Source organism: Kitasatospora sp. NPDC003701, assembly GCF_053587085.1.
In genome coordinates this window covers 488,953-546,623 of record NZ_JBSFNM010000001.1, presented here as the reverse complement: position 1 = coordinate 546,623, position 57,671 = coordinate 488,953, and the positions used below count along the sequence as shown (strand labels likewise).

The window sequence follows — 57,671 nt, the reverse complement described above, 5'->3', positions numbered from 1 at the left end:
GCCACCGGGCCTGACCGCCGGAGGGCCGGACGGGCTGCCGACCCTCCGGCAGCCCGTCCGGATCGACTGCCCGCCAGGGGGCGCCGACCGGTTCGCTACTGACCGAGCACGCGGACCGCGGCGTCGGCGCCGGCCCCGGTGGCCAGCCGTACCTCCCGGTGCAGCGGCCGCCGGTAGTCCGTCGGGCCGAACCCGACGGCGATCTCGTAGGCACCGACGGCCTCGCCCCGGGCGACGAAGACCATCAGCTCGGACGACGACCGGCTGACGTCCTGTTCCTCCCAGCGCACCGGGTCGCCGACCACCTTCGAGATCTCATCGTCCCGGGTACCACGGCCGAACACGTACACCGTGTCCCACTCGAATCCCCCCGGCGACGCCAGGGTCACCTCGCCGGCACCCGTCGGCCCCAACGCGTCCAGCTCCCGGTCCAGTTCGGCGCTGATCACGGCCCGCACCGGGTCCTCGCCCCCGGCGCACCCGGCGACCGGCACCCCGGCGAGGACGGCGGCGAACAGCCCGGTGAGCACCGGGGCCGGGGCGCGGCGGACCGCCATCAGGACTTCAGCTCCGACGGCACTCCGCCCGGGTCATTGCCCTTGCCCTCGAACGGTTTGCCGTTGCTCTTTCCGGTTCTGCCGTCCTCGACCTGGTCGCTGTAGGCGAGGGCGCCGCCCTCCGGCTTGATCACCACCATGTCGCCGCGCCTGACGGCCTCCTCCACGAGGCGCGCCAGTTCCTCGTCCGAGGCGTGCGGATTCGCCGCGGCGATCCGGCGGCCGACCTCGTTGTTGTAGAGATCCATGGACTCCCGGTCACCGGGATTGCCCGGCAGCTGCTCGTGCGCGTTCGCGTAGCGCCGCGCCCAGCCCTCGCCGAAGCGTTTCGTCATCAGCGCGTTCCAGTAGGCGTGCCGGAACGCGTCCCGGTGGCTGTCGTTCGCGCCGTTGACGCCGGAGAACTTCGTTTCCGAGACGTCGAACGCCTGACCCCTGATGTCCGCGAAGTCGCTCCGGGCGAACAGGGTGAGACCGTCCAGCATGACCGCCTCGGTGGCGGTGATCTTCTGCCGGTCGATGCCGAGGAGCCAGGCGGTCAGCCTGTCGGGGTACTTCACCGTGCCGTGCGGATCGTCCTGGACCTGGTAGGTCGACTGGATGACGGTCGGGTCGGTCCGGCGGCCGTCGTGGGCGGTGGCGTTGAAGGCGTCCTCGTGGATGCCCAGGTCGTCGGTGATGTCCCGGAACGCCTCCTGGTCCGCCGCGGTGGCCCGCTGCAGGGCGTCGTAGATCCGCCCGTGCACCTCGCCGGCCCTCTGTTGGAGCTCGCCGGACCGGGTGTCGGGGTCGTTGCGCACGGACTCCGGCCAGTTCACCCCGCCGTCGGAGGTCACGTTCACGCCGAGGCGGGCGGCGTCGTCCAGAGCCTGGACCAGTGCCCGCTGCGCGGCGTCGAACTCGGCCACGGCGGCGTTCAGTGCGCTGCCGAGCGCCGCCGCCTCCCGCTGGGCCGCGTCCAGTTGCCGCTGGTCGTCGGCCATCGCGGCCCGCGCGGCATCGGCCGCCGGACCCGCCCAGCCGCTCCGGGCCGTCGCGTCGGTGACCTCGGTGCGGAACCGGCCGGCCAGCGCGGCGAGGAAGCGGGACTCGGTGACCCAGCCCTGTGCGGCCGACCGCAGCGGGCCGAGGTCGGCGTCGCGGAGCTGATCGACGGTCAGCACCGCGCTCACCGCCCCTCGAAGGCGGCCTGGTTGGCGGCCTCGGTCGAGCGGTACTGCTGGGCGGTGCTCTCCAGGTTTCCGCCGGTGCGGCCGAGTCGGTCCGCGAGGGCGTCCGACTGCTTCTCCCACGTCTGGGCCAACCGGGTCAGCGCGGAGGCGGTCTGCCAGCCCGGCAGGCCGGTGGCGGCCTTGTTGGCCGCGGTCTCCAGCGTTCCCGCGGTCGCCAGCACGATCTGCCGGAAGTCCAGCGCGGTCTTGCCCGCCCCCGCCAGTGCCTGAGGGTCGGCGCGAACGGTGCTGCCGTTCAGGTCGGTCACGTCCACCATTACTCCTCGTGTCGAGTCGCTGTGCGGAGTGTGCGCCAAGGGGGACGAACGGCGGAACATCGCGGTTCCCCGACGCGGGAACCTGCCACAGTGTCTGACGGATCGTCAGCGCCGCCGCGACGACGGGCCGGGGCGGGCCCCGGCCCGGGCCGCGCGGGTACCTCCGCAGCGACCGCCGGCCGGTGACGCGGCGACCCGGGGCGGGGCGCGGCGGGCGGAGCGGGGGCGGCGGCATACGATCGGCGGATGTCGGAGCGTACTGATTCCTCGTCATCGGCCCTGTCGGCCTCCTCCCTGCCGTGCTCGTCGTCGGCCCGGCCCACCTGGGCCCGGTGGTCCCAGGACTCCGTCCTCTCGGTCGGTTCGGTGGCCTCGGTGCTGTCGGTCGGCTCGGTCGGCTCGGTGCTCTCGGTGGGGTCGGTCGGCAGTGTGCTGTCGATCGGCTCGGCCGGTTCGGCGCTGTCCGCGCTGTCCGCCGGGTCGTGGCTGAGCCTCGGGTCCCTGCTGTCCGCGCACTCGCGGTGGTCGGTGCTGTCCTGGCGCTCCCGGCACGGGCTGCTGGCCGCCGGTGTCGTGGCCGTCGCCGCGGGCGCGGCACTCGTCGGCGGCCCGCGGCCGCGCCGCCGGGCCCGGTAGTGGCCGGCATGCGTCCGACCCGCCCTTCGCTGCGGCGCCTCGTGCGCAACCCGGCGTTCTGGTTCGTGGCCGTCCTCACCGCGATGTGGCCGGTCCTGTGGCTGCTGCCGGCCGAGCAGGTGCTGGCGCTGCGGGAGTGGGCGTCGACCAACCTCGACAACCTGCGCCCCTGGCCGGCGGGCCACCCGGTGGAGTCGCTGGCGGTGTCCGTGTTCGTGCCGCAGAGCACCGTCTGGGTGTGGCCGTTCTTCGCGCTGTCCGTGTTCGCGGTGGTGTCGGCGCTCGGCGCCCGCCGTGCGGTGGCGGCGCTGGCCCTGGCCCACGTGGGCGCGACCGGGGTCACGGAGGCGCTGGTGTGGTGGCGGATCGAGCACGGCTCGCTGCCGGCCACCGAGGCGCACGTGCTGGACACCGGCCCGTCCTACGTCGTGGTGGCCGCGCTGGCGGTGGCGATCGGGCGGGCACGTCCGGTGTGGTCGCGGGTGGTGTGGCTGGTGATGCTGCTGGTCGCCGCCCCCGACCTGCTGTCCGGGATCGGGGACGGCGAGGTGTCCGCCGTCGGGCACGTGCTCGCCTTCACCGCCGGCCTGGCCGTCGCGGGCGCCCACCGGCTCGGCCTGCCACCGGTGGCCCGCCGGGCCGTTCTCGCCGCGCCGCCGGCGCCGTCCGGAGGCCCTCGGCGGTGAGGGCGGGCGCCCGGCGGGCGCCCGGCCCGTGGATCACCGGCCCGTGGATCACCGGCGCGGGGGGATTCGGCCGCTTCCGGGGGGAGGCGGCGGTCCCGCCCCCGGGTCGAGCAGGGCCGCGTTGGTGGTGAGGCGGAGGGTGTCGGCCTCCAGGTAGCGGTGGGAGTTGAGGCCCCAGTCGAGGTTGCCGCGCATCCAGGCCTTCATGCCGTCGGTGAAGGCGGTGATGGCGGCCCGGTCGGCCTCCCGCAGGCCGTGCCAGGTGCCGCAGAGGGCGGTCAGGGACTCCTCCGCGCGCAGGAAGGCGCGGATGTCGCGGGCGACCCTGCGGTACACGTGGTCGATGGCCTCCTGGATCCCGCAGCAGAGCTCCCGGCTGACCGCGAGCACGCCGTTGGTGACCTCGCCGACGACGAGCTCCTTCTTCAGGGAGAGGACGTCGTTGACCCAGACCACCACGTCGGCGGCCTTGTTGACCATGGTGCGGAGCTGCTCGGACTCGTGGAACAGCGCGGGGACCTCCAGGCCGGCCGCGTACTCCAGCAGGTCCAGCGACGGGGTGATGCCGCCGGAGGCGCGGCGCAGCTGGGTGTAGCCGCCGAGGGAGGGCACGTGCCGGTGCTCACGGTTGACCGCCTCGTAGCGGAATGCGTCCAGGAACTGTCCCATGTGGGTGATGAACCGCACCTGCCACTGGAGGCTCTGCTGAACGGCGAGGTACCGCCACACCTCGGCGAGCTCGACCACGAGGGGCGGGACGTCCTTCGGTGGAGGCCGGTCCGGACGCCGGGCCGGTGAGCCGCCCGGCCGGAGCGAGCAGGCCGCGAGCATCCCGAGGGTGGCCCGGGCGTGGCCGGCGGCCTCGGCCGAGGCGCAGCCGTCGTAGAGGTCGTCGATGACGAACGCCCAGGTGAACCAGCCCGCGAGCGGCGCGAGGCGCTCCGCCCGCAGGTGCGGGTAGCAGCGGGCGATGAGCTCGCCCAGGTGGGTGTCGGCGAGTCTCCGGCGGGCGAGCGGGCCGTCCACCAGGCCGAAGCGGTCGGCCCACTCCAGGATGAGCAGCTCCAGGTCCGCCCGGTAGGGGGACATGCGCGGCGGCAGCCGGTACAGGATGTGGTCGGGGCCGGGCAGCAGCCGGAGGCCGTCGGGTACGGGTACGGGCACGGGTTGCGGCGGCGTCATACAGGCGCCGGCCTCCTTCGGGTCGGTTCGCTCGGGGCGGTCAGCTCGGGGCGGTCGCCTCGGAGCGGTCGGCTCGGGGCGGCGATCAGCGGCGGTGGAGCCGCAGGTGCAGCGGGGCCGGATGGATCACCGTCCACGGCCGGGGTTCGAGCAGGTGGCGGGGCACCGGGCCGGGCAGCGGTTCCAGCCGCCAGCAGGAGGCGATCACGGCCACCGCCAGGGTGATCTCGGTCAGGGCGTAGACGTCCCCGATGCACTTGCGGGCGCCCGCCCCGAAGGGGACGTAGGCGCCGTGCGACAGCTCGGCCCGGCGGGCGGGCGACCAGCGGTCGACGTCGAAGCGCTCGGGCTCCGGGTAGAGGTCGGGGCGGTGGTGGATCAGGTACGGGGAGAGCAGGATCGCGGTGCCGGGCCGGAGCGCGCGGCCGGCCAGTTCGACGGGCGAGGTGACGGTACGGCTGTAGAACCAGGCGGACGGGTAGTAGCGCAGCGTCTCCGTCACCACGCGGCGGGCGAGGTCCAGCCGGGTGAGGACGTCCCGGTCGGGGACGTCCCGGTCGGGATCGGCGCCCGCGGGAAGGACGGCCCGGGCCTCCCGCGCGACGGCGTCGGCCAGCGAAGGGTCCCGGGAGAGGAAGAACAGCGCCCACCCGAGCGCCGAGGCGGACGTGCCGATGCCGCCGGTGAGCATGGTGACGACCTGGTCGCGCATCTCCCGGTCGCTCAGCCCCTCCCTGATCATGAGCGCCAGCAGGTCGTGGCCGGTGCCGGTGCCCTCGCGCCGGCGGTCCTCGATCGCTGCGTCGACCTCCCGGCTCACGGTGGAACACGCCTGCCGGAAACGGCGGTTCGCCGGGGTGGGCAGCCGGTCGAGCCACCGGGACGGTGAGCGCATGTGCCGGCCGATGCCCTGGTGGAACTCCGGGTAGGCCGCGGCGATCTCGGCCACCGCGGCGGACGAGCCGTCCACCGAGAACATCGTCCTGGTGATGATCCGGGCGATCAGCTGGTACGCGTGCTGCTCGACCTCGATCACCGCGCCGTCCTGCCAGCCGGACGCGGCGGAGCGGGCCTCCTCCGACATCACCTCCAGATAGCGGGAGAGCGCGTCCGGACGGAATGCGGGCTGGAGCTGCCGCCGCTGTCGACGGTGCACCTCGTGCGGGGTGGATCCCAGGCCGTCCCCCAGGAACCATCTCAGCTTGTCGAAGAGTGGTCCGCCCTTGTCGAAATGCCGTGTGTCGGTGAGGACTTGGTGGAACAGGCCCGGGGAGCAGACCATCATCGCGCGCTGCGGTCCGAGTCGGATCTCCACCAGGTCGCCGTGCCCGGCGAGCGAGCGCAGGAACGGCAGCGGGTCACGGAAGAGCGCCGGGACGTGCCCGATCAGCGGGTGGGCACCGGGCGCGCGGGCGGCCGTAAAGCCGGTTGACGTGGTCGTGGTCATCAATCCCCTTTGCCGCAGCGGAATTCGGCCTGCGCGGCGGACATGCCGCGCTTCCAGGGCAGCCAATTTGGCACCATGCCAGGGGCGTTGAGAAGGTCGCGGTCGCCCCGAAAACATTTACGAGCGCTTTCCGGCCGCGCCGGCGAATCCCCCGGGAATGGTCTCCTTGGCCTGAATCGCATTCGTGTACGCCCCCCGAATGCGGCCTCCGCCGCGTCCTGGCGACCGGCGCGACCGGGCGCGTCGACGGGGAGCCCGCTCACGGCCGGCGGGGCCCACGACGGGAGGGAACCGGGCCGGGCCCGGGGGTCGTCTTCCCAGGTGCCGGTGGATCCGGGTACCGGAGTTCCCCGGGCCGGGAGTGGCGGAGGTGAGCTCGGATGAAGACCTTCGAGCGTGTGCTGGGCCGGTGGCGGCCCCTGCCCCTCGCACGGCGGATGACCGCCCTCGCCGTCGGCGGGACCGCCGTGCTCCTCTCGACGCTGCTGGCGCTGGCGCTCTCCCTCGCCGGCGGCGGCCCTTCCGGCCGCACGGCCACCGGTCCCCCGCCGGGCCCCACCGGCCCGGCCGCCCCCGGGAGCCCCGGTGCGGTGTCACCGCTCACCGGGCTCCCGGGCGAAGCGGGCCGGATCATCGCCGTCAAGATCGACAACGCCCCCGCCGCCAGACCCCAGACGGGCGTGAACGCGGCCGACGTGGTGTACGCGATCCAGGTCGAGGGCGGCCTCTCCCGGTTCCTGGCCGTCTACGACTCGAACCACCTGCCCGCCGGCGACCGGATCGGGCCGGTGCGCAGCGCCCGGGAGAGCGATCTGCCGCTCCTGCAGCAGTACGGGCGGGTGGATTTCGCGTACTCGGGGGCGCAGAGCGCGTTCCTGCCGGCGCTCGACCGGGCCGATGTGTTCAACTCCTCGCCACGGCAGGACGATTCGTTCTTCCGTGGGCAGTGGAACGTCCCGCCGTACAACCAGTACGTGGTGCCGTCCGGGATTCTGCGCCACTTCCCGGACGCGGCGGCGGCCCGCGACATCGGGTTCCGCTTCGGCGACGCACCGGCGGGCGGAGTCCCGACCGGCTCGTTCACGGCGCGGATGCCCGCGGCATCGTTCACCTTCACCTGGTCCGCCACGGAGGGCAGGTACCTGGTGGCGCTGGACGGCCGGCCGGCCACCACGACGGACGCCGGGCAGCTGGGCGCGCCGACGGTCGTGGTGCAGAAGGTCGCCGAGACCACTTCGCCGCGCGGGCTGGTCGACTCCTTCGGAGCGCCCGTGCCCTTCGCGCCGACCGTCGGCCGCGGCGAGGCGGTCTTCCTCCGGGACGGCGCCGCGTACCGGGGCACCTGGTCGCGGCCCGACGCCGCCGGGGGCACGGAGTTCAGCTACGCGGGGCGGCCGATGACCTTCCACCCCGGACAGGTCTGGATCGTGCTCGAACCCGCGTAGGGTTCACCGGCCGGCCGGGCGGGCACGGTCTCAGGCCGTTCGCCGACGCCCCGTCGCTGAGGTGATCCCGGCGTGCACCCCGCGACGCCGGGAGCGCATTGGTCCCGTCCCCGCCCGGTCCCGGCACGGCCTGACCTGGACCTCCAGCGCTCCCGGGGCCGGCTGCCGCCCCGCACGGCCGGGCCCGGGCGCCGACGTCCGAGCCCTCTCGACACGGCGAACGAGGCGCGTACACCGAGCTGTTGCCAATCGATGTCCGAATTGTTTCCAAGTCTGCACAAATCCTTGCCCGGCACCCGTTCCGACCTGCGATTTCGGTGTCGCACGGGGAGCGCGCCAGGCCCTCGCCGGGGTGCCTCAGCAGCCTCCTGAGTCACACCCTCACCACATTGACCCCGTGGCGAGAAATCTGGCCTGAACTCGCATCCGACAGGTCTACGATCTCCCAACGTCGGACCGGATCATGGCAGTTCACGATCACCAGGGGGTGGCATGGGTCTGCTCGGCGGCGACCTGCCCTTCGCCCGTACCCTCACCGCCCACGACCACGAAGCACTCGTCTCGCTCGGAGCCCCGAAGACCTTCGCACCGGAGCAGCACCTGCTGTCCGAGGGGGACCGCTCCACCCACGTCCTGCTGGTCCTGACCGGCTGGGCCATGGTCTTCGTGGCCACCGACCGCGGGGCCACCCGGCTGGTCCTCGGCCTGCGCGGACCGGGCGAACTCATCGGCGAACTGGCCGCGTTGGACCAGCGACCGCGCAGCGCGACCGTGCAGGCCCTCGGGCCCGTCGAGGCGCTCGTGATACCCGGCGACGGCTTCCGGCACTTCCTGGCCAGGAGTCCCCGGGTCGGCAGCCAGGTGATGGCCCAGCTCGCCTCCCGGCTGCGGGACTCCGACCGGGAGCGCTCGGCACTCGCCTCGCTCACCGTCGTGCAGCGCCTCGCCAGCCGGCTCGTCGAACTCTCCACCACCGACGCCACCGCCGGGCCCGCCAACGCCCGCTCCACCGGCGGTGGTTCTGCGGCCGTCGTGCACCTGGCACAGGACGACCTCGCCGCCACCGTCGGCGCCACCCGCGAGGCGGTGGCCAAGGCACTCAAGCTGCTCCGCGACCAGGGGCTGGTGCGGACCGGCACGCGGATGGTCGAGATCCTCGCCCCCGCCCCGCTCCTCCTGCTCGCGAAGGGGCCGCACGACCAACGGCCGGAGGCCAGACCACGCCGCTGAGTGCGGGGACCGGGGCATCGCCGGCGCATGTAAAGCATCACAGACAGCCCGGCGCCCGACGCCGGATTCTGGCGGTGTGCCGAAAACAACCGTGGGGGTGAACGTGCAGGACCAAGCAGTCGATGCGGTGTACGAGTTGGTGGTCAGCGTGGACGTCCGGAAGTCCGGGGCCTACAACGACGCGGGGAAGACCCGGATGCGCCGACAGCTGTACGCCGTCCTCGACCGGGCGTTCGCCGAGGCCGGGGTACCGGCCCGCGCCGTCCACCGCGAGGACCGCGGCGACGGAATCCTGGCGGCCGTGGACCCCACCGTCCCGCCCGCCCGCATCCTCGGGGTCTGGGTCACCGAGGTGCACGAGCAGCTGCGCCGGGAGAACCCCGACCTGCGGATGCCGCTCGGGCTCCGCGTCGGCCTCCACGTCGGCCCGGTCACCCACGACGCCCAGGGCATCAGCGGCCACGCCGTCGACCTCGCCTGCCGGCTCACCGACTCGGCCGCCGCCCGCCTGCTGCTCGAACGCGACCGGGCCGACCTGGTCGTCGTCGTCTCCGACTCGCTCTACCGCGAGGTGGTCCACCACGGCGGCCGCTTCGTCGACCCCGGGGACTACGCGCCGGCCCGCCTGCGGACCAAGGACGGGGCCACGCCCGCGTGGTTCCGCCTCCCCGGCCGGCCCCGGCCGGCGCAGGTGCCGGACGGCGCGGAGCAGGACGGCACGGAGCAGGACGGCACCGCGCAGGACGGCACGGCCCCGCCCGCGTCGGACCACCGGCGGGAACCGGCGGAGTACACCCTGGCGGCCCCGGCGGGGCCCGCCCCGGCGGACCTGCCGCAGGTGCCGGACGTTCAGGACGGGCCGGACGCACAGGATCGGACGGTGGTGCACGGCGACATGTCGGTGCACCGCGACAACACCTACCAGGGGCCGGTGCACATCGGCCGCACCACCGGAGAGGCGCACCGTGGCTGAGCCGAGGCACGCCCCCGCAGCCCCGGCCGGGCACCGGGCGGACGAGCCGCGGGACCGGGCCGACCGGCGCCCCGACGAGGACCGGCCCCGGCGCGAACCGTCCGAACGTGACCGGCCCGAACGGGACCGGCCCGAGCGCGCGCGCCCGGCCGAGCCCGGCGGGCCGGGCGACCGCGAGCGGCCGCGGGCCGATCCGGACCGGGCCGACGACGAGCGCCCGGCGCCGGGCGGCGCCGAGCCGGGTGCTGCGGACCGGGAGACCCCCGACGACCGGCCGGCCCAGGACCCGGAGGACCAGGAGCGCACCGAACACGAGCGCGCCGCGGGCCGGTTCCGCGAGCGCAGCCGCGACCGGCTGCTCGACGAGCAGGAGGAGGAGGGCGGCGCGGCCGCCGGCATGGGCGCGACGTCCCGCGCGCACCGCCAGGCCCGCGGCTCGTACCAGGTCGGCCGCGACCACACCCTGTTCGACCGCACGGTGTTCCACCAGGCCCACATCGGTGACGTCCACCTGCGGCTGGACAGCCGGCAGGCGGTCGGCGCGGTCAGCGGCCCGGTGCCCGAGTCGGAGCTGCGGCGGGTCCGCCGGATCTACCTGGAGCCGCCAGGCTACGTCGACCTCCAGCAGGCACTGCGCAGGCAGCGGGTCCTGGTCCTCGCCGCGGCCCCCGGCGCCGGGCGGACCTGCACCGCGCTGGCCCTGCTCGACGAGCTGACGCAGGGCCGGCCGACCGCTGCCGACGGGCCGCAGGACGGCGTGCGCTCCGGCGACCCGGAGGAGCCACCGGCCCGGGTCTCCCGGGTCTCCCCGGAGACGGCCGTGCCGCAGCTGACCACCACCGTCCACGACACCGGCGGGCAGCGCCACGGCTACCTGCTCGAACTCCCCTCCGGCCACGTCAGCACCGGTCTGCCCCCGAGCGAGCTCGAGCTGGACGCGCTCGCCGCCGCGCTCGCCGGCGTCGACTCCTACGCGGTGCTGGTGGTGGCCGCCGGCCCCACGGCCACGCCCCTGCTGTCCGGGCGGTACGGCCGGATCTGCCCACCGGCTCCGACCGAGGAGCTGCTGCGCGCCAGGCTGACCGCGAACCTGGCCGCCCGGGACGCCCGGACGGCGGAGACCGGGGACACTGCCGAGACCGAGGGCACCGACGAGCCCGGCAACGGGCGCGGCGACGGGCCCGCCCGTGGGACCGACGACGAGGCGGCCGCCCGGGCCGCGTGGGCCGCCGAGCTGGCCGACGACCCGGAGCTACGGGCCGGCGTGGGCCTGGAGGACCTCCGCCCCGCCGAGGCCGAACTGCTCGCCGACCTGATCGCCGCCCATGTGCTCGGCCGGCTGACCCGCGAGGAACTCCTCGGCGGCTGCCGGAGCCTGGCCCCGCAGCAGGCCCAGGAGTGGTTCGCCGGCGCGGACCGCGAGATCGCCGGCGCGGCCGAGGAGACCGGCCGCTCGGCCGCCACCGTGCTGCACCCGACCGCCTCCCGGATCGCGCTGGCCGTTCTCAACGGCGCCGTGCACAGCACCGTGGCGGAGGCCGCTCACCTGCTCACCTGGGAGCTGGCGGTGGCCCGCGACCCCGGAAACACCCCGGCCCGCCCGCTGTTCTGCGACGACCCGGTCTCCGATCTCGCCTACCTCCGGGCCGAGTTGGCCGAGGGCGAGGTGGAGACCGCCGGCATCAGCGCGCCCGCCCGGATCGTCCGCTACCGGGGCTCGGCGCTGCCCGCCGCCGTGCTCGCGGAGGTCTGGGACCGGCACCACCCGGCCCGCGAGCCGATGGTCCGGTGGATGCGGCTGCTGGCCGACGACCCGCGGCCCGAGATCTGGGTGCGCGCCGCGCTCGCCTCCGGAGAGCTCTGCGCCCGGGACTTCGCCAACGGCTACGAGAAGCTGGTCCGTCCGATGGCCACCGCCCGCACCACCCAGCGCCGGGCCTTCGCGGCCACCGTGCTCGACCAGACGGCCCGGCACGAGAGCCACCGGCCGGCCGTCCGGGCCCTCGTCCGCGACTGGACCAGGTCGGACTCCCCCCGCCTGCGCTGGACCGCCGCCCTGGCACTCGGCTTCGGCCACGCCGCCCCGGTGGAGGCCGCACTCGACGGACTGGCCCGGATCGGCACCGACGAGGAGGACGACCAGGCTCCGATCGCCTCGCACAGCGTCGTCCGCCTGCTCTCCGGCCCGGACGACCGGGCGGTGCTGCGCCGGCTCGCCGACTGGACCGGCGACCAGCGGGTGCCCCACCAGGACCTGGGCCTGCTGACCGTCGTCCGGCTCGCGTTGACCACGGTCGGCGAGGTGTGGGACGGCGAGGCGTCGCCCGATCTCGGCGACTACCTGGACTGGCCGCTGCCGCTCGCCCTCGCCGTCACCCGCCCCGACCGGACCGGCCCGCTGGCCGACCTGATGTGGACGGCCCTGCGCACACCGCGCTCCCACGAGGCGGCCACCGACTGCCTGGAGTTCTGGCTGCGCGGTGCCGTCGTCGACGACGACGGCGACGACGGCGACGGCCCGGACACCCGGGCCGGTCTGGCCGCGCTGCTGCCGGCCCTGCTGAGCACCGACAGTGAACGACGGCTGCTGGACTGGCTGTTGCGCCGCATGATGAACGACCCGGACGATCCCCTGCCGAACGCGCGGGGCCGCGAGCTCTGGCACCTCGCCACCGGCGGCCGGCCCGACGGCGACCACGGCGGAGGGCGGGAGGGGCGGGGCGGGCGCCGCAGCCGCGCCGGTCACGACGGACGGTCCCCCGACCGCGTCGGGGAAGACGGCGTCCGCGACGACCGTGTCCGCGAAGGCCGTGTCCGCGAAGGCCGTGTCGGCGAAGGCCGTGTCGGCGAAGCCCGTGTCCGTGAAGCCCGTGTCGGGGAATCGGAGGAGGAACGATGACGGAGAACCCGCAGGCCGCCGGCAAGCCCGGCCGGGGCAGGTCGGGCACGCCCGAGCACCCGGCCGGACCGCTGCTGAGGGAGTACCCGCGCCCGGACGCCGGTGCCCGCCACCCGAGCGCCGAGGTCGCCCTGGTGCTCTTCTACCGCAACGGCGGCCACAGCGTGGTCACCGCGATGGGCACCGAGCACTACGGACGGCCCCTGATGGCCCGCCCGGTGACGGTCTGCGAGGTGGCCAGGGGCACGCACGTCACCCGGCTGACCCTGCAGGTCCCGGCGGCCGGCAGCGCCACCTTCTTCGAGGTGGAGGCGGACGTGCAGTGGTCGGTCACCGACTACCGCAAGGTGGTGGACGAGCAGGTGAAGAACGTGGCCGTGCGCCTGCGGGCGCCGCTGGTGGAGCGCCTGCGCGGGATCTGTTCGAACTACCCCGTGTCGGCCGCCGCCGAGGCCGACCGCGCGGTCAAGTCCGCCTGCCGCAACGGGCAGTGGGACGACCTGGGCTACGACCTCGGGCTGCGGGCGGAACTCTTCGTGCGCTTCGCCGTGGACAAGAAGACCATCCAGCACGTCGACGCGGAACGGAACCTCGACCACGACGACCGCACCGCGGCACGCGGCCACGACCGCGCGCTGGCCGAGGAGCACCGTCGCACCGAGCTCCTGCAGATGCGCATGCTGAAGTTCCGGACGATGCTCGAGGGCGGCGAGTGGAACCAGATCTGCTTCATGCTGGCGGACAACCAGGACGAGGCGCGGGCGTTCATGGAGGTGCTGCGCCAGGAGTCCCGTGCCGACAAGCGTGAACTGCTCGACCACACCCTGCGGCTGGTCGAGAAGGGGGTGATCCAGTCGGCGGAACTGGAGTCGCAGGTCAGGGAGTTGCTCGGGACCAGCGCCTACCGCGTCGAGGGCAGCTTCGGCCGGCCGCCGGTCCGGGAGCCGGCTCCGCGGGCCGAACTGCCGCCGGGCGGGCGCCCGCGCCGCGGTCCGGACGACGAGGACGGCACCTGGCGGGACGGCCGCCGCCGGGAGGACCGTCGCGAGGACCGCGACGACCGCCGGCACCGCGACGACCGCGACGACCGCCGTCGGACCGACCGGACCTCCGACCGTGCCTCCGGCCGGTCGGAGGACGCGGGGAGCGGGCGTCCCCCCTTCACCCCGCCGTGGGTGGATGCCGAGCCCGCCGCACCGGACCGGTCCCCCGCCGGGAGCCGGACCGCGCGCCGCCCCAGCGAGGCCTTCGACGACTGGGAGTACCCCGGGGCCGACGCCGCCGGCGGAGCCGGCCGCACCGACGAGGCCGGCGACCGCCGTGCCGACGCCCGGGGGCGGTCCCGGTCGGAAGCAGAGCACCGCTCCGGCGGACGCCGCTCCGGCGAACGCCACGACGACGGACGCCACGACGACGGACGCCACGACGACGACCGGGAGCGCGACGACCGCCCGTGGTCCCCCGGCGAGTGGAGCTGACGGCCCGTGACCGACACCGACTCCGACTCCGACGCCACCGCCGGTACCGACACCGGCGCGGCCCCGCACCGCGCCCCCGCGCACGGCCCGGACGAGGCCCGCTTCGTCGCCGACCGCCTCCTGGCGGCGGTCCGCGAGGACATCGGCCGGGCCGACACCAAGTCCTCGATCCTGCTCACCGCCGCCCTCGGCCTGCCCGCCCTCCTGCTGGGCCGCAGCTGGCCCGCCGACCGGCCCGGTCCGCTCGCCGCCGTGCTGCTCGCGCTCGGCGGCCTGCTCTGGGCCGCCGGAACGGCGGCGCTGGTGCGGGCGATCCTGCCCCGGACCGGCACCCTGCGCGACCGCGACGGGGTCACCTTCTTCGGTGACCTGATCGCCGCCGGGGGCCGGGCCGCACTCGCCGGCCGGGTGGTCGCGGCCGGCCGCGACCCGCTCGACTGGCTGCTGGTCCAGGCCGTCGACGTCAGCACCATCCTCGCCGCCAAGTACCGCTGGATCCGCTGGGGAGTCGCCTGCCTGGCGCCCGGCTCGGTCCTCGCCACCGCCGGACTCCTGCTCGCCTGAGCGCCCGGCCCCGCCCCTTCGGACGGCCCGCCACCGGGCGGCCGGACGAACGCACCCTGATCCAGAGGAGATGACGGTGCAACACCTGCCCTTCGCGCCCTTCCGCAGGCGCGGCACGACCGGTGCACGGGCCCGCGGGCCCCGCCGCGCCGCCGGCGGCCTCGGGCGGGCCGCAGCGCTCACCGCGGCGGTCCTGCTCACCGCCGGTCTGCCGCCCGGCCCGGCCGCGGCCGACGAGCCCGGCACCGGCGCGGCCGCCCCGGCGGCCATCGGCCCGGTCAACTACGCGGTGGCCGTGGACGAGTCGGGCAGCCTCAAGCCCGCCGACCTCGACCGCGAGCGGACCGCCGCCGTCCGCATCGCCCTCGGGGAGGTCCACCCCGCCTCCACCATCGGCGTGTTCGGCTTCGCCAGCGCGGACAACGACTCCCAGCACCCGGTGGACGAGGTCTGCCCGCCCACCGTCCTGGACGCCGTGGGCCGCGACCGGATCGGCGCGTGCATCGGCAAGCTGCACAGCCGCGCGCCGGGCGAGGGCCAGGGCACCGACTTCCCGAACGCCGTGCTGCAGGGGGTCAGCCGGCTCAGCACCGGGACCGACCCGGCCACGCCCCGGGTCCTGTTCGTGCTCACCGACGGCAAGCTCGACGTCAGCGACAGCCCGGCCTACGGGGATCCGGCCCACCGCGCCGCCGCCGGCGAGGAGGCGCTGAGCCGTGCGCTCGCCGCCGCCAGGGCCGCCGGGATCCAGGTCTGGCCGCTCGGCTTCGGCGCGGACATCGACCGGGCCGCCCTGGACCGGATGGCGGCCGGCGGCTTCCAGGACGGCTGCGTCAACCTCCCCGACGCCAGGCCCCGGGCCTCGGTGGTGCCGGACTCCGCCACCGTCGGCAGCGCACTGGAGACCGCCTTCGCCGCCGCGCACTGCCTGCGCACCACCCCCGGGAGCAGCGGCCGCCCGCCGATCGACCTCCAGGTGCGGATCTCCCCGCTCACCACCGTGGGCAGCATCGTCGTCGACAAGGGCGACCCGCAGGTGACCGCCACCTACTTCGACCCCTCCGGCCGCGAGATCACCGGCACCACCACCGACCCGGTCTCGCAGTTCGAACTCTCCGGCCACAACCAGTCGGTCGAGTCGCTGCGCATCACGGACCCCCTGCCGGGACAGTGGCGGATCCACCTGGACGCCCCCGCGGACCACCGGGCGCAACTGGCCTCCGTCAGCGTCCTGTGGCGCGGTGCGCTGCGCAGCTCCATCACCATGGCCCCGCCCTCGCCGCGGGCCGGCGAGCAGGCCGTGGTGACGCTCAAGCTGCAGACCCGCCAGGGCTTCCGGATCACCGACCCGCAGGACCTGAAGGACCTGGGCGTCAGTGCCGGCCTGACCGGCGAGGGCTTCGCCCCCGTACCGATCAAGCTGGCCGACGACGGCGTCGCCCCGGACCCGAAGGGCGGCGACACCACCTTCACCGGGACGGTCACCGTGCCCGCCACCGCGACCGGCCGGATCAAGGCCTCCGGCACCCTCACCGCGGCCGGGCTGATCGCCGACGAGGACCGCTCCGCCGGCACCCTGGTCGCCCCGGCGGTGCCGCTGGTGACGGCGTCCCTCACGCTCGACGGCGGTACCGACCGGCGCATCCACCCGGGGGACGCGGTCGCCGGCAGCGTCGCCCTGCACAACGGGGACGGCGTCGCGCACACCCTGCGGCTGGCCGTCACGGACAGCTCCGCGGGCCTGCTGGCGCTGGAGCCCGGGCAGATCGTCCTGGCGCCCGGGGAGTCCCGGCGGGTCGACGTCACGCTGACCGCCGGCGGGTCGAAGGCGTTCCGGGGGCTGCTGGACCGCAGTGACCTGCGGCTCGGCGGGAAGGCCACCCTGGTCGACACCTCCGACCGGGACCGGGTCCTGGTCGACAGCCCGCTGTCGCTGACCGTCACCCCGCCGCCGACCTTCTGGGAGCGGTGGTGGTGGGCCTGCCTGATCACCGGCATCGTGCTGGTGGTGGCCGTGGTGGTCCTGCTGACCCTGCGCCGGCTGCGGGGGGCGCGCACCAGCCCGGCGGGCCTCTCGCTGCTGCTGCTGGACGCGGACGGCCGCAAGGTCGGCCAGCTCACCGCGACCGCCGGCACGGGCGGTTGGTACGAGTTCGACGTGGTCGGCGTGGGCGGCCCGAACCCGCGGATCGTGCGACGGCCCGGCGGCCCGTACCGGGTGCAGCGCAACCAGGACGGCGGCGCGGTGCTGGAGGTCCGCCGGCAGGCGCGCTCCCGCCTCGACGCGGGCCACCCGGTGCCGCTCGCGGAGGGGCTGAGCCTGGACATCGCGGCCGGGCGGCGCGGGCCGGCCGGCCCGCACCGGCCGGCCGGCGGCGGCGGGCGACCACCGGCCGCCGACCAGCCGCCGGTCTCCTCCGACTACCTGTGACCCCGCCCGCCCCCGGTGACCGGGTGCCCGTCCGGCGCCCGGCCCACCCCTCGACCGTCCCGTCCCTTCGACCGTCCCAGCCACACCCGAGCCGGCCGCCCCGCGCGGCCGGATGAAGGCGGACCACATGAAGATCTTCCAGCCGATGCTGTTCGTCGGCCTGGGCGGCACCGGCGGCCTCGTCGGTGCCGAACTGGAGCGGCGGCTGCGCGCCGAACTGTGCGGCCCCGACGGCACCGCCCTGGGCCACCTCGGCGATCTGGCGCCCTACCAGCTGCCGGACTGCCTGCAGTTCGTCTACGCCGACTTCAGCGAGGCGGACCTGGCCAGGCTGCCGCACGCCACCGTCGACCCGGCCCTGCGGGCCGCCTACAGCCGCACCTCGCGCGCCACCCACGACCTGCTGCCGAACTTCGACAGCTCGCCCGACGTCACCAAGATGCTCCGCGCCAGCCTCCCGGACGAGACCGCCGCCTGGCTGCCGCCGCGCAACAGCGAACCGCGCGTCACCCCGCTGAAGAACGGCGCCGGGCAGCTGCCCACGGTCGGGCGGGCCGGGCTGTTCGGCACCCTGCGCAACGGCCCGGACCCGGTGCTGGAGCCGCTGATGCAGGCCATCGACGCGCTCGCGCGCGCGGGCGGCGTGCTGAGCCAGCTCGGCGGCGGCCAGGTGTCCGGCTGCGACGTCTTCGTGGCCTTCTCGGTCGCGGGCGGCACCGGCGCCGGGATCTTCCTGGACTACCTCTACCTGATCAACCACGCCTTCCGGGAGAAGCGCTTCGACGGCGTCAAGATCTACCCGCTGGTGGTGATGCCGTCCGCGTTCCCGCCGGCGACCGGCGGCGGCCGCGAGGCGGAGCTGAACTCCGCCCGCGCCCTGGTGGACCTGTTCCGGCTGGTGGACGAGCAGAACGCGCCCGTCGAGGGCGCCGAACTCGGCGACCTCGACGAGGACCTGACGCTGCGGATCCGCTACCCGCACACCGCCCCGATCCGGCTGCGCACCGGCATCCTGCCGACCGCCTTCCTGTTCAACCGCACCGCCGGCATCCGCCAGGACGACCTGCGGCGCTCCATGGTGTCGCTGGTGATGTCGCTGATCGGCACCGAGCTCGGCGACGGCCGGCAGAGTTCCCGCGCCCGGGCCGACGACGACTACCAGACCTTCGCCGCGAGCTTCATCAACCGAGGGGTGCAGCGGGCGGCGATGGCGCCGTCCGGCATCGGCCGGCGGGGTGTGTCCACCAGCCTGGTCGCCTCCATGACCGCGCCCGTGGACGAGCTGGCCGCGCTGGTCTCGGGCCGGATCCTGCGCGCCTCCGTCGAGCAGCTGAGCGACAGTTCGCACCGCTCCGACCGGTCCGCGGAGGAGCTGGTCAAGCAGATGTTCGCGGACTCCGGCCTGGAGGACCTGCTGGAGCGGCCGGCGCTCGAACTGCAGCCGCTCGCCCCGGAGCCGCGCGGCAGCTCGGCGATCGAGACCGCGCTGGCCGCCCGGCTGAGCGACATGCAGGCCGAACTCGCCAACCTGGCCCGCCAGGTGGCGCTGCGCTCCGCCGACATGGCGAGGGACTTCGCGCCCCGCAGGGCGGTGGACAAGCTGCTGGCGACGGTGGACCCGTTCACGGTCGAGCGGATCGTCAAGGGCGTGCCGCACGAGGCGAACGACCTGGCCCGCCTCGGCTTCCTCGGGATGCTCGACAACCGCACCCGGGTGCCCGCGCTGCCGCCGGGCACCCGCGACCAGCCGCCGTCCGTCCCGAGGATCAAGCGCCGGATCGGCGGGCTGGCCCAGCCGCGCTGGGGGGACGAGGACGTCCAGGCCGTGCTGCGCGCCCAGAACGCCTGGTACCGCTGGCGCAGCCGGCAGCTCTGGCACGACGGCTGGAAGAACCAGCAGCAGCGCTGGGAGCCCACCGCCCGGGCCCTGGACGCCGATGTGAGCCGCCTGGTCTCGGCCTTCCGCAAGCACTCCGACCAGGAGCCGAGGGCGTTCGCCGAGCAGTCCCGGGTGCTGTACGAGGACCGCACCGGCGTCTCCTACCTGCTGCCGCCGCAGCGCGACCTGAAGCACTTCTACGACGACCTGGTGACCAGGCTCGCCGCCCGCGAGGGCCTGACCAACACCGATGACCAGGCCGCCCTGCTGCTGAGGCTGGTCGGCGGCGACGAGTGGCGCGCCGCGAACACCGCGAGCCGGCGCAGCCCGGACGGCGCGGTCGGCGGTGTCAAGGCGGTCGTGGAGGCGGGCGTCAAGCGGCTCTTCGCGGAGAGCGGCGCGCAGTTGGAGGAGCGTCCGCTGCTGCCGTCCATGGGGGTGCTGCTGGCCGCGGCGGCGGGAAGCGCGGAGGACGCCGAACTGGTCAGCAAGGAGGCGCTGGAGCAGTTCGGCCGCAAGCTGGCCGGCCTGCTGCCGGCCGGCTTCGTCCCGGAGGGCACCGGGCCGCTCAAGGCGCTGGTGACGTACCCGCGGGTCAAGAACGTCGACGAGGTGGAGGCGTTCCTGCGCAAGGAGCTGCGGCTGCCCAAGGACGCGCGGCCGGAGTTCCGCGGCGTCGACACCGAGTCCATCACGGTCGTGCTGTTCCGCAGCGAGATGAGCCTGACCGAGGTGCCCGAGGCCCGCAAGGTGCTGCGCCACTGGGCCAAGGTGAAGGACAACGAGCAGAGCGAGGACGTGCTGCGCTGGCGCCAGCGCCTCGGCCACCGGGACGACTGGCTGGTGTCCACCGAGGCGGACCGGCGCAATGTGCTGCACCGGCTGCTCTCCCTGCTGTGGAACGGCCAGGTGGACGTGCTGGAGGGGCCCGAGGACTCCCCGCAGCTGATCCGGCTGCGGCTGTTCCGCGAGCGCGGCACCGACGTGCCGGGGGTGCGGCTGCGGCTGGGCGAGCAGCAGAACGGCGTCTCCAGCTGGGCCGAGCTGCTGCGTGCCTACGAGCGCTGGACGGTGCTGGACGACGAGCGGACGGTCGGGGACTACTGCAGCCGGCTGATGGGCGCCCGCCCGGTCGGGCTGTCGCGTTCGGCCAGCCGGCCCGATCCGCTGTTCGTCCGGCTGGTCGAGCAGGTCGCACCGCAGCAGCTGCGCATGCTCAGATCCCGCCGGGAGGTCGGCGGGGAGCGGGTCGAGGGCTGGTTCCGCCCGCTGTGGCAGTTCTGGGCGGAGACCCTGCCGGGTGCGCTGAAGCTCGACTTCGGCGACCAGCGCGCCGTCCAGCCGAACCTCGGCAGGCTGCTGGAGGTGATCCAGCGCGGCGAGCTGTCGCCGCGCCCGGTCGAGGACGCCGAGGACGACGGGCCCGCCCACCAGCCGCGGGCCGTGCGCGAGGAGGACGACTGGGGCACCGTCCGGCCGGCCGAAGGGGGCGGCCTGCCCGGCGCCGGGCGGGGCCGTGACGGCGACCGCGACGGCGACCGAGACGGCGAGCGGTACGACGACGGCAGGCGGTTCGGCAAAAACGGCGACCGCGACGACGACAGCGGGCGGTACGACGACGAGCGGTACGACGACAGCGGGCGGTACGACGACGACGGGCGGTACGACGACGGCGACGACGGCCAGCACGACCGGCGGGCCGGCCGGGCCCACGACGGCCCGGAGCCCGACGGCGACCGCGGTCACGCGCCGGCCCCGGAGTGGGCCGACCCGCCCGGTAAGCCGTCCGAGCCGCCGTACCGCCCGTCCTGGTGGGACGCGGACCCGGACGGACCGGCCGCGGGCCGCCGGGGCGGTGAGTCCGCGTGAGCACACCCCTGCCCCAGTCCGCACCGGTCGTCCACCTCGACCTGCGCACGGACGAACTCGCCGGGACCGACCCGGCCGACCTGCGGGCCGCCGTGTCGGTCCGGCTCGCCCGCCAGGGCCGGCCGCAACCGCACGACCAGCGGTTCCTGGTGGTCGACACCCCCGCCGGGCTGGCCGAGCACCGCACCCGGTACGAGCAGATCATGGGCTACCGCACCCCCGGCCGGGTGCACGTGCTCTGCCTGCTGGTGGGCGGCCTGCCGGCGAGGGCCGCCGACGGGTACCCGGCCGAACGCCGGCTGGTCCGGCCCGCCACCCTGCGCGGCCCCGAGGCCGGTCTGCTCTGGGCCGGCGACCTGCAGGCGGGCGACGGCCTCCAGGAGCCGGCCGCACCCGACGACCCGCAGTCGCTGGCCGTCCTGGTCGACCTGCTCAGCGTCCCCGAGGTGTACGACGAGACCCTGGACGTGCTGGGCGGCCTCCCCGACGGGGTCGCCGCTCCGGGGCTGCGCGTCCTGGAGCACGGCCTGTCCCCGGACGTCCGCAGCCAGGCGTGGAGCGAGGCGCTGCTGCGGTTCGCCGGTTCCCACACGGCCTCCCCGGCCGGCCCGACCGCCCGCGCGGGCGGTGACCTGCCGCCCGCCCTCTCCTCGCTGGTCACCGGCGCCACGACCGGCAGTCCCGGCCGGCGCGAGGAGGGCGGGGCGGCCGCCCGTGCCCACCACGCGGCCGTCGACGGCCTGGCCGACGCCGAGACCGAACTCGTCACGTTCGGCAGCCCCGTCGGCCTGCTCACCGGCGCCGGCCGCGCCGAGCTGGAGTCGGCGCTCGGCCGCGCCCGGCAGGCGCTGGACCGCTACCGCGAGGTGGTCGGGCAGGTGCTGCGCAGCGACGGCGGGACGGCCGGCGTGCAGTCCGCCGCCGAGTCCTCGACCAGGCTCGCCCGGCTCGGGATGGCGGTGGCACCCGCCGGCACGAGCGGCGAGCGGATCGGTGACAGCCTGCGCAGCCTCGCCCTGGGGCTGCTCCGCGAAGGGCTGCCGCTGCGCTCGGTGGCCCAGCGCTTCGCCCTGCTCGCCGAGCAGGTGCAGCCGCTGTCCAACGCGCCGCTGCTCGCCGACCTCGACCGGTTGCGCGCGCCCGAGCCGCGGGACCGCGAGCTGGACGCCGACCCGCCGGGCAACGGCGTGCTCGCCGTGGCGGGGCTCGTCGGCGCCGTCGGCGGCCTCTGGGCCGTGCCCGGCACGGCGGCCGCCCTCGTCGTCCCCGTGCTGACCGTGCTCGGCATGCTGCTGGTCGGCTTCCGCCTGCCCGGCGGCCCGGCCCGGCCCGCGGACGCCCTGCGGCTCGGGGCGGCCGCGCTCGCCGGCGCCGCCGTGGCCGCCGTGACCGCGCAGCTGGCCGGCGTTCCGCTCTGGGCGGCCGTGGCGGGGCTGCTGCTCGCCCTCGGGTGCTGGGCCTTCCTGTTGCTGCGGGCCTGGCACCTGCACGCCCAGCGCTGGGGCCGCGAACGCGGCGTCACCCCGTTGCAGGACGAACTGAACGGCCTGGACGACCTGTTGGCCCGCGCCCTGCGCGAATGCTGGGCCGTCGAGGAGCGGCGCTACTGCGCGGACGCCGCGCTGTCCGTGGTCGGGGTGCTGCGGGCGACCGCCGAGGCCGCGGAGGCGGAGGCGACGCGCGACCTCGCCACCGAGACGCCCGCCGCCGAGGAGGGCGCCGACGACTGGCTGAACGGGTCCGCGGAGGAGTCCGCCGACGACGCGTCCTGGCAGGACGAGTACGACTGGACCAGCGTCCCGCCCCGGCCCGACCCGCGGCTCGACGTCGACCTGGACGAGCCCACCGGCGTCGGGGAAGCCGGTCCGGGCCCCGCCGGAGACACCTCCACCGCCGCCGCTCCCGGTCCGGTCCCGGGCGCACCGCGCTGGCTGGAACGCGGCGAGGCCAAGGGCGGTCCCGACCTCGTGCCGACCCTGGCCGCCGACCTCACCGACGCCACCCTGACCGCCCTGGAGCCGTACTGGGGCGCGGTCGAGCGCGGCTACGCCGGCGACGCCGCGCAGGAGCGGATCGCCGAACGGGTCCGCGAACTCCTCGGCGTGGCCCGCGACCACCTGCGGCGCAACGACGTGCTGCCCGCCCCGCCGTTCACCGCGCCGCACCGCGTCCGCAGCGGGCCCGCCGGTCTGCTGGGCATCGACGCCCGGCGGGTCACCGACTCCGCCGCCGTCGACCCGGACGGGCAGGGCGTCGTCCAGCTGAGCTCGGCCGAGCAGTTGGACCTGCTCAGCCGCAATCCCGCGGCCGTCGCCCTGATCCGGTTCGCCCCGGAGGCCGCCCGCGACGGCTCCGCCGCCGATGCGGCCGCCGACCCGGTGGCCGCCCCGCCCGCGGGCCGCCAGGAGAGCCGGGAGGTCCGCACCGCGGCCGGCCGGTACGCCGGGACGCTGCGGCTGACCGCGCTGCGGGCCGGCGTCGTCGAGACGGTGCGGCCGCGGCACGGCGCGCCGTCCGACACCGAGGAGGAGCAGTGGTGAGCGCACCCGGGCCGGGCCCGCAGAGCGGCGGCCCCGCCCGGGCCGAGCCCGTCGAGCTGTCCTTCCTCGATCCCGACGGGAGGCGGTGCCACGCCTGGGCCAGGTTCGGCTCCGACGCCGGCCCGTCGCCCCGGGGGCTGCACCGGACGCGCAACGCGCTGCTGAACGAACGCGTCCGGTGCGTCCAGGTCCGGATCGCCGACCCCGACGCGCCCGGCGCCGGCGAGGCGGCCCGCGCCGCCCTCGACACCGAGGCGGCGACCGCGCTGCGGCTGTACCACGCGTTCGGGAGCCCCGGCACCGCCCGGCCGTTCCCCGTCGTGATCGGCTACGAGCTCGACGTGGCCGAGCCGTTCGTGCTCTACCGGCCCCCGCGCGGCCGGACCGCCGAGAAGCTGCACGGCCTCCCCAGCACCCACCTGCGCATCATCGAACGGGACCTGGTCGACGCCGTCGGCCTGCTGGCGGAGCTCGACCTCGTCCACCACGGCATCACCCCGGCCACCGTCCGGTGGGACGGCTCGGAGATCCAGGTCTGGGGCCTGGACGCGGTGACGCACACCGGCCGGCCCCGCGCGCCCCGCGGCCCCGCGCCCTACGCGCCGCCGGAGGTGCGCGGCGGGATCGGCCGCAGCGATCCGCGCGACGCCCTGTGGAGCACCGCGCAGGTGATGTACCGCCTGGTCACCGGCCGGGCCGGCGACCCGGACCGGGCCCCGGCCGACCTGGCCGACCACCGGTCGCTCGCGCACACCATGGGGCCCTCGTTCGCCCCCCGGGCCGCCGACCGCCCCGCCCCGGCGGTCCTGCTCGGCCTGCTCGCCCCCGACCGGGCCCCCGCGGCCACCCGGCTGGCCGGAGACGGGCTCACCGCCCACCGGGCCGCGTTCGACCGGGCCCTCGCGCTCAAGCGCTCGGCCGGCGCGGCGCCGCCCGGCGGAGCGGTCGGCCACGACGCCGGCGGGCCGGGCACGGAGCCGACCACGGACACCGCGGCCGGCGAGGTGCTCTGCCCGTACTGCCTGGAGCTGATCCGCTTCGACCCGACCGCCCTCTACACCCCCGACGCCGTCCAGGAACTCCAGCCGTACGACCTGGGGGCGCAGCGCAGCCCCCGGCTGCTCGCGGACGAACTGCGCGGCGCCTTCCAGCTCTGCCAGGGCAACGCCGGCGTGCCGCCGCACCACATCCCCGTCCCCTACCTGACCAACGGGCGCCCGCTCACGGTCGCCATGATCGGGCAGTCCAACACCGGAAAGAGCCACCTGCTGACCCAGATGATCGCCGAGATCGCCGACGACCGGCTGAAGCCGTACGGCGTCAGCTGGCAGTCCGTCAACCCGGAACAGCACGCCAGCTTCCTCAACAACCGGGTGGTGCCGCTGCGCGACGGGCGGGTGCTCGCGCACACCGCCGGGCTCGGGCACAGCGACTCCGCCCGCTTCGTCGAGTCCCTGCTGATCACCGACGCGCGGGGGCGGATCCGCCCGCTGGCCTTCTTCGACCTCGCCGGCGAGGACCTGCTGCGCACCGACGCCCTGCTGCGCTTCCTGCTCGGCATCGACGCCCTGGTCTTCGTCGTCGACCCGACGCTCGCCATGCCGCTCGCCCAGCTCGACGACATCCGCACCGCGCTCGGCCAACACGTCAACCGTGACGGCGACCCGGCGTTCGCCACCGCCCTGGACCGCATCCCCAGGACCGGCGCCTACCTCACGGTCCCGTCCGCCGTCGTGGTCGCCAAGGCCGACCTGCTGCGGTCCGAACCCCCCGTCGACCGCTGGCTCGGCGAACCGGGCCACACCCCGCTGAGCCGCCGACGGATCCACGAGGAGAGCCGCGACGTGTACGCACTGCTGGAGCGCCATGCCGGCAAGGCCTGGCTGCGCCCCTTCGACACCGCCCTGCACTGCACCCTGCACGTGGCCTCGGCGACCGGCGGCCGGCAGGAGGACAGCCGTTACCCCCGGGGCGTACGGGCCCAGCGGGTGCTGGAACCCCTGATCTCACTGCTCGCGATGCACGGGATCGTCGAGCTGGCCGACGGCGGCGCCGGCGAGGAGGGGGACCGATGAGCGCGCCCGGCACCGGCCCCCTCGACAGCGTCGACCAGATCGCGTTCCGCTGGCAGGGCAACCAGGGCCGGCGGGGATCCGGCACCGCCGCCGCGGCCTGGTCCTGCGCCCGGGAACGCGCCGAGGACCTCGCCCACGAGCTCGCCCCGATGCTCCGGGTCGACGACGCGCTGCGCCCCAGCGTGGTCCGCACCGTCCTCCAGGACGGCGAGGCCGCCCTCGTCCAGCGCTGGCCCACCGCCGACGCCGGCGGCCGGCCCAACACCGCCGCGCACGTCCTGCTCGGGCCGGCCAAGATCCTCGGGCCCAGGACCTGCCTGGGCCTGCGCGACTGGTCGTGGAGCCGGCCGGAGTTCGCCGAGGAGGAGACCGGCCGGTGCGATCCGGTGCCGATCTCCGTCCTGTGGGATGCCGCGGAGCCGGCCTGGGCCGACACGCTGGCCCAGCTGCCCGACGTCCGCGAGGCGCTCACCGCCGCCACCGCCGCCCTGCTGCGCCGCCCCGCACACCGCCTCTCGGTGCGCAGCGACGCCCTGCCGGGCTGGCCGCGGGAGAACCGGTCCGGCGTCGTCATCGCCGGCCTCTACCAGATCTTCGGCATCCGGTGGCCGCGGCGCTCGTGGACCTTCGCCACCTACGACATGACGGACCGTCATGACGTGATGATCACCTGGGTGGCGGACTGGTCGACCGACTCCGAGCAGCAGCGGTCGCGCTACCGCATCGACCCGAGACGCCCCGAGGCGGACCTCGCGCACGAGCTCGCGGCCCGTCTGGTGGAGCGCTGCCTCGTCGCCGTCGAGGACGGCCCCCGGACCGCCGGCCTGCCGGAGCTGGCGGGCGGGCTGGCGAACGGTGCGGCCATGCCCGCCGAGGCGCGGTTGCGGGAGCTCGCGGCCGTGCTCGGCGTCCGGCCGGGGCGGCCCGGCGGCGGTTCCGCGCCCGCCGTCCGGCCGGTCGAGCGCCCGGTGCAGTCCGGCCCCGACCGGTCGGGGAACCGGCGCACCGGCGGGGCCGACGGCTGGACCGACGGCCGGCGGTACGAGGGGCCGGACGAGCGATCCGTCGACCGGCTGCACGAGGGGCCGGACGACCGGCCGCACGACCGGCCGCACGAGAGGGCCGTCGACCGGGCCGAGAACCGCGGCGACGACCGCGGCGGCGACCGGACCGGCGGCGCGCACAGCGGGGGAGGCCGCTACCAGGAGCCCGACGACCCCGACCAGGCTCCGGTGTACGAGACACCGGCACCGGTCACCACTCCCCCGCCCTCGCCGGACCTGCTGCGCGCGGACCTCCTGCGGATCGTCCCCCACCTCTCCGACGCCGTGCGCGAGGACCTGCAGCAGCGGATCGCCGCGCTGAGCGAACCGGCCGTGCTCGACCTCCTCCGCGAGGAGGCCCTCCCCTTCCGGGCGGTCAACCAACTGCTCGAAGGCCTTTGGCGCCGCGAGGGGCGCAGTGCGGAGCAGGAGTCCGAGCTCTGCGCCGAAGTCCTGCGCCAGCGCCTCTACCTCTACCGCGCCGGACCGGACCAGGTCGGCCACGCCGGTGCGGACGACAGCAGACTCGCGGAGCGGGCCGCCTGGCTGTTCGGCTGGGCGGTGGCCCCGCACACCCGGGACCCGCGCCACACCAAGGCGCTCGGGGCGTGGCTGGGCGAGCTCGTCCGCCACGACACCGGCCTGGAGGCCCAGCTGCTGCGCCGACTGGTGCCGCCTCCCGGGGAACAGGCAGACCCCGGGATGCCGCCGGACCTGCCGCCCGAGCTCTGGCGTCAGCTGCTGCACGAGTTCTCGCCGGGCGCTCCGGGCACCGCGGGCCCGCCGGGGGCGGCGGCCGTGCAGTCCAGGACGGCCGCACCGCGCGCGCTCCCCGCGTTCCCCGCGGAGCGGCCCACCGAGCCGTCCCCACCGTCGGCGGGTACAGCGCCGGCGGGCGCGCCGGGGCAACCGGGGCAGCCGGTGGAGCGGCGGCCGCCGCCGGTGGCGCAGACCCTCATGGCGGCGCAGCCACGTGCCGCCGAGTCGGCGGTCCCTCCCGGTCCGGCCGCCCCCGCGCACCCGCCGTTGGCGACCGCGGAGCCACCCGAACGACCTCGCGGACCGCTCTACAGCCAGCCGCACCACCGGCAGGGCGAGCCGCGCGACGACCTCCGGCAGATCGCGATGGTCGCCGCCGGCCTGCTGACCCTCCTGGCGATCACCCTGGCCATCCTGTTCTCCCGCCACTGACCTCCGACGACCGGAGACCGGGGCCCGGCGTGCGGCACTCGCGCACGCCGGGCCCCGGGTCGTGCGCGGCCGCGGCCCGGGTCGCACGCCCCGCTTGGCATGCCAGGGTCATATTCAGGAGCCCCTCGGCCCGGCCGGTCGGAGCGGGGGCCGCCGCGCAGGCGCGTTCGCCGCCACCCGGATGCATGTATCGCTCTCTTGACTGGCGTCAGCAGAGCGCCATACTGGCCTCACTCCCCGCTCGCCGAAGAGGTGCCGCCGTATGGAGCTCACACCCTCAGCGCATCTGGACACGTTCTGCCGCGACAGCCTCCCGCCGCTCGACCAGTGGCCGGAACTTCTCTTCGAACTACCCGAGTTGGCCTATCCGGACCGGCTCAACTGCGCGCACGCGCTGCTCGACGAGACGATCGAGCGCCTCGGCCCCGACCGGCGCTGCGTGCTCACCCCGACGGAGCAGTGGAGCTACGGCGAGCTGCGCGAGCGCGCGGACGCGGTGGCCCGGGTGCTGACCGAGGACCTGGGCCTGGTCACCGGCAACCGCGTCCTGCTGCGCGGCCCCAACACCCCCTGGCTGGTGGCCTGTTGGCTCGGCGTGCTGAAGGCCGGCCTGGTGGCGGTCAGCACCATGCCGCTGCTGCGGGCACCCGAGCTGACCGCGATGCACGAGATCAGCCTGCCGGTCGCGGCGCTGTGCGACCACCGCAGCCTGGCCGAACTGGAACGGGCCGCGATACCCGACCTCACCGTCCTGGCCTACGGCGGCCCCGGCCCGGACGACCTCACCGCCCGCTGCGCCGCCCGGCGCGGCCGCTTCACCGCCGTACCCACCGCCGCCGACGACGTGGCACTGATCGCCTTCACCTCCGGCACCACCGGCCGGCCCAAGGCCACCCTGCACTTCCACCGCGACGTCCTCGCCAACGCCGACACCTTCTCCAGGCACCTGCTGCGGCCCACCGCCGACGACCTCTTCGCCGGCACCCCGCCGCTGGCCTTCACCTTCGGCCTCGGCGGGCTGGTGGTCTTCCCGCTCCGGGCCGGCGCCGCGGCCCTGCTGCTGGAGCAGACCGGCCCGGAGGAGCTCGCCGAGCAGGTCGCCCGGCACCGGGTCAGCGTGCTGTTCACCGCGCCGACCGCCTACCGGGCGATCCTGGCCGCCGGGCTGGCCGACCGGCTGGCCGGGGTGCGGCGCTGCGTCTCGGCCGGCGAGCCCCTGCCGGCCTCCGTCTGGCACGCCTTCCACGCGGCGACCGGGCAGCGGCTGATCGACGGGATCGGCGCCACCGAGCTGCTGCACGTCTTCATCTCCGCCGCCGACGGCGACATCCGCCCCGGCGCGACCGGCCGACCGGTCCCGGGCTACCGGGCCGCCGTGCTCGACCAGGACGGCTCGCCCGTCCCCGACGGCCACCCGGGCCTGCTCGCCGTCAAGGGCCCGACCGGCTGCCGCTACCTGCGCGACGAGCGCCAGCTCGGCTACGTGCGCAACGGCTGGAACCTCACCGGCGACACCTGTGTCCGCGACGGCGACGGCTACTTCTGGTACCAGGCGCGCACCGACGACATGATCGTCTCGGCCGGCTACAACATCGCCGGGCCCGAGGTCGAGCAGGCGCTGGCCGGCCACCCCGACGTGCGGGACAGCGCGGTGGTCGGCGCGCCCGACGACCGGCGCGGCACCGTCGTCAAGGCGTACGTGGTGCTGCGCGAGGGCGTGCCGGCCGGGCCGGAGACGGTGCGGGCCCTCCAGGAGCACGTCAAGGGGACGATCGCACCGTACAAGTACCCGCGCGAGGTCGAGTTCGTCGCCGAGCTGCCGCGCACCGCGACCGGCAAGCTGCACCGGGCCGAGCTGCGCCGGCGCACGGCCGCGCGCCCGGCGAGCGTGGCGGTGGAGCGGCGGGTGGAGTGGTCGGACACCGACGCGGCCGGGCACTACCACTTCTCGGCGGTGCAGCGCTGGGTCGAGGCGGCCGAGGCGGTGCTGCTGCGCCGGCTCGGGCTGGCCGACCTCTTCGGCCGGATCCCCCGGGTGCACTTCGAGGCCGACTACCGCGAACGCCTCTGGTTCGGCGACCTGGTGCGCACCGAGCTGCGGGTGCTCCGGGTCGGCGGCTCCTCGCTGCACTACGCCTTCGAGGTGCACGGTCCGAACGGCCCGGCCGCCGCCGGGCGGATGTCGGTGGTGCACGCCGCCGTGCAGGCCAAGGGTGCCGAGCCCTGGCCCGCCGAGGTCCGCCGGGCGCTGGCGGAGGCCGGGCCGCAGCAGCCGGAGGCCTACCGGTGAGCGCCGGGGCGCAGCGGGTCGCGGTGATCGGGGCCGGTCCCGGCGGGCTCTACTTCGCCGCGCTGGCCAAGGGGTCGGCACCGCACCGGGAGATCACCGTGTGGGAGCGCGACGCCCGTGACGACGCGTTCGGCTTCGGCGTGGTCTTCTCGGACGAAACGCTGGACGGCATCGCCCAGGCCGACCCGCAGGTGTTCGCCGCCCTGTCGGCCGAGTTCGCCCGCTGGAGCGACATCGACGTCCGGTACGCCGGCCGGGTGCGCACCTGCGGCGGACACGGCTTCGCCGCGCTGGACCGCAACCGGCTGCGCGCGATCCTGCAACAGCGCTGCGCCGACCTGGGGGTGGACGTGCGCTACCGCACGCCCGCGCCGCCGGTGGAGCGGCTGGCGGCCGAGTACGACCTGGTGGTGGCCGCCGACGGCGTGCGCTCGGCCACCCGGGCGGCCTTCGCGGACGCCTTCCGGCCCGAGCTGGACGAGCGGCACTGCCGCTACATCTGGCTCGCCACCGACAAGGTCTTCGAGGCCTTCACCTTCATCGTCGAGCGGTTCGACTTCGGCGCGCTGCAGGTGCACGCCTATCCGTACAGCGGGCGGCGCTCGACCTTCATCGTGGAGGTCGCCGAGGAGGCGTGGCGCAAGGCGGGCTTCGAGACGGCGGCCGGGCGGGAGTTCGGGCGCGGCGAGAGCGACCTGGCGAGCGTGCGGCGGTGCGAGCAGCTGCTCGCCGGACACCTGGACGGCCACCGGCTGATCCCCAACGCCTCGCGCTGGATCCGCTTCACCACCGTGCGCAACGCGGCCTGGCACCACCGCAACGTGGTGCTGCTCGGGGACGCCGCGCACACCGCGCACTTCTCGATCGGCTCGGGCACCAAGCTGGCCCTGGAGGACGCCCTCGCGCTGGCCGCCGCGCTGCACGAACAGCCGGATCGGGCGCGGGCGTTGGCGGCGTACGAGGCCGAGCGGCGGCCGGTGGTGGAGTCCGCGCAGCGGGCCGCGCAGGCGAGCCTGGAGTGGTTCGAGACCGTCGAGCGACACACCGGCCAGGGCCCCGAGCAGTTCGCCTTCAACCTGCTGACCCGCAGCCGGCGGGTCACCTACGGGAACCTGCGCGCCCGCGACGCCGCCTTCGTGGACGCCGTCGACGCCGCCTTCGACAACGCCGCCTTCGACAACGCGGCCGCGGGCAGCGACGCTTCGGGTGGCACGGCCTCCGACGGCACGGCGCCCGGCGGAAACGGGGGCGTCCCGCCGATGTTCCGGCCGCTGCGGCTGGGCGGGCTCCGGCTGCGCAACCGGATCGTGGTGCCGCCGCTGGCTACCTTCACCGCCGTGGACGGGCTGCCCAGCGGCTTCGACCGGGCCCAGCTCGCCGCGCAGGCCCTCGGCGGCGCCGGTCTGGTCTTCACCGGCATGACCGCGGTCAGCGCGCGGGGCCGGGCCACCGAGCGCTGCCCCGGCCTGTGGTCGGACGCCCAGGAGGACGCCTGGCGCTCGGTGGTGCGCTCGGTCCGCGAACTCGGCGACACCCCGTTGGGAGTCCAGCTGACCCATGCCGGCCGGCGCGCGGCGAGCACCGTGCCCGGCCCGGACGGGATCGGGCACCCGCTCGCGGACGGCTGGCCGACGCTGGCCGCCTCGCCGCTGCCCTGGGAGCCGGCCGGTCCGCCGCCGCGCGAGGCCTCGGCGGCGGACCTGGCCGGCGTGGTCGCCGACTTCGCGGCCGCCGCGGCCCGCGCCGACCGGGCCGGATTCGACGTGCTGGGGCTGCAGTTCGGCCACGGCCACCTGGTCTCCGGGTTCCTCTCGCCGCTGACCAACCGGCGCACCGACGCCTACGGCGGGCCGCTGGAGCACCGGCTGCGGCTGGCCCTGGAGGTGCTGGCCGCGGTGCGGGCCGCCTGGCCGGCCGGCAAGCCGATCGTGGTGCGGATCTCGGCCGCCGACTGGGCGCCGGGCGGCACCACCGAGGCGGAGGCGGTCGCGATCGGCCGGGCGCTCGCCGACGCGGGAGCGGACGCGCTGGACGTCTCCACCGGCGAGGTGGTCGCCCACCAGGAGGTGCCGTACGGGCGCGGCTACCAGGTGCCGTTCGCCGACCTGATCCGCCACGCGACCGGCGCCCCGACCGTCGCGGTCGGCGCGATCTCCGGCCACGACGACGCCAACTCGGTGCTGCTGGCCGGCCGGGCCGACCTGGTCGCGGTCGGCCGGGCGCAGCTGTACGACCCGCTGTGGACGCTGCACGCCGCCGCCGAGCAGGGCTACACCGGCCCGGGCGCCCGCTGGCCGCAGCCCTGGCAGCCGGGCAGCCGCCGGCCGCCGGGGCCCGGCGCGGACCGGGTCGCGCCGCGGCTGCGGCTACGGCCGGAGCCGGCCGCGCCGGTGCACCGCCGCTGGCTGCCCGGCCGCCCCGACGATCCGCCGCCGGAGCGGGCACCGGACCGGCCGGAGCGCCCGGCGACCGACCGCAGGCCCACCGAACCCGCGCCGAACTGAGGGAGGATCGGATGCCCCACCTGCCCCGCTTCACCGCCGCCGCCGTCCAGGCCGCCCCCGTCTACCTGGATCCGGACGCCACCGTCGACAAGGCCGTCGCGCTGATCGCCGAGGCGGCCGCGCACGGCGCCGCCCTGGTGGTCTTCCCCGAGGTGTTCGTGCCCGGCTACCCGTACTGGAACTGGACGATGAACCCCCTCCAGGGGTCGCCCTGGTTCGAACGGCTCTACCACGCCTCCGTCGACGTCCCCGGCCCACAGGTGGAAACCCTCTGCGCGGCCGCCCGCCGGGCTGGCGTGGTCCTGGTGATCGGCGTCAACGAGCGCGGCCGGCACGGCGTCGGCACGCTGTACAACACGATGCTGACCATCGACGCGGACGGCCGGCTGCTCGGCGTGCACCGCAAGCTCGTGCCGACCTGGGCCGAGAAGCTGACCTGGGCCCAGGGCGACGGCAGCTCGCTGGTCGTGCACGACACCCCGGTCGGCCCGCTCGGCGTGCTCGCCTGCGGCGAGAACACCAACCCGCTGGCCCGCTTCACCCTGCTCGCCCAGGGTGAACTGGTCCACGCCGCCAGCTACATCGCGCTGCCGGTCGCCCCCGAGGACTATGACATGGCGGAGGCCATCGCGCTGCGCGCGGCCGCGCACTGCTTCGAGGGCAAGGTGTTCACCGTGGTGTCCTGCTCGACGATCTCGCCCGAGATCGTCGACCTGGTGGCCGGTGACGACCAGCAGGTGCGCAAGCAGCTCGCCCGCCCGCGCGCCGCGCTCTCCGGCGTCTTCGGCCCGGACGGGCGCCCGGTCACCGAGCCGCTGGTCGACGAGGAGGGCATCGTCTACGCCGAGATCGACCTCGCCGCCTGCGTCCGGCCCAAGCAGATGCACGACATCGTCGGCCACTACAACCGGTTCGACGTCTTCCGGCTGCACGTGAACAACCGCCCGCACCGGCCCGTGCTGTTCACCGACGTACAGCAGGAGCCCGACCCCCACCAGGAGGAAGCGTGACCGACCACGACGACACCCGGCTGGGCCGGGCCAGGGTCGGGGACAGCCCCGAACTCACCGCCTACTACGAGGAGCTGGCCAAACAGGAGGCGGGCGCGCTCTGGACGGTGGCGAACGAGATCGAACCCTGGTACCCGCAGCCCAAGTCCGTCCCGGTGCTCTGGCGCTACGCCGACCTGGCGCCGCTGGTCCGCAAGGCGCTGCCGCTGGTCCGGGCGGACGACGCCGGCCGCCGGGTGGTGATGCTGGTCAACCCCGGCCGGCGCGAACTGAGCGCGGCCGTCGGGCTGTTGTACACCGGCCTGCAGATCATGGGCCCCGGCGAGGCGATGACCGCGCACCGCCACCAGGCCGCCGCGCTGCGCTTCGTGCACGAGGGCACCGGCGCCTGGACGATCGTGGACGGCCAGAAACTCGCGGTCGGACCGCGCGACTTCGCGATCACGCCGAACAACACCTGGCACGAGCACGGCAACGAAGGCTCCGACGAACCGGTGATCTGGCAGGACGGGCTGGACATCCCACTGGTCAACGCGCTCGACGCCGGCTTCTACGAAGTCCACCCCGAGCTCTACCAGCAGCCCGGCACAGTGGTGAACTCCTCGCTGCTCAGCTACGCCGGCACGCTGCTGCCCTACGGCGTCGAGACGTGGAGCCGCCCCTACTCCCCCCTGCTCGGGTGGCCCTGGGAGCCCAGTTACGAGGCGCTGTGCCGGCTGGCCCGGGCGGCCGAAGGGTCCCCGTACGACGGCGTGATCATGGAGTACACCAACCCGGTCACCGGCGGTCCGGTGATGCCGACCATGAGCGCCCACCTGCAACTGCTGCGCCCGGGGCAGGCCACCCTGGCGCACCGGCACACCGGCTCGGTGGTCTACACGGCGGCCAAGGGCCGGGGCGTCTCGGTGATCGCCGGGCGGCGCTTCGAGTGGCGGCAGGGCGACATCTTCGTCGTCCCGTCCTGGGCCTGGCACGAGCACGCGAACCTCGACCCGGGCGAGGACGCCTGCCTCTTCTCGTTCAACGACTTCCCGGTGATGCGCTCGCTCGGCATGTACCGCGAGGAGTCGCACCCGAACCACGACGGCCACCAACCCGCCCTTCCCTGAGGAGCTTTCGATGCATCTGCTCAGCTACCGTGCCGGCGGCAGCGACACGCCCCGTCTCGGCGCCCGCACCGGTGACCGGGTGGCCGACCTGACGGCGCTCGCCACCACCGCCGGGGCCGACCTGCCCGGCGACCTGGCGGCGCTGATCCGGGCCGGCGAGCCCGCCCTGGCCACCGCCCGTGCGCTGCTGGCCGCCGCACCGGCCGACGCCTGGCGGCCACTCGCCGAGGTCGTGCTGTGCGCGCCGCTGCGCCCCGGCAAGGTCGTCGGCATCGGCCTCAACTACGTCGAGCACGTCGAGGAGTCGCACCGCTCGCTCGACACCGAGCGCGAACTGCCCGACCGCCCGGTGCTGTTCGACAAACCGGCCACCGCCGTCACCGGCCCCGGCGGGCCGATCCTGCACAACACCGACCTGACCAAGCAGCTCGACTGGGAGTGCGAACTGGCCGTGGTGATCGGCCGCACCGCCCGGCGGGTCCCCGAGGCCGATGCGCTGCGGCACGTGTTCGGCTACAGCATCGTCAACGACGTCAGCGCGCGCGACCAGCGCCGCTCCGGGCAGTGGTTCTTCTCCAAGGGCCAGGACTCCTACTGCCCGTTCGGGCCGGTCGTGGTCACCGCCGACGAGATCCCCGACCCGCAGAACCTCGACCTCTCGCTCAAGGTCAACGGCGTGACCATGCAGGACTCCAACACCCGTCACATGCTCTTCGGCATCGCCCGGCTGATCGCCGACATCTCCTCCGGGATGACCCTGGAGCCCGGAGACGTGATCGCCACCGGCTCGCCGTCCGGCGTCGGCGCCGCACAGGTGCCGCCGCAGTTCCTGCAGCCCGGCGACCTGGTGGAGGCCACCGTCGAACGGATCGGCACCCTCGCCAACCCGGTCGTCGACGCCCGCGGTTACGACCCCGCCGGCCGCGGCGAGGGGCCGCGGGCATGAGGACCTACCGGATCGGCCAGATCGTCCCGAGCTCCAACGTCACCATGGAGACCGAGGTCCCGGCCCTGCTGCGGGCCCGGGAGGCGGTGGCCCCCGAACGCTTCACCTTCCACTCCAGCCGGATGCGGATGACCCGCGTCACCCCCGAGCAACTGCGCGCGATGGACGCCGACTCGGACCGCTGCGCGCTCGAACTCTCCGACGCCCGGGTCGACGTGCTCGGCTACGCCTGCCTGGTGGCCGTCATGAGCACCGGGCCCGGCTACCACCGGGAGTCCGAGCAGCGGCTGCACCGGCGCACCGTCGAGAACGGCGCGCCGGCGCCGGTGGTGACCAGCGCCGGCGCCCTGGTGGCCGGTCTGCACGCGCTCGGGGCGAAGAAGGTCGCCCTGGTCGCGCCCTACCTGCGGCCGCTCGCCCGCACGGTGGTGGACTACCTGGCGCACGAGGGCATCGCGGTGACCGACCACGCGGCCCTGGAGATCCCCGACAACCTGGCGGTCGCCGCCCACGACCCGGCCCGGCTGCCCGGCATCGCCGCGCGCCTCGCGCACGCCGAGGCGGACGCCGTGGTGCTCTCCGCCTGTGTGCAGATGCCCTCGCTGGCGGCCGTCGAGGAGGCCGAACAGCTGCTCGGCAAGCCGGTGGTCTCGGCGGCGATCTGCACCGTCCACCAACTGCTGCGCGCGCTCGGGCTGCCCGCCTTCGCCCCGGGCGCCGGGGCCCTGCTCTCCGGCGCCTACGCCGAGAGCGCGGCGCCGTCCCACGCGGTGCCGTCCCACGCCGTGCCGTCCGCCGGTCCGGAGGTCGGACCGGCGGTCGGACCACCGGTGACCGCCCCGCAGGCGCCCGCCGTCCCGCCGTCCGGCCCCCTGGGCTGCGCTCCGACAGTATGATCGCGCCGGACGGTCGGCAGGAGAGGCCGGCACGGGAGGAGGGCCGCCATGCCGGAGAGCACGCCACACCCCGGGGACTCCCCTGCGGAACGGCGCGGGCCCGGGCCGATCGGCAGGGAACTCCCCAGCTCCCTGATCCACACCATCTACGGCGAGTTCGTCCGCCGGCTCGGCGGTTGGATCTCGATAGCCGACCTGATCGTCCTGATGGCGGAGCTGGACGTCGACGCCCAGGCCGTCCGCTCGGCGATCTCCCGGCTGAAGAAGGCCGGCACCCTGCTGCAGGAGCGGCGCGAGGGCACCGGCTACCGGCTGAGCCCCGCGATGGGCCCGGTCTTCGACGAGGGCGACCGCCGGATCTTCCACAGCCTGGAGCCCGCCGAACTCGCCGACGGCTGGGTGGTCGCGGTCTTCTCGGTACCGGAGTCGGAGCGGGCCAACCGCCACCAGCTGCGCTCCCGGCTGAGCTGGCTCGGCTTCGGCAACGCCGCCCCCGGCGTCTGGCTGGCACCCGCCCGGGTGCTGCCGGACGCCCGGCGGCTGCTGGAGCGGCTCGGGCTGAGCGCCTACGTCCACCTCTTCGTCTCCGAGTACGCCGGGTTCGCCGAGCTGCGCTCGGCGGTCGGCGCCTGGTGGGACTTCCCGGCGATCGAGGCGCAGTACGCCGAGTTCACCGAGGCCTGGGGCCGGGTGGCCGCCGATCTGCGCCCGTTCCCGCGGATCGAGGCGGTCGAGGCGTTCCGCGCCTACGTCCCGATGCTCACCCAGTGGCGCCGGCTGCCCTACCTCGACCCGGGGCTCCCGGCGCCGCTGCTCCCGGCGGACTGGAACGCCGTCGCGGCCCGCGCGGTCTTCACCGAACTGCACGGGCTGCTCGCCGAACCCAGCCTGCGGCACGTCGAGAAGCTCACCGGGCTCCCCCCGCTCGAACCGCCCCCGCACCCCGATCGACTGCCGTAGCACCCGAGGAGTCGCCGTGACCGACCGGACCCCCGCCGACCTGCTGATCCGGTCCGGCGCCGTGCACACGCTCGTCCCCGGCGAGGCGCCGCGCCGCGCGCTGGCCGTCACCGGCGAGCGGATCACCGCGCTGTCCGCCGCGGTCGACGGCCTGGACCGGCTGATCGGCCCGGGGACGGAGGTGCTGGACCTGCCCGGCACGACCGTGCTGCCCGCCTTCGACGACACCCACACCCATCTGATCCTCGCCGCGCACAGCGTCCACGACGTCCCGGTCCACCGGGCCCGCGACCTCGACGGGTTCCTCGGCCTGATCCGTGAACGGGCGGCGGGCACGCCCCCCGGGCAGTGGATCCGCACCACGGTCAACTGGCAGGAGGTCAACCTCGCCGAACAGCGCCTGCCGCGCACCGGGGAACTCGACGCGGCCACCGCCGAGCACCCGGTGCTGGTGCGTCGCGGCGCCTACAACATGGTGCTCAACACGCCCGCGCTGCGCCTGGCCGGCATCACCGACGAGACCGACGCCCCGCCCGGCGGCGTGATCGAGCGGGACGAGCAGGGCCGGCTGACCGGCCGGCTGGTCGACAAGGCGGTCGCGCTGGCCGAGCGGGTGCTGCCGCGCCCCGCACTCGCCGACCGGATCGAGGGCCTGCGGGCCGCGTCCGCCGACTACGCCGCGACCGGGATCGGCACGGTCCGCGACTGCCTCGTCCCGGTGGAGGACCTCGACGTGCTGCGCGCCGCCCGGCGGGCCGGCGCCCTGAGCGTGCGGGTGCGGGCGCTGGTCTCCGGCTTCGGCGCCCGCACACCCGGGCAGGTGGACGAGCTGCTCGACCGGATGGAACCCTGGCGGACCGGGGGCGACGCCTGGCTGAGCGTCTGGGGCGTCAAGTTCGGCATCGACGGCGGCATCGAGGCGGGTGCGCTGGACGAGCCGTACGAGGGCCGCCCGTGCTACCACGGCACCCTGCTCTGGGACCCGCAGGAGCTGGCCGCGGCCGTCGACCGGGTGGTCGCACGCGGCTGGCGGGTCGGGGTGCACGCCTGGGGGGACCGCGGGCTGCGCACCCTGCTGGACGTGTTCGAGCAGGTCCTGAAGGACCGCCCCGGGCTGGCTCCGGGCACCCTGGTCGTCGAGCACGGCGGGCTGGCCCGGCCCGACCAGCGGTCGCGCGCCATCGCGCTCGGCATCCCGGTCACCGTGCAGCACCCGCTGCTGCACGACGCGGCGACGGCCCAGATCCGGGCCTGGGGCGGCGAGCGGGTGCGGGGCATCTTCCCGCTGCGCGAGTGGCTGGACGAGGGCGCGCTGCTCGCGGCCGGGTCCGACTTCCCGGTCGGACCCTACGGGGCGATGGTCTCGGTCTGGGGCATGACGACCCGGCAGACCGTGGCCGGCGCGCAGGGCGTCGAGCACGCGATCACCCGGGCCGAGGCGATCGCGCTGCACACGGTCGACGCGGCCCGGCTGCTCGGCGAGAGCGGAACGCGCGGCAGTCTGCGGCCCGGGGCGCTGGCGGACCTGACCCTCTGGCCGGCCGACCCGCTGGACTGCCCGCCGGACGAACTGGCGCGGCTGCGCCCGGTCCGCACCGTCCTCGGGGGCCGAACGGTGCACCGGATCTGACGACTGCCCGGGCGCCGGGCCGCCGCCCGGGGCCCGGTCAGCTCCGGACGCGGCTGACCCGGCCCTCGTCCCAGACCGGCTCGTCCGCCTCCACCACCCGGCCGTCCGCCCGGAAGACCAGGAAGCGGCCGAAGACCCGGGCGAACCAGCGGTCATGGGTGACCGCCACCACCGTCCCGGTGAAGGCGGCCAGGGCCTCCTCCAGGGCCTCGGCCGAGATGAGGTCGAGGTTGTCGGTCGGTTCGTCCAGCAACAGCAGTGTCGCCCCGGCCAGTTCCAGCAGCAGGATCTGGAAACGTGCCTGCTGACCGCCCGAGAGGGTCTCGAAGTTCTGCCGGCCGGCGCCGGCCAGCCCGTAGCGGCTCAGGGCGGACATCGCGCGCTCCAGGTCCAGCCCGGGGCGGTCGCCCTCGCCGGCGCCGAGAATCTCGGCCGGGGTCCGGCCGGCCCACTCCGGGTGCCGGTGGGTCTGGGCGAACAGCCCGGGCCGGACGCGGGCGCCCAGCCGGCACTCACCGCTGTGCGCCACCGTCGGGGCCGCGTCCCCGCCGGCCTCGTCCAGCAGCCGCAGGAAGTGGCTCTTGCCGGAGCCGTTCGAACCGAGCACGCAGACCCGGTCCCCGAAGAACACCTCCAGGTCGAACGGCCGCATCAGACCGCTGAGTTCGAGGCTCTTGCAGGTGATCGCACGGATGCCCGTCCGCCCGCCGCGCAGGTCCGGCGCGACCCGCTGGCGGCGCGGCGGCGCGGGCGGCGGCCCGACCTCCTCGAACTTCGCCAGCCGGGTCTGGGCGGCGTGGTAGCGGGAGGCCATCTCGTCGCTGATGGACGACTGCTGGCGCAGCGTCCGGACCAGCTCCTTGAGCTGCTCGTGCTTCTCGCTCCAGCGCTGCCGCAGCTCCGCGGCGCGCTGCCAGCGGGCCTCGCGGGCCTCGGCCCAGGTGGCGAATCCGCCGCCGTGCGTCCAGGCCGTGCCGCCCTCCAGCGTCACGACCTGGCCGGCGGTGCGGCTCAGCACCTCCCGGTCGTGGGTGATCAGCAGCACGCCCTGCCGGGTCTGGGCGAGCTGCTCCTCCAGCCAGCGCTTGCCGGGGACGTCGAGGTAGTTGTCCGGCTCGTCCAGCAGCAGCAGCTCGGCCGGGCCCCGGAGCAGCGCCTCCAGGACGAGCCGCTTCTGCTCGCCGCCGGACAGCGTCGCCACCTCCCGGTACTGGGCGACCTGGAACGGGGTGCCGAGCGCGGCGACCGTCACGGTGTCCCAGAGCACCTCGTAGTCGTAGCCGCCGGCCTCGCCCCAGTCCACCAGGGCCTGCGCGTAGCGCAGTTGGGTGGGCTCGTCGTCGACCTCCATCATGGCGAGCTCGGCCGCGTCGAGGGCGGCGGCCGAGGCCCGCAGCGGCGGCGGCGCGACGGTGAGCAGGAGGTCCCGGACCGTACGGTCGTCGCGCAGGCTGCCGATGAACTGCGGCATGACCGCGACGGCGCCCTGACTGCGGAACGACCCCCGCTGCGCCGGGAGTTCGCCCGCGAGTATGCGCAGCAGCGTGGTCTTGCCCGCGCCGTTGTCGCCGATGAGCGCGACCGTTTCGCCGGCCGGCACACGGAACGAGACGTCGTGGAAGAGCTCGCGACCGTCGGCGAGAACATGACCGAGACTGGTGGCTTCGAGGTAGCCCATGGGAGCGGATTCTAGCGGCCGGACACTCGGTGGGCGATCCGATTTCCGTGACCGCACCGGGGACAATTCCGGCCGGCCGGTAGATCATCAACTTCCTTTCATCGGATGATAGTTAGTCGCTCCATCGCGCTATTCACTCACAAGTCGGAATACCGGTAAAAGGCCTTGTGCGGATCCGGCGCCCTGAGGAACGGTTGTACCCGAAGGAAGCCGCGCCGCAGGACAGCGTGATCTCTCCCGAGACGCCCTGTTTTCGTGAGCGCGGCCGTGCTCCTCCTGATCCCGACCCTGCCTGATCCCGACCCTGCCGGCCCTGCCAGGAAGGCGAGAGATATCCGATGTCGTCCGATCTCACTGCGCACTCCGACAACCACCTCTCGCAGTCCGGTCCCGCCACCGTCGCACTCGTCGGAGCGGAATTCGGCTGGGGCAGCTCGGGAAAGCTGAGCGCCGTACTCTCCGCCCTGCGGGAGCGACCGGCCCCTCCGCTGCGGTTCGTCGGGCTGGCCTCGGGGCTGGGCCGCCCGCTGCTCGCCGAGCACGCGGTGGACGCCTGGCACGACCTGCCGGACGATCCCGGCCGACTGGCCCCCGCGGTCCGGGAGTTCGTGCGGTCGCAGGGCGTGCGGGCCGCCGTGGTCGTCCTGGACGGCGCGGCCGCCGCGGCGCTGCTGGCCGCCGGTGTGCCCACGGTGTTCGTCGACAGCCTGCCCTTCCTCTGGTCCGAGGGCGACCGGGCAGCGCTGCCGCTGGACGCGACGGTGTACTGCGCCCAGAAGAGCGTCGAGCTGCCGCCCGAGTGCCTGGACGTCCTGGCGGACGCCCGGGCGCTGCGCTGGGTCGAGGCCGTCATCGCCGGGCCCCGCGCGCCGGAGCCGGCCCCCGCCGGAGCCCGGCGGAGCACCGGCCGCCCGTACCGCCGGGCGCTGGTCAGCCTGGGCGGTCTGCGCGCGCCGAAGCTCGGCGATCCGGGGCACTATCCGAGCCTGGTCGTCCCGGCCGCCCTGGAGGCCCTCGCCGCCCACGGGGTCGAGGAGGTGCACATCGCCGGCAACCTGCCCGCCGACCTGGCGGGCCGGCTCGTGGACGCGTCGATCGCCCCGCCCCGCACGACCACCGGCGCACTCGGTCACGGCGCGTTCCTGGAGCGGCTGGCCGACAGCGACGTCCTGCTCACCTCACCCGGCCTGACCACCCTGCTGGAGGCGGGCGGCCTGCGCGTCCCCACGGTCTGCCTGCCGCCGCAGAACCTCAGCCAGATCTTCAACGGCCGGTACCACAGCCAGGCGCTCGGAGCCCCGCTGCGGGTGCTCTGGCCCAAGGACGTGCTGGTCGAGGACGGCGCGCTGGCGCTCCGCTCCGAGGGCGAGGACAACGCCCTGGAGCTGATCTACGACTCGATCGGGCGGGCGGCGGTCGGCGACGACCACCGGGCCGTCCGCACCGCCCTGCGCGACGGTGTCCTGGCGGCGCTGCACCGGTCCACCGGCGTCGACGACTGGGGCGCGCTCACCACCACGATCGGCACCGGCGGGGCGGCCCAGGTGGCCGACGCACTGCTCGGTGTCCTGAGCACACCGGAGCCCTCCTGACCCGCCCGGGGCGTACCCCGCCCCGCCCCACCCGTCCCGTGAATCGTCTGGAAGGTCTCCCCTCCGTGCGTGCACGTGATCGCTACCTCTTCATCCGGATCCTGGAAGCCTGCAACGCCGACTGCTTCATGTGCGAGTTCGCCCTCTCCCGCGACACCTTCCGCTTCTCCCGGGAGGACTTCGACGACCTGCTGCCCAAGGCCCGCGAGGCCGGCGTGGGCTACGTCCGGTTCACCGGCGGCGAGCCGCTGATGCACCCGGACGTGGTGGAGCTGGTGCGCTCGGGCACCGCCGCCGGGATGAGGATGTCCCTCATCACCAACGGTTCGATGCTGCCCCGGATGGCCGCGCCGCTGGCCGAGGCCGGCCTGGCCCAGGTGATCGTCAGCCTGGACGGCGCCTCGGGCGCCACCCACGACGTCTACCGGCGCTCCCCCGGCATGTTCGACAGCGGGCTGGCCGGCCTGCGCGACGCCGTGAAGCTCGGCGTCCTGCCCCGGGTGAACACCGTGGTCGGGCCGCACAACTACACCGAGATGCCGAGGCTCCAGGAGGTCCTCACCGAGGCCGGGGTGCGGCAGTGGGAGCTGTCCGCCCTCAAGCTCGACCGCAGCATCACCTACCCGGACGCCGATCACGTCCGCAGCGTCTGCGATCCGATCTACGACGCCGACCCGGCCGAGCGGCTGGTCCCGATGGGCAAGCGGTTCTACGGTGACACCCCGCAGGAGCAGGAGCGGTACTTCACCAGGTCCGTCACCCCCCGCGCCGCCGAACCGCTCTGCCACGTCGCGGACGACGTCATCTACATCGACGGCAAGTACGGGCGGATGTACGCGTGCAGCTGCATCCCGCACCGGGAGGGCGACGACGGCCCCGGTGGTGCCCCGCTGCGGGAGCAGGGGGTGATCCGGCTGGACACCCCGGTCTTCCGCACCCACGCCGACTGGTTCCGCGAACGCGGCCCCGAGGTGTGCAACGGGTGTTCCACCACCGCCGCCGGATACAGCGACGACGTGGCCCGGCTCGGGGCGGTGGGACCATGGCACTACTGAGTTCCGGTCAGCAGGCCTCGGCGCACCCCGGCCCGAGCGCCACGAGCGCCCCAGGCACCCGGGGCGTGCCGACCGGCACCGCCGGCGCGACCGGTACGGTCGGAGCCGGGCACGGCCCGCGCGTCCTGCTGACGGCCCGGGCGGACCAGCTGGACTCGACGCTCGCCCTGCGCCGGGTCGCGGCCCACCTGGGCGACCTCCGCCGGGTCGGCCCCGCCGACCTCGACCCGCCACCGGTCGCCGCCCTGGTCTGCGACGACGTGGCGGCCACCGAGCGGCTGCTGGGCCTGGGCGTGCCGGTGGTGCACCTGACCTCCGGTCACCCGGCGGGCGCACCGGCAGCCGACGCACCGCCGGATCGCGCCCTCGCCCGGACCCACCGGCCCGGGTGGCTGCCACCGCCCGGGCCCGGTGCCCGAGGGGCCCGGCCCACCGGGGTCCTCGCACCGCAGCGCACCGGCAGGAGCCGGCACCGTTCCGGCACCCTCCTGCTGCTCTCCCTGTGGCGCGTACCGGACGCCGACGCGGAGGCCTTCGCCACCGGAGCACTGCCGGCGTTGGCCGACGCCGCAGTGCGGCGCACCGGGAGCTGCACCGTGGTCGCCGACACCGGGCTCGACCTCCTGCGGGCCGCCCTGGGCGGCCCGGCCGGGCGTCCGGGCCTGTGGGTGCACCGGGCCGCCGAGGTCGACCCGGACGCGCTCCATGCCGACGCCGCCGTGTTCCTGGCCTCGCCGGTGCTCGGGGCGCTCGCCCTGGCCCAGGCACGGCGGGCGCCGCTGGCCCTGCTGCCACCGCTCGGGTCCGCCCAGCGGGACGTGGCCGCCCGGGTCGCCGAGGTCCTGCCCCTGCCCTCGGCCGAGGATCCCGATGATCCGGGCCTCTGGGCGCCGTCCGCGCCCGGGAGGGCCTCGGCGGGCGGTAGGGCAGCGGCGGGTCCGTGGCAGCTGCTCGACCCGGCCCTGGACGACCTGCGCGGCGCGCAGCGGGTCGCCCGCACCCTGCGCCAACTCGCGCTCGCACCACTGTGAGCCCGCCGCCCCCGTCCGTTCCCCTCACCTCGTCAGCCCGCCGGTCCGGCCCCGCCCGGTCCGGCCACCTCTCCCCCGTCGATCACGTCGTGCTGGAGCCGCCATGTCCGACACCCTTCGCGAACCCACGGCTGTCACCCGCCCCGAACTGATCCGTCCCAGGGTCCCGGAGAGCGACTGGGACGACTGGCGCTGGCACATGCGCCGGCGCATCACCAGCGTCGACAAGGCCCGGCAGTGGATCAACCTCAGCACCGACGAGGAGAAGGCCATCGCCGGGGTGGCGGGCAAGTACCGCTGGAGCGTCACCCCGTACTACGCCTCGCTGATGGACCCGGACGACCCCGGCTGTCCCGTCCGGTTGCAGGCGGTGCCGGCCCTCGGCGAGCTGATGGAGTTCCCCGGGGCCGAGGTGGACCCGGTCGGGGACACCTTCTACCGCAAGACCAACCGGGTGGTGCACAAGTACCCGGACCGGGTGATCATGCTGGTCACCGAGGCCTGCCCGGTCTACTGCCGCCACTGCACGCGCAAGTTCCACACCACCGACGTCGACGGCACCTACTTCCGCGACGACGAGGGCGGTTCCTACGACGAGGACCTGCGCTACATCGCCGACCACCCCGAGATCCGGGACGTCCTGCTGACCGGCGGCGACCCGCTGTCCTACCAGGACGGCAAGCTGGAGGAGATCATCGCCGGGCTCCGGGCGATCCCCTCGGTGGAGATCATCCGGATCGGCAGCCGGTTCCCCGTTCTGCTGCCGCAGCGGATCACCGAGGGCCTCTGCTCGATGCTCGAGCGGTACCACCCGGTCTGGCTGAACACCCACTTCAACCACCCGAAGGAGATCACCCCGGAGGCCGCGGCGGCCGTCGACCGCCTGCTGCGGCACGGGATCCCGGTCGGGAACCAGACGGTGCTGCTGCGCGGGATCAACGACGACGTCGACACCATGCGCACGCTGATGACCGAGCTGCTGCGGATCCGGGTCCGGCCGTACTACCTCTACCACTGCGACAACGTCACCGGGGTCTCGCACTTCATGACGTCGGTGGAGAAGGGCTGGGAGATCATGGCCGGCCTCCAGGGCCACATCACCGGGTTCGGCGTCCCCCAGTACGTCCTGACCACGAAGATCGGCAAGATCCCCATCGCGCAGCCCTCCTTCACCCAGATCCCCGAAGGCCTCCTGCTCCGCAACCACCGAGGCCAGGAGATGGTCGTCGACGGTTCGGCGCAGCCGATCACGGAGTCGGACGCATGAGCTCACTCGACAAGCGGCTCGGGCAGCGCTTCCTGCCCTACGGAGCGAACTACCTCGACTGGTCCGACATGTCGGAGCTGCGGAAGGTGATCGAGCACCAGGTCCTGTTCCGCTACCAGACCGAGACCGAGAGCATGGCCTCCCGGCTGGAGCGGACGGTCGCCGAGCGGCTGGGCGCGGGCCACGCCCTGGCCGTCCACAACTGCACCGAGGCGCTGCGGCTCGCGCTGATCTCGACCCGCCCCGCCATCGGTGACCTGGTCCACATCCCGGCGGTCACGTTCGTCGCGGTGGCCGGCGCGGTGCTGTCGTGCGGCCTGATCCCGGTGCTGGTCGACGCCGACGACTCGCTCTCGATGGACCCGACGCTGGTGCCGTCGGACGCGCAGCGGGTGATCGTGGCCCACATGGAGGGCACCGTGGCGCCGCTGCCGGCCGGGGTGCCCTACCTCGTCGAGGACTGCGCGCAGTCCCTCGGCGCCCGCTTCCCCGACGGCCGGCAGGTCGGGACGGCCGGCTACGCCGGCACGTTCAGCTTCCACCACAACAAGGTCCTCACCTCGGGCGAGGGCGGGCTGCTCGTCACGAACGACGAGAGCGCCTGGTCGACCATGCGCTGCTACCACGACCACGGCTCGGCGCGGGTCCCCGGCCACTACCCGACGTGGAACCAGGACGCCCACTTCGGCGAGAACTTCGTGACCAGCGAGCAGGTCGCGGCCGTCCAGTGCCAGCAGTTCCGGCACCTCGACACGCTGCTCGCCGGCCTGGAGCGGATGTACGCCATCGCGATGTCCGAGCTGCCCGACCGGGCCGACCTGGAGGTCCGGCCCCGGGCCGCCGGCGACGTGAAGGTCAGCCTGCGGTTCCGCTGCGAGAGCAAGGAGCTGCGGGACTCCGCGGTGGCCGCGCTCACCGCGGCCGGCATCGCCAACTGGACGCTGGGGAAGTACCTGCTGCCCGAGCACCCGGTGCTCACCGGCCGCCGGTCGCTCTACCGGGACGGCTTCCCGTGGAACCACGCCCCGGACGCGCCGCTGGCGCTCAGCCGCGACGGCTTCGCCCGGACCAGGGACCTCCTGGACCGCACCCTGTGCGTGCCGCTCTCCCCGGAGCTCCCCGAGGAGGAGCAGGTCCTCGCGGCCAAGGCCGTCCGTCAGGTGCTGGAGGCGGTGTGAGCGACACCGAGGTGCTGTTGATGGTGGACGACCGTCCGTCGTCCTTCACCCGCTACGCGGCCCGGGCGCTGGCCGACCGGCTGGTCCTGCTGCGGTTCGCCGAGACGCGCCTGGACCTGCCGGAGGACTACCTCCTCGAAACCGCGCACCTGCCGGCCTTCTGGGTGCGCGAGGGTGCGACCCCGGCGGAGGAGGCGCGGCGCTACCGGGAGTGGGCCGCGGGGCTGCCGGTGCCGCCGACCAGGTTCTGCAACCCGTCCGAGCCCCGGCAGGCCGTGGCGCAGCGGTTCGCGGCGCTCGCCGGCCTGCCGCACCTGACCGAGCAGCAGGTCTCCCTGGTGCGGGACAAGGCCGCGATGAAGGCCCGCTTCCGGGAGCTGGGCCTGCGGACGGCGGAGTTCGCGCGGGTGCGGTCGGGCGCCGAGGTCGAGCGGTTCGCCGAGCTGCACGGCTGGCCGGTGGTGCTCAAGCCGGTGGACTCGTTCGCCTGCGTGGACACCTACCGGCTCACCGGGCCCGGGGACCTCGCCGGGATCGACCTCGCCGCGCGGCGGTGGATGGTGGAGGAGCACCTCGGCGGTACCGAGTGGGAGGTGTGCGCGGTCATCCTCGGCGGCGAGGTCCTGGACGCGTGGCCGAGCGCGATGCCCTGCCGCCCGCTGGACATCGTCGACGGCGCGATGAACGCCAACATCAGCGTCGGCACCGGCGAAGGGCCGCCGGTCGACGTGCGGGCGCTGGTCCAGCGCATCGTCACCGGGATGGACATCGACCACGGGTACGCCCACATGGAGTTCTTCCTGATCGACGGCGAGGTGTACGCGGGCGAGATCGGCGTACGGCTGGCGGGCTGCGAGATCCCTGCCAACCACGGCCACGCGTACGGCTTCGACGTGTTCGGCGCCACGCTGGCGGTGTACCTCGGCCGCCGGCCGGAGCTGGACTACCGCGAGCGCCGCTGTGCGGGCGATCTGCTGCTGCCGCTGCCCGGCTCCGGGACGATCCGGCGGATCACCTCCCGGGACGAACTCCTCGGGATGCCCGGGGTCGTCGACGCCGTCCTCAAGGTCCGTGCCGGTGACCGGGTGACGGCCCGCCGGGCCTCGCACAACGCCTCGGGGTACGCCCATGTCGTGGGAGGGTCGCTCGAGGAGGTGGAAAGCCGCATGCGCGAGGTGCTCGACCGGTTCACGATCGAGGTGGTGCCGGCCCGCGAGGCCGACGTCGTCCCCACCTGATCCCGCCGTGCCGCCCGCCCGCGCAGCGGCCCGGCACCCGACTCGCCGCCCCGTGCGGCCACGGAACGGAGACCGTCCACGTGACCAGCGGCCTGCCCCGTCGCTTCCTCGATCTGCTCACACGCCCCCGGGTGGCCGGGGCGGCCTGGTGGAGCGTCGTCTCCAGGCTGCCGGTCTATCTGATGTCCCTGGCACTCGTCCTGACGGTCCGTGAGCAGGGTGGCAGTTACGCCCAGGCCGGCCTGGTCGCCGCGCTGTACACGCTGGGGATGGCGCTCGGCAGCCCGCTGATCGCCCGCCACCTCGACCGTCGCGGCCGCGCGGCGGTGCTGACGGCGACCGCCGTCGCCTACCCGGCGGCGCTGGCCGTCCTCGTGTGGTTCACCCACCCCGGCGGGTGGGCGCAGCCTGCGGCGGCGGCGGTCGCCGGGGCGGTGCTGCCGCCCGCGAACGCCTGCATGCGCTCGCTCTGGGCACGGCTGCCGCTCCGGGAGGAGGAACGCGAGACGGCCTACCTCTGGGAGGCGCTGCTCACCGAGGTCCTGGTGATCGGTGCGCCGCTGATGCTGGCGGCGCTGATGCTGGTCGGCTCGGCGGGCCTGGCGCTCACCACGATCGCGGTGGTGGGCGGCCTCGGCACGCTGGGGCTCGCGCACACCCGGCTGCCGGCCGGCACCAGCGGCACCGACGCCGCCGAGGCCGGCCCCGCAGATGCCGGCCCCGCCGACGCCGCGGGCGGGGCCCCGCCGGAGCCCCGCCATCCGCTGGGCCCCCTGCGGGAGCCGGCGCTGCTGGCGCTGACCGGCATCATGGCGCTCTCCGCGGTGCCCATCGGCCTGCTGACGCTGGCCATCCCGGCCTTCGTCGACCGGCACGGGCCTCCGGGCGGCGCGGGCCTGGTCTATGCCTGCTGGGGGGTCGGCAGCGCCCTGGGCGCCCTCTGGCTGGGCCGGTCCCAGTCCCAGGTGGCCCCCCAGGTGCGCTTCCCCCGGCTGCTGCTGGCGTACGCCCTCGGGACGGGTCTGACACTGCTCGCCGGCTCCCAGGTGGGCCTCGCGGTGGCCCTCGCGGTGGGCAGCGCGCCGATCGCCCTGGTCTCCGCCAGCGAGATGACCCTGGTGAGCGGCATCGCCGACGGCCGGTCGCTGGCCGAGGCGTTCACCTGGGCCTCGCTGGCCACCGTCCTCGGCGACGCGCTGGGCCAGCAGGCCGGCGGACTGCTGATGGACCCGCTCGGACCACGCGCGGTGTTCGCCGTGGCGACGGGTACCGCCCTGGCGGCCGCCGGACTCGCCTTCGCCTGCCGGGGGTTGCTGACCCGGCGGGCGGTACCGATGGTGGAGTGCGCGGCATGAGGGCCGGGCCGGCCACCCGAGACCCTCCTCGCCGACCACCCGGCGGGTCGATCCGATGATCCGACGATCCGTCATCCTCCTTGCCGTGCCGCCCGTCGACACATCGCCTCATCGACCTGTCGTCCCGTCGACCGGGCCGCCCGTCGGCTCACGCGCGGACCGCTCCCCGCCTTCCCTGCCCCTCCCCCTTCCACCCTGTCCCTGCCCCTGCCCCTGCCCCTGCCACCCTGTCCCTCCCCTTCCCTCCCGCGGCCCTCCCGGCGCGGACTACGCGAGGTGGTCCACCATGAACGCTGCCCCCACCGACCAGCGGCCCGACCTGCCGTCCGAACCCGCACCCCTGTTCCGTCCGGTCACCCGGGACCAGTTACCACAGGCCGTACGGGAGTTCCTGGCCTCCCCGCAGCTCCTGCCGGTGCCGGTGCCGACCGAGGACCGGGCCGATCTGGCACAGAGCGTCGAACTCGCCGGCCGGCTGTACGGCGGCCTGCGGCCGCCGCACCCGCTGGACGTCGGGATCGTCCTCGGCGCGGCGCAGCTGCCCGAGGGGCTCGCGGAGCTGGCCCGCCCGCTCGCCCGGACGTGGGTGGCCGAGGAGGAACTGGCGGACGTCGCGGCGTTCCAGGAGCGGCACAGCGGCTCGCTGCTGCTCGTCGGCCGCTACGACCGGCTCACCCTCGACCCCGTCCGGTCGCTGCTGCTGGCCACCTACCGCGGCCGGCGGCACGGGCTGACGCTGCTGAGCGGCCGCGACGACGCCTCGGTCGGCTGGAACGTGGCCAAGCAGTACGCGGAGCCGGCCCTCGACATCGACGCGCTGGGCCTGTTCACCGACACCGACCGGCCGCCCCGGCTGCCCGGCGTCCAGGTCTTCGACGACCGCGACTTCGACCGCGAGGACATCCAGGCCCGGATCCTGGGCACCCGGTGGCGGCGGGTGGCCTTCCAGGGCCACGGCAAGGACGACAGCGTCAACCTCGGCGAGTTCACCATCTGCGGCCTGAACGGCTCGGCCCCGGCCGTGCCCGGGCTGCTCGGCCCGCGCTGCGCCTACGGGCTGCCCTGCTACAAGCCGGAGGACAAGCTCGTCCCGCTCAACCGGGTGGAGGCCGTGGAGCTGGTGCTCAGCGCGTGCAACAGCGGCCCGCTCGCGGACCTCGCCCTGTACGACCCGAAGTACCAGCTGCTGCTGAACGCGCTCGACGGACCGGCCCGCACGGTGGTCTCGGCCGTATCGGTGCACGACTCGGACCGGCCGGAGAACGTAGCCTGGATGCACGGCGCCCTGGTCGGCGCGGACTCCGTCGACACCCTCAACGCCAGTCTGGCCGGCTCGCACCCCTACCCGGCGTTCATGCGCTTCGGCCTGCCGGGCGCGCCGGAGGACACTCCGCCGCCGCCGGCCCCGGCGGACCACCGCCCCGACCCCCTGCTGCTCACCGTGGGCGCCCGGCTCACCGCCTACCTCGCCTCGGAACTGCTGCCGCACAACCACCCGCTGCGGCCCCGGCTGACCAGGCTGGCCCGGAAGGTCGACCTCTGGGTGGCCAGGCCGACCCATCTCGCCGACCAGTCGCCCGAGCAGATCCAGGCCTCGCTGACGGCGGACCTGCAGTCCCTCGACCATGTGATCACCGAGCAGGTCGCGGCCAACCCCGAGCACGAGCTGATGAACTACCCGGCGCACTTCGGCGACCGCAGCAGCCTGGACCCGCGGGTGCGCGAGGTCACCTGCCACTGCGGCCGCCCCGCGCAGGAGTTCACCCGGCGGGGCCTGCTCCCGCACGTCCTGGACACCACGTGCGCCGTCTGCATGCGCTGCGGCGACGTCACCTTCCAGCTCCCGGACGCCCCCGCGCTGCTCGCCCACGCCGCTGACGAGGTCGAGCAGGGCGGGGTGCTGGAGGTCCGGGCCCTGGTCACCGCGGCCCGGACCGGCCCGGTCCGGCTGGGCCTCTTCGTCCCGAGCTACCTGCGCGAGGACACCACGGTGGAGCCGGTCACCACCAGGATCCGGCTCACCGGCGGGCAGTCCGAGGAGGTCGGGTTCCGCGTGCGGTTCGCCGCCGCCACCGCCCCGCAGGCCTACTACTTCACGGTGTTCGCCGTGCAGGACCTCGCCGTCTCGACGGCCCGGCGCCACTTCGGGGTCGTCCCCCGGAGCGCCTGACCCACCCCCGCAACCCCAAGGGAGACCCATGGAGAGCCAGACCAAGCCCGCGATCGAACTGATCGAGCAGAACGGCGAGGTGACCCTCAGCATCGGCGGCGAGCAGGCCATGCAGGCCTGGGAGCGGGACCTGATGTGGGCCAGCGCCGACATGCTCTGCGAGTACGGCCAGGACTTCTACGAGGTGGGGCTGGGCCTCGGCCTGTCCGCGCTGCGGATCGCCGGCAACCCGGCGACCCGGCAGCACACCGTCCTGGAGCTCTTCGACGAGGTCGAGGACCTCTTCCGGGCCCGGCACCCCCAGCTGCCCGACAACCTCGCGATCGAGCGCGGCGACTTCTTCCAGCGGGTCTTCGAGCTGCCGTCCGAGAGCATCGACGGGATGTTCTTCGACCCGGCCCTCGACATGGAGGTCTGGACGAACGCCGAGCTGTGGGCCAGGACCATGCCGGAGGTCGTCCGGGTACTGCGCCCCGGCGGGGTGTTCCTCCCGTTCTTCAGCACCAAGCCGGAGCTGCGCTGGCAGTACCTGCCGCACTTCCGCTCGATCCGGGTCGAGCGGCACCCGTTCGTCGCGTACGACACCACCGAGTACACCCACGGCGGCACCACCGGCGACGCCTACATCCAGTGCTTCCGCAAGGACTGACCCGGCCCACCGCTCCAGCCTCGGGCCGGCCCGGCCCACCACCGCGCCGGCCCGCTCCCACCCGGCCCGCTCCCACCCGACACCGCGCACCGGCGCTGCTCCGGAGGTATCCCCATGACCATCACGCTGACCAACGGTTCCCGCCCCGACCTGGGCATCCGTTCGGTGTTCCTCGCCGGCCCGTTCATCCAGCTCCTGGACCCGGAGACCGGTGAGATGCCGGCCGAGGCCCGGGCCCCGTTCGACGTCCTGATCAAGCACTTCGAGTCGCAGGGGCTCTCCGTGCACAACGCCCACCGCCGGGAGGCGTGGGGGGCGGAGCTGATGCGGCCGGAGCAGTGCACCAAGATCGACCAGGACGAGATCCGCAAGGCCGATGTCTTCGTCGCTCTGCCGGGCCACCCGGCCTCCCCGGGCACCCACATCGAGATCGGGTGGGCCAGCGCCTTCGGCAAGCCGATCGTGCTGCTGCTGGAGCGCGGCAGGGAGTACACCTTCCTGGTCCAGGGCCTGCACACGGTGGCCTCGGTGGAGTACGTGGTCCACACGGACCTCGCCGACTGCCTGCCGGCGCTCGACCGGGCGGTGGACCTGGCGGTGCTGAGGCAGCGGGAGGGCAACGGCGACCGTTGACCGGCCGGCGCCCGGCAGTCGGTGGCCGGGGCCGATCGCGTTGCGCGCGGCCCCGGCCACCGACTCCCGGCTCCCAGCCACCGACTCCCGACTCCCGACGAAACAGGCTCCTGCGGAAACAGGCTCCTGAGAAGACAGACTCCCGAGGAAACACCCGATGAGCAGCCCGCCCGCCCGGCTCCTGGCCGCCTTTCTCGCCTGCCTGGCGCTGATCGCCACCGCGACGGGCTTCGCGCCGCCCGGCGGCGGGCGGCGCGCCGGGCCGGCCGGGACGCCGGCGGCGGCCGCCTACACGGTCGAGCTGACCGGCGACGCCACGGGCGGCCAGTGGTCCGGGCACGAGCGGGTGAGCTTCACCAATGTCTCGGCGCGGTCGCTCCCGGAGGTCTTCCTACGGCTCTGGGGCAACGCCCACGGGGGCTGCGCGGCGCCGCCGGTCACCGTGTCGCACCTGGTCGGGGCCGCCGCGGCCGTCCTGTCGGCGGGCTGCACCGTGCTGCGGATCGCCCTGCCGGCGCCGCTCCGCCCGGGAGAGCGCCACACGATCGGCTTCGACCTGGACATCCGGGCGCCCGAACTAACCGACCACGCCGGGCGGTTCGGGCGGCACGGGGCGTACAGCCACTTCGGCAACGCCCTGCCGGTGCTCGCGGTCCTGGACGCCGCCGGCTGGCACCTCGACCCGTTCACCGACACCGGGGAGTCCTTCTACGCCCTGGCCGCCGACTTCACCGTGGTGTTCGACCGTCCGGCGGGCCTCGGGGTACCGGCCACCGGCAGCTCGGCCGACGCCCCGGGCGCCGCCGGACGGACCGTCACCACCGCGACGGCCCGGCAGGTGCGTGACTTCGCCTGGTCCGCGGGTCCGTTCCACACCGTCTCCGGAGTCTCCGCGGGCGGGGTCGCGGTCACCGTCCAGGCCACGGCCGGCGTCGGCGCGGCGGACGCCCGGGCCATACTCTCCACCGCCGAGTCCGCACTGGACGCGCACGCTCGCGCGTTCGGCGCCTACCCGTACCCGGAGCTGGACGTCGTGCTGGACAACGACCTCTGGTTCAGCGGCATGGAGTACCCGGGGTTCGTCCTGGACCGGGTGAAGACGACCGCGCTCGTCCACGAGATCGCGCACCAGTGGTGGTACGGCATCGTCGGCGACGACCAGTACCACCAGCCCTGGCTGGACGAGTCCTTCTCCGAGTACGCCACCGACCTCGCGCTCGGCCGGGACGGCGCCGGCTGCTGGAGCACGGTCGCGTGGTCGGAGCCGCAGGAGCGGATCACCAACGACATGGCGTACTGGGACGGACACCCGGCCCGGTACGGGGTGGTCGTCTACGACTACGGCGCCTGCGCGCTGCACGACCTGCGGCGGCTGATCGGCGCGGACGCGATGGCCCGGCTGCTCCGCGGCTACGCCCGCGCGCACTGGTACGGCGTGAGCAGCACCGCCGCCTTCACGGCCGCGGCCCGGGCCGCCACCACCGAGGACCTGACCCCGTTCTGGGCCGCCCACCGGATCGACACCTGAGCGGGGCCGGCCCACCGGCCCACCGGCGTACCCGGCCCGGCCCGGCCCGCTCCGTGCCGGCGCGGCCCGCCCCGCTCCAACACCGCTCCGTTCAGGAGACGAGGGTCTGCTCCGCCAGCTCCGTCAGCGTCACGGTGCAGAGACCGCCGCGCTCGGTCTTCACGTCCGTCACCTTGAGCTGGGTGCCCGGCAGGAGGATGTACTCCTCCTCGCCGGTGAACGCGGAGTAGCGCTGGATGCCCGTGGCCCGGACGGGGAGCACCTGGAAGAGCGTCCGCCGGCCGCGGCTGCCGAGGAACCCCCGTGCCACGCCGAGCTGGGGCGTGCAGGAGGAGACGCCCCACCAGGTGACGGTCCGTCCGAGCGGGTACTGCGCGCGCAGGTCCAGCGCGACCCCGCGCCAGAGCGGCTCCGTGCGGGCGGGGAGCTGCGACACCGCCGAGAACAGCAGCCGCAGGTACGGGAGGTACGGGACGATCCGGCTCCGGTCCGGGGAGCGCAGGATGGCGTTGATCTCCCGGTAGAACGCGGACTCGCAGGTGTAGAGGTAGAGGGCGGCGATCGCCTCCGCGGAGAGCCCGCCGGTCGCCTCCTCCGCCCGCCCGGTGCCGAACGCGTGGGACCGCTCGATGTGCCGGTCCAGTCCGGACAGCAGCTCGGCCACCGGGGCCACGGCCTCCCGGAACTCCATCAGCGGGGTGTCGAACACCCCGGTGATCGCGGGGAGGACGAGCCCTTCGTCCTTGACGCTCGCGAGCCGCTCCAGGTACAGCTGGTGCAGCTCCATGGTGGACGCGATGAACGCGCCCATGCGCTCGGCGGTGTCGCCGCCCGCCCCGCCGGCCTGTGCCGCGTGCTCGTTCCACCCCTTGGCCGGGAGCCAGTCGATCGCGTCGGCGCCCAGCGACGCGAGGGCCGCGTTCACCGTGGCGAAGTGGTCGCCGTCGCAGAAGATGTCGCCCTGCGCCGCGGGGTTGGCGTGGTCGATGTGCCGGACCTCGACGTCGGGGTACTTCTTCTGCAGCTGGAGGACGACCTTCTTCAGGCTGCGCGCGTGCGCTCCCCACCACGCGAAGACGACGCCCCGGTCCTCCTCGTCGGCGTTCTGCTTGGCCCTGAGGATCTCCTCGACGATCCGCTCGGCGACCGGCCGCCAGAACGCCGTGTGCCGGTCGGTCGCCGTCGTCCCGTCGCTGCTCGCGGTGAGTGCCGCGTTCAGCAGCAGGACGCCCTGGGTGAGCATCGCCTGGAACCACTCCGGCGGCTGCACGGTGTCCTGCTTCTTCAGCAGCGCGCGTATGTCCGCGATCGGGGTCTTCTTGGGGATGCCGTGCTTCCACATCGCCGCCGCCTTGATGATGCAGCGGATGCTGACCACCCGGCCGAACTGGCTGTCCTTCCAGTCGTGGAAGGTGTTGTCGAACATGGCGATGCCGGTCGCGCTCTCCGGCCTCGGGTACGGGTTCTGGCCGAAGACGACGACCTTCCACCGGTGCGGCGCGTTGGGCTTGAGCGCCTGGAAGGTCAGTTCACGGACGGGGACGACGTCCGGGCCGCGGCCCGGACCGATGAACGCGGCCGCGTCCGGCTGCGCCTCGATGACCGGCTTCAGCAGCGGAAGCCACGGTTCACCGCCGCCCTTGAAGAGTTCTGCGAGCGCCAGCGGGTCACTCGGGTCGGACTGGGCGGGGGCGTTGGCATCGCTCATGGTGGTGTGACTCCGAACAGCCGTGCTTCGGCGGACATGACGGGACGCCGCACGGAGCGACGCCGGCAACCCGGCCGCCCGTGATGGCCCGTCATATCTGCGGCGGACTCCACTGTTGTACCGGCCGGGTCCGACAGTCGACGGCCGGCCCGGCGCCCCGGCTCGGTACCCGGGCGGCGTACCCGCGGGAGCCGGCGCCGGGACCGAGGGCGGCCTGTCAGTGGGGCCCGATAGCGTCATGGCCAGTAGGGGAACCGAGTCTCGAAGGGGAGTGGACCATGACCACGGACCGCGCGCAGTCGCCGCTCAGGGTGGTACTGACCGACATCAACGCGCCGGTGGTGGAGGCCTGGCGGGCGGCGTTCGCCGACACCCCGGGAATCGAGATCCGCCAGGGGTCGATCCTCGACGAGGCCGTCGACGCGTGGGTCAGCCCCACCAACTCCCGCGGCCGGATGGACGGCGGGGTCGACGCCGTGGTCAAGCGGCACCTGGGAGCGGGCATCCAGCTGCGCGTGCAGCGGGCGATACGCGACCGCCACGCGGGGGCGCTCCCGGTGGGCAGCGCGGTGTGCGTGCCCTCCGGGGCCACCAACCCGAAGTTCCTGATCTCGGCCCCGACGATGCAGGAGTCCTCGCAGAACGTGAGCGAGACCCTGAACGTGGCCCTGGCGTGCGCCGCCGCGTTCCAGGCGGTCCACCGGCAGAACCGGCTGGCCCCGGGCAGCATCGGGTCGGTGGCCCTGGTCGGCATGGGTGCCCGCACCGGCCGGGTACCGGCGCGGGTCTGCGCCAACCTGATGTGGACGGGTTACACGCTGTTCAACGACCACGCCTTCGAGGACGACGACGACCTGCGCAGCACGATCCTCGCGCAGCTCGACGACCTGGAGAGCGCGCCCGCCGCGAAGCGGGTCCGCATCACCCCGCCCGCCCGCCGCACCGCGCGCCGCTGACCGGGGCGCCCGACGCGTCCGCCACCCGCCTCGGGCTCCGGGCCGGCCGGAGGGCCCGGCGGAGTGCGGAGGTCCCGCGCTCACGGTCACCGAACGGCGGTCGCGATCCTCGCGCTCACCCGGATCTTCGTGTTCGGCTTCAGGCCGTCGGCGAACCGGACCTTCCCCGGCTCGAAGACCAGGCACATGCTGGAGCCGCCGTAGCTGAACCAGCCCAGTTCGTCGCCCTTCTTGACCGGCTGGTCGGGCTTCACCCCGATGGTCACCGATGAGATCTCGGTGATGCCGATGGGGATGACGCAGACCATGCCGATCTTCGGGTCCGGGCTCTCGATGAACACCAGACCCCGGGTGTTGACGGAGGCCTGGTAGCCCTGCGAGTACGTCCCGGCGGTCGGATCCTCGCCCGCGGACTCCGCGTTGCTGAACATCAGGCCGTCGACGACCTCGGCGCTCCTGACGACACCGTCGATCGGCGAGCGCCAGCGGTGGTAGTCGGACCCGGCGAGGAACGACTGGAAGACGTCCCCGTTGAGGAACCTCGTGGTGTACGGGCTGCCGTTCAGCATGTCGACCAGCGAGTAGGGCTGCCCCTTGAGCCAGAACTCGTCGGTCTCCTTGATGTTGCGCGCGATCCTGAACACGGTACCGTCGTTGGCCGAGACGACCGCCGC

Annotated in this window: 40 protein-coding genes and 2 pseudogenes (1 of these 42 running past the window's edge); 34 read left to right on the top strand and 8 right to left on the bottom strand. The window is 74.8% G+C overall.

All coding sequences use genetic code 11. The features are described from left to right. Positions 1–95: 95 nt before the first annotated feature. Genes ACWDRR_RS02050 through ACWDRR_RS02040 form a run of 3 tightly spaced genes read right to left on the bottom strand, consistent with a single transcriptional unit; the run spans position 96 to position 2,037 of the window. A complete protein-coding gene (locus ACWDRR_RS02050; RefSeq protein WP_449770230.1) occupies positions 96–557 on the bottom strand; it encodes a hypothetical protein in 462 nt (153 codons plus the stop codon). Continuing rightward, positions 557–1,720, bottom strand: a complete 1,164-nt coding sequence (locus ACWDRR_RS02045; RefSeq protein ID WP_449770229.1) for a DUF6973 domain-containing protein — start codon at positions 1,718–1,720, stop codon at positions 557–559. Before ACWDRR_RS02045 ends, ACWDRR_RS02050 begins: the two co-directional genes overlap by 1 nt. Before the next feature lie 5 nt (positions 1,721–1,725). Next, entirely contained in the window at positions 1,726–2,037 is a 312-nt protein-coding gene (locus ACWDRR_RS02040; RefSeq protein ID WP_449770228.1) for a hypothetical protein, read from the bottom strand. 255 nt (positions 2,038–2,292) lie between these two features. Here ACWDRR_RS02040 and ACWDRR_RS02035 point away from each other — a divergent pair, with 255 nt between their 5' ends. After that, the gene (locus tag ACWDRR_RS02035; RefSeq protein ID WP_449770227.1) at positions 2,293–2,682 is read left to right on the top strand and encodes a hypothetical protein; all 390 of its coding nucleotides are present in this window, start codon (positions 2,293–2,295) and stop codon (positions 2,680–2,682) included. Positions 2,683–2,690: 8 nt separating this feature from the next. Then, positions 2,691–3,368, top strand: a complete 678-nt coding sequence (locus ACWDRR_RS02030; RefSeq protein ID WP_449770226.1) for a rhomboid-like protein — start codon at positions 2,691–2,693, stop codon at positions 3,366–3,368. A 48-nt stretch (positions 3,369–3,416) separates the two neighbouring features. Here the strand turns inward: ACWDRR_RS02030 and ACWDRR_RS02025 are convergent, their stop codons facing one another. Both ACWDRR_RS02025 and ACWDRR_RS02020 read right to left on the bottom strand, forming a co-directional pair. Beyond that, entirely contained in the window at positions 3,417–4,550 is a 1,134-nt protein-coding gene (locus tag ACWDRR_RS02025) for a terpene synthase family protein (protein ID WP_449770225.1), read from the bottom strand. An 85-nt stretch (positions 4,551–4,635) separates the two neighbouring features. After that, positions 4,636–5,997: a cytochrome P450 gene (locus ACWDRR_RS02020; protein ID WP_449770224.1), complete on the bottom strand. Its 1,362-nt coding sequence runs from the start codon at positions 5,995–5,997 to the stop codon at positions 4,636–4,638. Between the two features lie 380 nt (positions 5,998–6,377). Between ACWDRR_RS02020 and ACWDRR_RS02015 the strand changes: the two genes are divergently transcribed. The 20 genes and pseudogenes from ACWDRR_RS02015 to ACWDRR_RS01920 all read left to right on the top strand — a co-directional run bounded on the left by ACWDRR_RS02015 (position 6,378) and on the right by ACWDRR_RS01920 (position 38,959). Next, entirely contained in the window at positions 6,378–7,442 is a 1,065-nt protein-coding gene (locus ACWDRR_RS02015; protein WP_449770223.1) for a DUF3048 domain-containing protein, read from the top strand. A 492-nt stretch (positions 7,443–7,934) separates the two neighbouring features. Beyond that, on the top strand, positions 7,935–8,672 hold the full coding sequence (locus ACWDRR_RS02010; protein WP_449770222.1) for a Crp/Fnr family transcriptional regulator: 738 nt from the start codon (positions 7,935–7,937) through the stop codon (positions 8,670–8,672). A 103-nt stretch (positions 8,673–8,775) separates the two neighbouring features. After that, positions 8,776–9,645 (top strand): hypothetical protein, encoded by an 870-nt coding sequence (locus tag ACWDRR_RS02005; protein WP_449770221.1) that lies wholly within the window; start codon positions 8,776–8,778, stop codon positions 9,643–9,645. Next, positions 9,638–12,544, top strand: coding sequence for a hypothetical protein (locus tag ACWDRR_RS02000; protein WP_449770220.1), 2,907 nt, complete (start codon positions 9,638–9,640; stop codon positions 12,542–12,544). The genes ACWDRR_RS02005 and ACWDRR_RS02000 overlap by 8 nt, the downstream gene beginning before the upstream one ends. Beyond that, positions 12,541–14,022 carry a hypothetical protein gene (locus tag ACWDRR_RS01995; RefSeq protein WP_449770219.1) on the top strand — a complete coding sequence of 494 codons (1,482 nt, stop codon included), beginning with the start codon at positions 12,541–12,543 and terminating at the stop codon, positions 14,020–14,022. The genes ACWDRR_RS02000 and ACWDRR_RS01995 overlap by 4 nt, the downstream gene beginning before the upstream one ends. A gap of 6 nt (positions 14,023–14,028) precedes the next feature. Beyond that, entirely contained in the window at positions 14,029–14,586 is a 558-nt protein-coding gene (locus tag ACWDRR_RS01990) for a Pycsar system effector family protein (protein ID WP_449770218.1), read from the top strand. Positions 14,587–14,662: 76 nt separating this feature from the next. Further along, positions 14,663–17,017 (top strand): VWA domain-containing protein, encoded by a 2,355-nt coding sequence (locus tag ACWDRR_RS01985; protein WP_449770217.1) that lies wholly within the window; start codon positions 14,663–14,665, stop codon positions 17,015–17,017. Positions 17,018–17,144: 127 nt separating this feature from the next. After that, positions 17,145–20,765 (top strand): tubulin-like doman-containing protein, encoded by a 3,621-nt coding sequence (locus ACWDRR_RS01980; protein ID WP_449770216.1) that lies wholly within the window; start codon positions 17,145–17,147, stop codon positions 20,763–20,765. After that, the gene (locus ACWDRR_RS01975) at positions 20,762–23,305 is read left to right on the top strand and encodes a hypothetical protein (RefSeq protein WP_449770215.1); all 2,544 of its coding nucleotides are present in this window, start codon (positions 20,762–20,764) and stop codon (positions 23,303–23,305) included. The genes ACWDRR_RS01980 and ACWDRR_RS01975 overlap by 4 nt, the downstream gene beginning before the upstream one ends. After that, complete coding sequence (locus ACWDRR_RS01970; protein ID WP_449770214.1) at positions 23,302–25,380, top strand: hypothetical protein; 2,079 nt, start codon at positions 23,302–23,304, stop codon at positions 25,378–25,380. Before ACWDRR_RS01975 ends, ACWDRR_RS01970 begins: the two co-directional genes overlap by 4 nt. Then, entirely contained in the window at positions 25,377–27,614 is a 2,238-nt protein-coding gene (locus ACWDRR_RS01965; RefSeq protein ID WP_449770213.1) for a hypothetical protein, read from the top strand. Before ACWDRR_RS01970 ends, ACWDRR_RS01965 begins: the two co-directional genes overlap by 4 nt. A gap of 262 nt (positions 27,615–27,876) precedes the next feature. Next, positions 27,877–29,487, top strand: a pseudogene (locus ACWDRR_RS01960) (AMP-binding protein); the annotation flags it as partial. A gap of 15 nt (positions 29,488–29,502) precedes the next feature. Beyond that, positions 29,503–29,904 carry an acyl-CoA thioesterase gene (locus ACWDRR_RS01955; RefSeq protein WP_449770256.1) on the top strand — a complete coding sequence of 134 codons (402 nt, stop codon included), beginning with the start codon at positions 29,503–29,505 and terminating at the stop codon, positions 29,902–29,904. Next, a complete protein-coding gene (locus tag ACWDRR_RS01950; RefSeq protein ID WP_449770212.1) occupies positions 29,901–32,408 on the top strand; it encodes an oxidoreductase in 2,508 nt (835 codons plus the stop codon). The genes ACWDRR_RS01955 and ACWDRR_RS01950 overlap by 4 nt, the downstream gene beginning before the upstream one ends. Positions 32,409–32,419: 11 nt before the next feature. Then, complete coding sequence (locus ACWDRR_RS01945) at positions 32,420–33,418, top strand: carbon-nitrogen hydrolase family protein (protein WP_449770211.1); 999 nt, start codon at positions 32,420–32,422, stop codon at positions 33,416–33,418. Further along, positions 33,415–34,527 (top strand): cupin domain-containing protein, encoded by a 1,113-nt coding sequence (locus tag ACWDRR_RS01940; protein ID WP_449770210.1) that lies wholly within the window; start codon positions 33,415–33,417, stop codon positions 34,525–34,527. Before ACWDRR_RS01945 ends, ACWDRR_RS01940 begins: the two co-directional genes overlap by 4 nt. A 10-nt stretch (positions 34,528–34,537) precedes the next feature. Continuing rightward, entirely contained in the window at positions 34,538–35,473 is a 936-nt protein-coding gene (locus ACWDRR_RS01935; protein ID WP_449770209.1) for a fumarylacetoacetate hydrolase family protein, read from the top strand. After that, a pseudogene (locus tag ACWDRR_RS01930) lies at positions 35,470–36,234 on the top strand (maleate cis-trans isomerase family protein); the annotation flags it as partial. The gene ACWDRR_RS01935 and the pseudogene ACWDRR_RS01930, both read left to right, overlap by 4 nt. Before the next feature lie 183 nt (positions 36,235–36,417). Next, positions 36,418–37,329: a PaaX family transcriptional regulator gene (locus ACWDRR_RS01925; protein WP_449770208.1), complete on the top strand. Its 912-nt coding sequence runs from the start codon at positions 36,418–36,420 to the stop codon at positions 37,327–37,329. 16 nt (positions 37,330–37,345) lie between these two features. Continuing rightward, positions 37,346–38,959: an amidohydrolase gene (locus tag ACWDRR_RS01920; protein ID WP_449770207.1), complete on the top strand. Its 1,614-nt coding sequence runs from the start codon at positions 37,346–37,348 to the stop codon at positions 38,957–38,959. A gap of 37 nt (positions 38,960–38,996) precedes the next feature. Here the strand turns inward: ACWDRR_RS01920 and ACWDRR_RS01915 are convergent, their stop codons facing one another. Then, on the bottom strand, positions 38,997–40,637 hold the full coding sequence (locus ACWDRR_RS01915) for an ATP-binding cassette domain-containing protein (protein WP_449770206.1): 1,641 nt from the start codon (positions 40,635–40,637) through the stop codon (positions 38,997–38,999). Between the two features lie 338 nt (positions 40,638–40,975). On the opposite strand from ACWDRR_RS01915, the gene ACWDRR_RS01910 reads away from it, so the two are divergent. From ACWDRR_RS01910 to ACWDRR_RS01860, 11 genes are all read left to right on the top strand, one after another. After that, complete coding sequence (locus ACWDRR_RS01910) at positions 40,976–42,229, top strand: hydroxymethylcytosylglucuronate/cytosylglucuronate synthase (RefSeq protein WP_449770205.1); 1,254 nt, start codon at positions 40,976–40,978, stop codon at positions 42,227–42,229. A gap of 65 nt (positions 42,230–42,294) precedes the next feature. After that, positions 42,295–43,284 (top strand): cytosylglucuronate decarboxylase, encoded by a 990-nt coding sequence (blsE, locus tag ACWDRR_RS01905; RefSeq protein ID WP_449770204.1) that lies wholly within the window; start codon positions 42,295–42,297, stop codon positions 43,282–43,284. Next, positions 43,272–44,315: a CGA synthase-related protein gene (gene blsF / locus ACWDRR_RS01900; RefSeq protein WP_449770203.1), complete on the top strand. Its 1,044-nt coding sequence runs from the start codon at positions 43,272–43,274 to the stop codon at positions 44,313–44,315. Before blsE ends, blsF begins: the two co-directional genes overlap by 13 nt. A gap of 103 nt (positions 44,316–44,418) precedes the next feature. Next, positions 44,419–45,582, top strand: a complete 1,164-nt coding sequence (gene blsG, locus ACWDRR_RS01895; protein WP_449770202.1) for an arginine 2,3-aminomutase — start codon at positions 44,419–44,421, stop codon at positions 45,580–45,582. After that, complete coding sequence (locus tag ACWDRR_RS01890) at positions 45,579–46,760, top strand: DegT/DnrJ/EryC1/StrS family aminotransferase (protein ID WP_449770201.1); 1,182 nt, start codon at positions 45,579–45,581, stop codon at positions 46,758–46,760. The genes blsG and ACWDRR_RS01890 overlap by 4 nt, the downstream gene beginning before the upstream one ends. Continuing rightward, positions 46,757–47,998, top strand: coding sequence for an ATP-grasp domain-containing protein (locus ACWDRR_RS01885; protein ID WP_449770200.1), 1,242 nt, complete (start codon positions 46,757–46,759; stop codon positions 47,996–47,998). Before ACWDRR_RS01890 ends, ACWDRR_RS01885 begins: the two co-directional genes overlap by 4 nt. Positions 47,999–48,078: 80 nt before the next feature. Continuing rightward, on the top strand, positions 48,079–49,353 hold the full coding sequence (locus ACWDRR_RS01880; RefSeq protein ID WP_449770199.1) for an MFS transporter: 1,275 nt from the start codon (positions 48,079–48,081) through the stop codon (positions 49,351–49,353). Positions 49,354–49,639: 286 nt separating this feature from the next. Beyond that, the gene (locus ACWDRR_RS01875) at positions 49,640–51,523 is read left to right on the top strand and encodes a hypothetical protein (protein ID WP_449770198.1); all 1,884 of its coding nucleotides are present in this window, start codon (positions 49,640–49,642) and stop codon (positions 51,521–51,523) included. A gap of 28 nt (positions 51,524–51,551) precedes the next feature. Then, positions 51,552–52,172: a class I SAM-dependent methyltransferase gene (locus ACWDRR_RS01870; protein WP_449770197.1), complete on the top strand. Its 621-nt coding sequence runs from the start codon at positions 51,552–51,554 to the stop codon at positions 52,170–52,172. Between the two features lie 114 nt (positions 52,173–52,286). Then, positions 52,287–52,805 carry a nucleoside 2-deoxyribosyltransferase gene (locus tag ACWDRR_RS01865; protein ID WP_449770196.1) on the top strand — a complete coding sequence of 173 codons (519 nt, stop codon included), beginning with the start codon at positions 52,287–52,289 and terminating at the stop codon, positions 52,803–52,805. A gap of 157 nt (positions 52,806–52,962) precedes the next feature. After that, on the top strand, positions 52,963–54,333 hold the full coding sequence (locus ACWDRR_RS01860) for a M1 family metallopeptidase (protein WP_449770195.1): 1,371 nt from the start codon (positions 52,963–52,965) through the stop codon (positions 54,331–54,333). Between the two features lie 91 nt (positions 54,334–54,424). Here ACWDRR_RS01860 and ACWDRR_RS01855 read toward each other — a convergent pair whose 3' ends face one another. Continuing rightward, positions 54,425–56,041 (bottom strand): ADP-ribosyltransferase domain-containing protein, encoded by a 1,617-nt coding sequence (locus tag ACWDRR_RS01855; protein WP_449770194.1) that lies wholly within the window; start codon positions 56,039–56,041, stop codon positions 54,425–54,427. 278 nt (positions 56,042–56,319) lie between these two features. Between ACWDRR_RS01855 and ACWDRR_RS01850 the strand changes: the two genes are divergently transcribed. Further along, a complete protein-coding gene (locus ACWDRR_RS01850) occupies positions 56,320–56,997 on the top strand; it encodes a macro domain-containing protein (protein WP_449770193.1) in 678 nt (225 codons plus the stop codon). 86 nt (positions 56,998–57,083) lie between these two features. Here the strand turns inward: ACWDRR_RS01850 and ACWDRR_RS01845 are convergent, their stop codons facing one another. Beyond that, positions 57,084–57,671 carry the final stretch of a phophatidylserine decarboxylase associated domain-containing protein gene (locus ACWDRR_RS01845; RefSeq protein WP_449770192.1) on the bottom strand. 651 nt of this gene lie beyond the right edge of the window, so 588 of the gene's 1,239 nt are visible here — the last part of the coding sequence; its start codon lies beyond the right edge, outside the window; the stop codon is at positions 57,084–57,086.

Excerpts from the sequence above, each read along its gene's own strand:
- blsG (WP_449770202.1), top strand. The coding sequence starts at position 44,419 with ATGTCCGACACCCTTCGCGAACCCACGGCTGTCACCCGCCCCGAACTG.
- ACWDRR_RS01925 (WP_449770208.1), top strand. The coding sequence starts at position 36,418 with ATGCCGGAGAGCACGCCACACCCCGGGGACTCCCCTGCGGAACGGCGC.
- ACWDRR_RS02025 (WP_449770225.1), bottom strand. The coding sequence starts at position 4,550 with ATGACGCCGCCGCAACCCGTGCCCGTACCCGTACCCGACGGCCTCCGG.
- ACWDRR_RS01980 (WP_449770216.1), top strand. The coding sequence starts at position 17,145 with ATGAAGATCTTCCAGCCGATGCTGTTCGTCGGCCTGGGCGGCACCGGC.
- ACWDRR_RS02020 (WP_449770224.1), bottom strand. The coding sequence starts at position 5,997 with ATGACCACGACCACGTCAACCGGCTTTACGGCCGCCCGCGCGCCCGGT.
- ACWDRR_RS01860 (WP_449770195.1), top strand. The coding sequence starts at position 52,963 with ATGAGCAGCCCGCCCGCCCGGCTCCTGGCCGCCTTTCTCGCCTGCCTG.
- ACWDRR_RS02050 (WP_449770230.1), bottom strand. The coding sequence starts at position 557 with ATGGCGGTCCGCCGCGCCCCGGCCCCGGTGCTCACCGGGCTGTTCGCC.
- ACWDRR_RS01870 (WP_449770197.1), top strand. The coding sequence starts at position 51,552 with ATGGAGAGCCAGACCAAGCCCGCGATCGAACTGATCGAGCAGAACGGC.
- ACWDRR_RS01850 (WP_449770193.1), top strand. The coding sequence starts at position 56,320 with ATGACCACGGACCGCGCGCAGTCGCCGCTCAGGGTGGTACTGACCGAC.
- ACWDRR_RS01945 (WP_449770211.1), top strand. The coding sequence starts at position 32,420 with ATGCCCCACCTGCCCCGCTTCACCGCCGCCGCCGTCCAGGCCGCCCCC.
- ACWDRR_RS01915 (WP_449770206.1), bottom strand. The coding sequence starts at position 40,637 with ATGGGCTACCTCGAAGCCACCAGTCTCGGTCATGTTCTCGCCGACGGT.
- blsF (WP_449770203.1), top strand. The coding sequence starts at position 43,272 with ATGGCACTACTGAGTTCCGGTCAGCAGGCCTCGGCGCACCCCGGCCCG.
- ACWDRR_RS01935 (WP_449770209.1), top strand. The coding sequence starts at position 34,538 with ATGCATCTGCTCAGCTACCGTGCCGGCGGCAGCGACACGCCCCGTCTC.
- ACWDRR_RS01910 (WP_449770205.1), top strand. The coding sequence starts at position 40,976 with ATGTCGTCCGATCTCACTGCGCACTCCGACAACCACCTCTCGCAGTCC.
- ACWDRR_RS01875 (WP_449770198.1), top strand. The coding sequence starts at position 49,640 with ATGAACGCTGCCCCCACCGACCAGCGGCCCGACCTGCCGTCCGAACCC.
- ACWDRR_RS02010 (WP_449770222.1), top strand. The coding sequence starts at position 7,935 with ATGGGTCTGCTCGGCGGCGACCTGCCCTTCGCCCGTACCCTCACCGCC.
- ACWDRR_RS01965 (WP_449770213.1), top strand. The coding sequence starts at position 25,377 with ATGAGCGCGCCCGGCACCGGCCCCCTCGACAGCGTCGACCAGATCGCG.
- ACWDRR_RS01855 (WP_449770194.1), bottom strand. The coding sequence starts at position 56,041 with ATGAGCGATGCCAACGCCCCCGCCCAGTCCGACCCGAGTGACCCGCTG.
- ACWDRR_RS01865 (WP_449770196.1), top strand. The coding sequence starts at position 52,287 with ATGACCATCACGCTGACCAACGGTTCCCGCCCCGACCTGGGCATCCGT.
- ACWDRR_RS01890 (WP_449770201.1), top strand. The coding sequence starts at position 45,579 with ATGAGCTCACTCGACAAGCGGCTCGGGCAGCGCTTCCTGCCCTACGGA.
- ACWDRR_RS02035 (WP_449770227.1), top strand. The coding sequence starts at position 2,293 with ATGTCGGAGCGTACTGATTCCTCGTCATCGGCCCTGTCGGCCTCCTCC.
- ACWDRR_RS01995 (WP_449770219.1), top strand. The coding sequence starts at position 12,541 with ATGACGGAGAACCCGCAGGCCGCCGGCAAGCCCGGCCGGGGCAGGTCG.
- ACWDRR_RS02030 (WP_449770226.1), top strand. The coding sequence starts at position 2,691 with ATGCGTCCGACCCGCCCTTCGCTGCGGCGCCTCGTGCGCAACCCGGCG.
- ACWDRR_RS02015 (WP_449770223.1), top strand. The coding sequence starts at position 6,378 with ATGAAGACCTTCGAGCGTGTGCTGGGCCGGTGGCGGCCCCTGCCCCTC.